The organism is Streptomyces sp. ICC4 (assembly GCF_003287915.1).
Taxonomy (GTDB): Bacteria; Actinomycetota; Actinomycetes; order Streptomycetales; family Streptomycetaceae; genus Streptomyces; species Streptomyces tritrimontium.
Genome location: NZ_CP030286.1, coordinates 6,879,191 through 6,921,382, shown reverse-complemented (window position 1 = coordinate 6,921,382; position 42,192 = coordinate 6,879,191). Strand labels below are relative to the sequence as shown.

The window sequence follows — 42,192 nt, the reverse complement described above, 5'->3', positions numbered from 1 at the left end:
GCGCGTAGGCCCCGTCCGGGCGGTACGGGTTGCCGGGCCCGCCCCCTGGGGCCGGGCCCGGCAACCCGTACCGCCCGGACGGGGCCTACGCGCCGAACGCCCTCGACTCCCCCTTCACCCGCTTCGCCCCCGCTACGAGGTGCCCCGGGCCCCGCTCCCGGGCCGGCTCGCCGTACCCCCCCGACACCAGCTTGGCGCCCTGGCAGGTGCACGGTGTCAGCGCGGCCCGCGCGCACTGGCGGCGGCGCTGGTCGGGGAGGAGTACCGGGCGGTGGCCGCCGGGCCGCCCGTCGGCGCGGTCCCGGTGCGGGTCGCCGGGCCGGCGGGGCTCCGGGATGTCCGGGACCGGGGGAGCGCCCGCCGGGGCTCCGGAGCCGGCGCCCCGGTCCGGCGTACCGGCCTGCGCGGCCGGCGCCGCGGAGCGCTCGGCGACCCGCCGGCCGGTAGCCGAGGGCGCGGGCCCGGCAGGGCGGCCCGGCACCGCCTTCAGCGCCTCCAGAGCGGGTGCCTGGACGACCACCGGCGTGGCCCCCGGCCCGCCGCGGGGCTCGTGCCGGGGCGGCTCCCCCGGGGCACCGGGAGCGGTCGCCGGTTGCACGGGGGCCGGGGTCACGTTCACGCAGCCGGAGACGGCCGAGACCGCACAGGCGACTCCGAGCAGCAGCTTTGTCGTGGTTCGGGTTGGATGCACCCGCGCAACTCTGCTGTGCGAGGACCCCGTTGCGAAAACCCGGAGCCGATATTCACCCCCCACGGGTGACGGCTGCCCGCCCGCTGACACGGCCCGGCAGTCCGGCAGCCCAGAAACCCGGGGGGTTCTGCCGCTAGTCGCCCGTGGAACCGTCGAGCTGCTCGCGCAGCAGGTCGGCGTGGCCGTTGTGGCGCGCGTACTCCTCGATCATGTGGGTGTAGATCCAGCGCAGGCTGAACACCTCGCCGCGGTGGTGGTCCTCGGCCTGCGAGGTCTGCTCCAGGGAGCGGCCGGCCGCCGCCTGCCGGGCCAGCTCGACCTCGGTCTGCCACACCTGCTCGGCCTCGGCCCAGGTGTCCTTCCCGGTGAAGTGGAAGTCCCCGTCCGGGTCGTCACCGGTGCAGTACAGCTCGGGGAGGTCCTCGCCCAGCGCGATCTCCCGGAACCAGTACCGCTCCACCTCCGCCATGTGCCGCACCAGCCCCAGCAGGCTCAGTTCGGACGGCGGCAGCGGGCTCGTGCGCAGCTGTTCGTCCGAGAGGCCCTGGCACTTCCAGACGAGGGTGGAGCGGTGGTAATCGAGCCAGCCGTCGAGCATCTCGCGCTCGTCGGCCGTGGTGGAAGGTTCGCTGCGGTGTGATCCGCTGTTGGGGGTCATGCCCTCATCCTTGTCGAACGCACCCGTGCCCACCAGCGATTAGGCTGCTCACATCCCACGAGGAACACATCTGGAGGCTCCCGGTGAAGGTCGGCTGTATCGGACTCGGCGACATCGCGCAGAAGGCGTACCTGCCCGTTCTCGCCACCCGTCCAGGGCTCGAACTGCACTTGCAGACCCGGACCCCGGCCACTCTGGAGCGGGTCGGCGCACACCACCACCTCCCGGCGGGTCGCCTGCACGCCGACCTCGACTCGCTGCTCGCGCAGAAGCTCGACGCGGCCTTCGTGCACGCCCCGACGGCCGTCCACCCCGAGATCGTGGAACGGCTGCTGGAGGCGGGCGTCCCGACGTACGTGGACAAGCCGATCGCCTACGAGCTCGCGGACTCGCGGCGCCTGGTCGAACTGGCCGAGGAGCGAGGGGTCTCGCTCGCCGTCGGCTTCAACCGCCGCCACGCGCCCGGCTACTCGCAGTGCGCCGACCACCCGCGCGAGCTGATCGTCATGCAGAAGAACCGGGTCGGGCTGCCCGAGGACGTGCGGACCTTCGTCCTGGACGACTTCATCCACGTCGTCGACACCCTGCGCTTCCTGCTGCCGGGCGAGACCGACCAGGTCGACGTGCGGGCCGTGGTGCGCGACGGCCTGATGAGCCAGGTGGTGCTCCAGATGTCCGGTGAGGGCTTCACCGCGCTCGGCATCATGAACCGGCTCTCCGGTTCCACCGAGGAGGTCCTGGAGGTCTCCGGACAGGACACCAAGCGCCAGGTCGTCAACCTCGCGGAGATCATCGACCACAAGGGCCAGCCGACGATCCGGCGGCGCGGGGACTGGGTGCCGGTCGCCCGCCAGCGCGGCATCGAACAGGTCGTGGACGCCTTCCTGACGGCCGTCGAGACGGGCACGACGCTCAGCGCCCGCGACGCGCTGCTCACCCACGAGCTCTGCGAGCGGGTGGTGGAGTCGGCTCTGGAGCAGGCGCGCTGACCGGCGGCGTCCCGGCCACGCCCGGGCCCGGAGCGGCGGTGGCCCCGGCGGCCCCGGTGTCCCCGGCGGCCGCCGCGGCCCCGGTCGGCCGGCCGAGCCGTGCGCGGCGGGCGCCCGTCACCGCGCCGTAGCCCGCCAGGGCCGCGAGCGCGGCGCCCACCGCCCAGTCGCCGAAGCGGACGTACGCCGTCGTGCCCCGGGCGAGCGGGACCTCGTACAGCCGCGCCGTGCTCGCCGAGGTGGACAGCGGCTGCCCGATCCGCCCGCCGTCCGCACCGCGCACCTCGCTGATGCCGGTCAGGGTGGCGTGGACCACGGGCCGGCCGGTCTCGGCGGCGCGCAGCGCCGACAGCGAGGCGTGCTGGGCCGGGGCCCAGCCGTCCTGGAAGCTGGACGTGGCCGACTGGTCGATCAGCAGGGCGGCTCCGTCGCGGGCCAGGTGGCGGCTCATGTCGGGGAACGCCGACTCGAAGCAGACCAGCGGGCCGACGCGGACGTCCGGGCGGCCGGGCAGCTCCATCAGGACCTGGGCGCCGCCCGGGACGCGGTTCTCGTCGGCGGCCTTGCCGACCGAGGTGGCCCAGCCCAGCAGGGCGCGGGCCGGCACGTACTCCCCGAAGGGGACCAGGCGCATCTTGTCGTACCGGTCGCCGGTGGGGCCACGCGGTCCGACGAGGACCGCCGATTTGCGGATCCCGGGCCGGTCGGCGGCCCGGGCGTCCACATTGACCAGCAGCGGAGCCCCGACCTCGGCCGACAGGGCGGCGAGCCGCCGGGCGAGGTCCGGTCGGGCCGTCAGGTCCTCGCCGACGCTGCTCTCGCCCCACACCACCAGGTCCGGACGCTGTCCCGCCAGGGTCCGGGTCAGCCGCTCGCCGAGGGCGAACCGCCGCTCCGGGGCGTCCGTGCCGTCCGCGACCAGGCCCGGCTGCACGACGGCCACCCGCAGCGAACCCGACGCCTCAGGGCGCGGCGCCCACAGCCACACCGCGCCGGTCAGCACCGCGCACCCCGTCACCCCGGCGAGCGCCGGAGCCCGCGCCCCCGGCACCGCGACCAGCAGCACCACCGCGCAGTTCACCGCCACCACCAGCAGGCCGACCAGCCAGACCCCGCCCACCGAAGCCAGCCGCAGGGCGGGCGGCACCTGCCACTGACTGGCCCCGAGCAGCCCCCACGGCCCGCCCAGCCCCTGCCAGGACCGCGCCAGCTCCGACAGCAGCCACCCCGCCGGTACGAGGACCAGCGCGGCCGTCGCACGCCCCGGACCCGGGGCGGCGCCGAGCAGCTCCCGCACCAGCAGGGCCCAGGGGATCCAGAGCAGGCCCAGCAGCGCGGCCAGGGCGAAGAGGAACACGTGCAGGCTGGGCAGCAGCCAGTGGTGCACGGCGAACACGAACCCGGCTCCGCCGAGCCAGCCCTCCAGGGCGGCGCGCCGGCCGGTGGGCGCCGACCTCAGCAGCAGCATCCAGGGCACGAGGGCGACGTAGGCGAACCACCAGAGAGCCGGGGCGGGGAAGGCCAGGCAGGGCAGCGCCCCGGCGGCGACGGCGGCCGCCGCACGCCACCACCGCTGCGGCCCGGGGACGGTGAACACCATGACGCGCCTCCGCATCCAGTGTGGAACAGCAGGACGCCTCAGGCCGACATGTGGCGCCACTTCTCGTGGACGGTGACCCGCGACAGCCGCCAGCCGGCGCGGGCGGTGCGGGCGAGGGCGAAGGTGTAGCGGCCCGCGGCGACGAAGTTGGGCGCGGTGACCGTGCCGTCGAACTCCTCGCCGGCCAGCCGCATCGGGTTGAGGAAGTCCGCCCGCACCTCCGCCGTGTCGCCGGGGGAGCCGCCCAGGTCCGCTACGCGGATCAGCCGGTTGACGATGAGGTGCTGGCGCACCGGGAACAGCTTCATCGTCTCCTCGAGCCAGCCCGCGACCTCGTCCGCCGGCCCCTCGACCCCGCCGGCCGAGCTGTAGTCGGCGCGCCCTCCCGGGGCGAACAGGGCGCGGTAGGCGGCCCAGTCGCCGTCGTCGACGGCCACCGCGTACCCCGAGACCACCTCGTCGATCGCCAGCCGGTCCATCACGGTCGCAAGGTCCACACGCTGCGTCATCGGGTCAGTGTGAGGGCGGCGGGCGCGCAGGCCAAGAGGCGTGCGGGATCCGGATCTTCCGGTGGCCGCTCAACGGCCGGAACGCGCCTCCCGCGGGCGGACCACGACGAGGAACGCATCGCTGGCCAGGTCCATCACCACCTCGGCCGGCACGCCCTCGCGCGTGCGCTGTGCCGCGTACTCCTCGGCCGGCCAGCTCCCCCTCGGACTTCCGGCCGGAAACCGCTCCAACACCACTCGACCCATGGGACACCCCCTGCAGCTCGTCTTCAGATCGCTTCAGGTCTCTCCAGGCACAACGACGCGGAGGCCGCCCGGGAACGTTCCCGAACGGCCTCCGATTCACGCGATGCGGTGGGCGGCGCCGTTAATGGCCCGCCGACTCGCCGGCGTGCGGGCTGAGCTCACCCGTGCCGATCAGGGCGAACACCACGATGCCGAGCAGGATCCGGTAGATCACGAAGGGCATGAAGCTCCTGCTGGAGATGAACTTCATGAACCAGGCGATGACCGCGTAGCCGACCAGGAAGGCGACGACCGTGGCGAAGATCGTCTGCCCCCACGCGATGTGGCCCGGCTCCTCGATCACGTCCTTGATCTCGAACAGGCCCGAGGCCAGGACGGCCGGGATGGCGAGGAGGAAGGAGTAGCGGGCCGCCGCCTCCCGGGTGAAGCCCAGCAGCAGACCGCCGGAGAGCGTCGCACCGGAGCGGGAGACGCCCGGGATCAGTGCCATCGCCTGGCAGAGGCCGAAGATCAGGCCGTCCTTGACGCCCAGCTCCTTGAGCGTCTTGCGCTCGCGGACGGCGCGGTGCCGGCCGCCCTCCTCGTCACGGGCGGCCAGCCGGTCCGCGACGCCGAGCACGATGCCCATCACGATGAGGCTGGTGGCGATCAGCCGCAGATCGCGGAACGGGCCCTCGATCTGCTCCTTGAAGACGAGGCCCAGCACACCGATCGGAATCGATCCGACGATCACCAGCCAGCCCATCTTGGCGTCCTGCTCGGAGCGCAGCGCCTTGGTGTACAGCGAGCGGAACCAGGTGGAGACGATCCGCGCGATGTCCTTGCGGAAATAGATCAGCACGGCGGCCTCGGTGCCGATCTGCGTGATGGCGGTGAAGGCCGCTCCCGGATCGGTCCAGTCGGCGAACGCCGCGGTCAGCCGCAGGTGGGCGCTGGAGGAGATCGGGAGGAACTCCGTAAGCCCCTGGACGAGACCGAGGATTAGGGATTCGAACCAGCTCATGTCGGGGTGCGCTCGTCCTTGTGATCGTCGGGCAGTTCGGGTCCGATGCTAGGGCCCGTGGGGTGCGGCCGTGACCACAGGGGGGTGTACCGGCGTCAGTTCGCGGGCCCGTACGGGCACTCGCCCCGGCCGGGGCGCGGACTCCCGTACGGGAGCCAGCCGGTGCCGCTTGCGCCAGGCGACGACCGCGGCCCCCACCGCGGAGGCGGCGATGAAGCCGAACGAGGCGAGGAAGGCGGGGGAGGTGGGGGAGGAGGCGCTGGCGCCGGCGACCACGTAGGCGGCGGTGTTCGGGACCACGCCGATCGCGGTGGCGAGCAGGAAGGGCAGCCAGCCGCAGCGCGACAGCGCCGCACCGTAGTTGGCCACCGCGAAGGGCAGGCCGGGGAAGATCCGCACCGCCAGCATCGAGCGGAATCCGTGCCGGGCCAACTGGTCGTCGGCGGCCTGCAGCCAGCGGCCGCGGATCAGCGGGCGCAGGGCGTCGCGGCCCATCATCCGGCCGAGGCCGAAGGAGATGCCGGCGCCGATGACCGAGCCCGCGACCGCCGCGGGCAGGCCGAACACGGACCCGAAGAGGGCCCCGGACGCCAGGTTCAGCAGGGGGCGCGGCACCAGGGCGGCCGTGCACACCCCGTACGCCCCGGCGAAGAGCAGCACCGCCACACCCACCGGGAGCCCCGGGGGCCAGCCCTCCGACAGCAGGCGCTGGGGCTCGTACAGCACGACGCAGACGCCGGCCGCCAGGAGCAGCGCGACGAGCAGCGAGAGCCGGGTCCACGGCGCGAGGAGGAGGGACATTCCGGGAGACTAACCGACCCGTGTGGCCGCGCGCCGTAATCTGGGCCTCATGCAGCCGAACGACCAGCCGCGTCCGCCGGTTCCGCGGAGCCCCCTCGCGGAGCTGCTGGCGGAGCGCCTCACCGGCTCCTTCGGCGCCGCCGCGGACGCGGAGCAGGCCGCGCACATGGCCGCGTACATGAAGGGCGTCGCGCCCTTCCTCGGGATCCGCACCCCGCTGCGGCGCGAACTGTCGAAGGCCGTGACCAAGAACACCCCGAAACCGGACGAGACGGACTGCACCGCGCTCGCGCTGCGCTGCTGGGAGCTTCCGCAGCGTGAGTACCACTACTTCGCCGCCGACTACCTGCGCCGCAACGTCGGGCGCTGCTCCTCGGACCTCCTCCCCCTCGCCCGGCACCTGATCACCACCGTCCCCTGGTGGGACACCGTGGACGCGCTCGCCGCGCACGTGGTGGGCCCGCTGGTGGCGGCCGACCCGGCGCTCGCGGCCGTGATGGACGAGTGGATCGGGGACGAGGACGTGTGGGTGGCCCGCACCGCGCTCCTGCACCAGCTCCGGTACAAGTCCGCGACCGACACCGAGCGGCTCTTCGCCTACTGCCGGCGCCAGGGCGGCCACCCGGACTTCTTCGTCCGCAAGGCCATCGGCTGGTGCCTGCGCGAGTACGCCAAGACGGACCCCGGCGCGGTGCGCGCCTTCGTCGCCGCGGAAGGCCGCCGGCTGTCCCCGCTGTCGGTCCGCGAGGCGCTCAAGAACCTCTAGTGCCGTGACCGGAAAGGTTTGCCGGGTCGCGGTGTCCGGTGCGGTGCATCGCAAGGCGGAGGATCACGTCGCGTACTGGACGTACTCGCGTGGTCCGACAACGCGGCGAGGTGCCGTGCCGGGCGCCGCGACCCGGTGGACCTTTCCGGTCACGGCACTAGAGAGCGCGCGGTTCGGCGAATAACCGTTCGACGGTCCGTGCCCGATCCGGCAGGATCGGCCACATGTCCAGGCACGCCTTCCCCGCAGCGCCGTCCGCAGTCGCGGACGCGCCGAAGGCTGCCCTCCTCGCGGAACACACCGCGGGCGCAACCGCATTCGGCGGCGCACGAAGCTGACCCATACCGGATCGTCCGGCGGACCCCGCAGGGGGAGGGTCGGTTCGCTCAGGGGGTCCCGAACATCCAGCTTCGGACCACACGGGAAGACATCATGGCCAAGACGGCCTTCGTGCGCACCAAGCCGCACCTCAACATCGGCACCATGGGTCACGTCGACCACGGCAAGACGACGCTGACCGCCGCCATCACCAAGGTCCTCGCCGAGCGCGGCGGCGCCTCCTACGTGCCCTTCGACCGCATCGACCGGGCCCCCGAGGAGGCCCGGCGCGGCATCACCATCAACCTCGCGCACGTCGAGTACGAGACCGACACCCGGCACTACGCGCACGTCGACATGCCCGGTCACGCCGACTACGTCAAAAACATGGTCACGGGTGCGGCCCAGCTCGACGGGGCGATCCTCGTCGTCTCCGCGCTCGACGGGGTCATGCCGCAGACCGCCGAGCACGTGCTCCTCGCCCGGCAGGTCGGCGTCGACCACATCGTGGTCGCGCTGAACAAGGCCGACGCCGGGGACCCCGAGCTCACCGACCTCGTCGAGCTGGAGGTGCGCGAGCTGCTCACCGCGAACGGCTACGGCGGGGACAGCACCCCGGTCGTACGGGTCTCCGGGCTCGGGGCGCTGGACGGCGACCCGCGCTGGACCTCGGCGATCCTGGCCCTGCTCGACGCCGTGGACACGTACGTGCCCATGCCCGTGCGGTACACGGACGCGCCGTTCCTGATGCCGGTGGAGAACGTCCTCACCATCACCGGTCGCGGCACCGTCGTCACCGGCGCCGTCGAGCGCGGCACCGTGCGGACGGGCGACCGCGTCGCCCTCCTCGGCGGCGTCGGCGAGCCCGTGGAGTCCGTGGTCACGGGGCTGGAGACCTTCGGGAAGCCGATGGAGTCCGCCGAGGCCGGGGACAACGTCGCCCTCCTGCTGCGCGGGGTGCCGCGCGACGCGGTGCGCCGCGGGCACGTGGTGGCCGCGCCCGGCAGCGTCGTCCCCTCCAGGCGCTTCACGGCGCGGGTGTACGTCCTGTCCGCCCGGGAGGGCGGCCGCACCACGGCGGTGGCCTCCGGCTACCGGCCGCAGTTCTACATCCGCACCGCCGACGTGGTGGGCGACGTGGACCTGGGCGGGGCGGGCGTGGCCCGGCCGGGTGACACGGTCACCATGACCGTCGAGCTCGGCCGGGACGTCCCGCTGGAGAGCGGCCTCGGATTCGCGATCCGCGAGGGCGGCCGCACCGTCGGAGCGGGGACGGTGACCGAGGTCGGGTAGCCGGCCGGTACCCGTTGTGGTGGCGGTGGTCCGGTTGCGCCAGACTGCCGTCACCACTGGCGTGTACGACGTGTACGAAGGGGCGGGCGGCTCATGGGCGGCGACGGCACGGGCAACGGCGACGGCACGGGCAACGGCGACGGCACGGGCAACGGCGACGGCGACGGCGCGGGCGGGGCCGGGGGAGAGGGCAACGGCGAGGGCAACGGCGGGGGCAAGGGCACCGCGCTGGTGCTCGGCGGCGGCGGGCTGACCGGCGTGGGCTGGGAGGCCGGAATGCTGTACGGGCTCGCCCGCGCGGGCGTCGACCTCTTCGGCGCCGACCTCGTCGTCGGGACCTCGGCCGGCTCGGTCGTCGGCGCGCAGCTCACCTCCGGGCTGCTCACCCCGCAGGAGCTGTACGAGCGCCAGCTCGGCGACCCCGGCGGGGAGCTCACCGCGAAGCTGGGGGCCTCCCTGATCGCGCGGTACGCCGTCGCGATGGTGCGCTCGCGCGACGCGAAGGCCTACCGGCGCCGGGTCGGGGCCATCGCGCTCGCCGCCGGCACGGGCGCGGAGGCGGAACGCCGCAAGGTGCTCGAGGCCCGGCTGGTCTCGCACGCCTGGCCCGAGCGGCGGCTGGTCGTCGCGGCGGTCGACGCGCTGACCGGCGAGCTCGCCGCCTTCGAGCGGGGGAGCGCGGCCGGACTGGTCGACGCCGTGTCGGCGAGCTGCGCCGTTCCCGGGGTCTGGCCGCCCGTGACGGTCGCGGGGCGGCGGTTCATCGACGGCGGGATCCGCTCCGCGACCAACGCCGACCTCGCCGCGGGCTACGCGCGGGTGGTGATCCTCGCGCCGATGTCCATGGGGTCCGGCCTCATCCCCTCGCCGGCGGCCCAGGCCGCGCAGCTGCGGGCGGCCGGGGCGCAGGTCCTGCTGATCACGCCCTCGCCCGAAGCCCGCAAGGTGTTCGGGCGAAACGTGCTGGACCCGGCGCGGCGCGATCCGGCCGCCCGGGCGGGGCTCGCGCAGGCCGCCGGGCACGCGGCGCGGGCGGCGGAGGTCTGGGCCGGCCCGGCGGCCTGACAATGGTCGGGTGAGTGACGAACAGATTCCGGTGATCCGGGACGTGGCCCAGGGCACGGCCAAGCTGATGCCGGACGTCGATCGGGACCGGGCCTGGCTGCTGACGGTGGACGGCGCCCCGCAGTCGTACGTGGACCTCGACGACCCGGAGCACCTGGAGTTCGAGTACGTACGCCGCCTCGCGCACGTACTGGACTGCGTGGGCGAGCCGGGGGCCGGGCTGGACCTGCTGCACCTGGGCGGGGGCGCGCTCACGCTGGCGAGGTACGCGGCGGCGACCCGGCCGGGCTCGCGGCAGGACGTGGTCGACTTCGACGGCGGACTCGTGTCGCTGGTCGAGGAGTTCCTGCCGGTGGCCGCGGGCAGCGGGATCACGGTGCACGTGGCCGACGCGCGGGCGTGGCTGGCGGCGGCGCCGGCCGCGAGCGCGGACCTCGTGGTGGGGGACGTCTTCGGGGGGTCGCGGGTGCCGGCTTCGCTGACCTCCGTGGAGTACGCGCGGGAGGTGGCGCGCGTCCTGCGGCCCGGCGGGGTCTACGTGGCGAACCTGGCCGACGGGGCGCCCTTCGGCTTCCTGCGGGCGCAACTGGCGAACTTCGGGGCGGCCTTCGGGGAGCTGGCGCTGGTCGCGGAGCCGGGGGTGCTGCGGGGGCGGCGGTTCGGGAACGCGGTGCTCCTGGCTTCGGACGGGGCCCTGCCGGTCGCGGAGCTCACGCGGGCGTGCGCGGGCGACGCGTTTCCCGCGCGGGTGGAGCTGTTTCAGATGTGATTAAGCACCAGGGCTACGCCTGCGTCCAGTCCAGGATGATCTTGCCGCTGCGGGCGGTCGCCGCCTCGTCGAACGCGGCCTCGAAGTCCCCGTAGGCGTAGCGGCCGGTGATGACGGGGCTGAGGTCGAGCCCGCCCTCCAGCAGCACGGTCATCGCGTACCAGGTCTCGAACATCTCGCGGCCGTAGATGCCCTTGATCGTGATCATCGAGGTGACGACCTTGGCCCAGTCGACCGCGAACTCCTGCGCCGGCAGGCCCAGCATGGCGATCCGGCCGCCGTGCGTCATGTTGTCGATCATGTCGCGCATCGCCTCGCCGCGGCCGGACATCTCCAGGCCGATGTCGAAGCCCTCGCGCAGGCCGAGCTGGGCCTGCGCGTCGGCGATCGTCGCCTTGGAGACGTCGAGCGCGAGCGTGGCGCCCGCCTTGCGGGCGATCTCGAGGCGCTCCGGGCTGACGTCGGTGATGACGACGTTGCGGGCGCCCGCGTGCCGGGCCACGGCCGCCGCCATGATCCCGATCGGGCCGGCGCCGGTGATCAGCACGTCCTCGCCGACCAGCGGGAAGGAGAGCGCGGTGTGCACCGCGTTGCCGAACGGGTCGAAGATCGCGGCGACATCGAGGTCCACCTTGGTCCGGTGCACCCAGACGTTCTGCGCGGGCAGCACCACGTACTCGGCGAAGGCGCCGTCGCGGCCGACCCCGAGACCGATCGTGCTGCGGCACAAGTGGCGGCGCCCGGCCAGGCAGTTGCGGCACCTCCCGCACACCAGGTGGCCCTCGCCGCTGACCAGCGCGCCGATCTCGATGTCGGACACGTCCGCGCCGAGCGCGGCCACCTCGCCGACGAACTCGTGGCCGAGCACGAGCGGGGTCTTGACGGCACCCTGCGCCCAGCCGTCCCACGAACGGATGTGCAGGTCCGTCCCGCAGATGCCGGTGCGCAGCACCTTGATCAGCACCTCGCCGGCGCCGTACTCGGGCTCGGGAACATCCATCAGCCACAGCCCGGGCTCGGCCTTGTGCTTGACGAGTGCCTTCATGGCGTGGCTCCAGGCATGCGGAAGCGATCGCTACGGGGCGCGGCGGCCCCGCAGCGTGCGGACGCCACCAATCTGCCGACCTGCGGGGTCATCAGTCCATCGAGGATTTCTTAAGCGGGTCCACAGGCCAGCTTCACGCCTATGCTCCTGAGGTGGCGGGCAGGGGCCGGGGAGTGGTCCGGGCCGGGAATGGGGAGGTGAGGGGCGTGCCGAGTCTGCGCAGCAGAGCGCTTTCGGTCGCGCTGATCGCGGCGGGACGGCGAAGACGGTTCGGGAGCGCGGAGGCGGTCCGTGCCCGGGTGGCGGAGTCGGCACGACGGCCGGCGTCCCATCTGCCGCCGCGCTCGCTGGGCCGGATCGCGGAGGTCTCGCGGACCTTCGTCGGAGCGTGGCCCGTGTACGACGTCTCGCCGCTGGGGGCGGAGCCGACCGCCAAGGTGCTCTACGTGCACGGCGGCGGGTACATCCACGAGTTGGTCCGGCCCCACTGGTCGTTGATCAGGAAGCTGGTCACCCAGGCCCGCGCCCGGGTCGTCGTGCCGGCGTACATCCTGGCCCCGCGCGGGACCGCCGACCGGACCGTCCCGGTCGCCGCGGACCTGCTCAGCGGCCTGATCGCGAGCGGCGGCGCGGGCGGCACGGTGCTCATCGGGGATTCCGCCGGCGCCGGGCTGGCACTGGCGGCGGCCCAGCGGCTGCGCGACCGCGACCGGACCGGGGCGCAGCCGTCCCGGATCGTGCTGATCTCGCCCTGGCTGGACGTCTCCATGAGCCACCCCGACCAGGCGGCCATCGAGGCCGGCGACCCGATGCTGGCCCGCACCGGACTGCGGGAGGCCGGGCGGCTGTACGCGGGCAACCTGGCGGCCGACGACCCGCGGGTGAGCCCGCTGCACGGGTCGTTCGCGGGGCTGGCCCCCCTGACGGTGTTCACGGGCACCCGGGACGTCCTGACGACCGACAGCCGCGAACTGCTGCGCCGGGCCCGGGCGGCCGGCGTGGAGGTGGAGTTCCACGAGGAGCCGGGGCTGCCGCACGCGTACCCGCTGCTGCCCGTCCCGGAGGGCAGGGCCGCGCGCGACCTGATCGTGGCGCTGGTGCGCAGGGCGGCGACGGAGGACTGACCGCGAGGCCGTACCGGCAGGTCACGCCACGCAGTTCATCAGGGAGCCCACCGGGGCCGTGCGGTAGCGGGCCCAGTACGTCTCGTCGCGGATCGCACACGCCGGCGGGGTCCGGGTCGGCTGCCAGGAGACGGTGGAGAAGCCGGCGTCGGCGGCGGCCTCGGCGAAGTCGGCGTGGGCCCACTCCCGGCATTCGAACGGGACCGGCGGATCGGTCTCCAGCCGGGCCCGGAGCAGGGGCGCGTCGCCGCCCGGAGCCCGCTCGACGACGCTGATCCCGTACGGCGCCCAGTCCGCGTACGGGAAGGCGCCCGGGTTCGGCACGATGGCGAGGAGCCGGCCGCCGGGGCGCAGGCTGGCGCGGACGGCGCGGAACATGGCGTGCAGGGCGGGCCTGTCGTGGGCCTGGTTGAACAGGTACACGGCGGTGGCCAGGTCGAAGGGGCCCAGTCGCGGCATCCCGGCCGCGTCATCGACCAGGACGTACTCGACCTCGGCGCCCTCGGCGCCTCCCCCGCCCTCCCGCGCCCGCCGGATGCGTTCGGGACAGTTGTCGACGCCCACCGCGCGGCGGGCTCCGCCGCTCGCCAGCAGCCGGGTGGTGGTGCCGTGCCCGCAGGCCGCGTCGAGGGTGTCGAGGCCGCGGACCCCGCCGAGGGCGTCCAGGGCCGTGCGCAGGGTGAAGGCGTCGGCGACCGAGAAGGCCACCGGGGGCGTTGACGTATCCGTGTCGTACTGCTGTCGCATGTCCGCAAGCCTGCCCGGGCGCCGGCGGCGCTGCCCGGTCCCGGGGCCGGACCTCCCCCGGACGGGGTAGGCGTTCGGGTCAGCGCGTGCGGCGTACGGGGCTCAGTGCGACCAGGACCGGCCGCGCGGCGGGGCCGGCGCCGCGGCCGGCAGCCGGGCCGGGGCCCGGGGCGCCGCCGGGGCACGCCGTGCAGGAGCGCGAGGCGGCGAGGCAGCCGCCGCAGTCGGGGGCGCCGATCTCCTCGCGCCGCAGGCGGCCCTTGCGGACCCAGTAGGCGGCGAGGTCTGCGGCCTCGGCGCGGTCGATGCCGAGCCGGTCGGCGATCTGCACGAGCCCCTCGCCGGGGGTGGCCTCCTCGAAGGCGCGCAGCAGCCTGCGCAGCATGCCGGGCCCGCCGGTCCCACCGGGCCCACCGGTCCCACCGGTCCCATCGGTCCCATCGGTCCCATCGGTCCCATCGGCCCTGCTCACCACATCAGCCTCGCGATCTGGAAGACGCCGACGGCCAGCAGCCAGGCCGCCGCCAGTTGGATGCCGAACCCGATGAGGGTCAGCCGGGTGCCGATCTCGGCCCGCTGGGCGGCCAGGGAGGCCATGCAGGGGGTGTAGGAGAGGATGAAGACGAGGAAGGCCAGCGCTGCCGCCCGCGGGTGTCCGCCGGAGGCCTGGTCGAAGGTGGCGTGCAGGCTCGTGGTGAGCTTCGGGTCTCCGTCCTCCCCCGCCGAGTAGGTCTGCGCGAGGGTGGAGACCACGCCCTCCTTGGCGATCAGCCCGGTGCCGAGCGCGGCCGTGGCGTGCCAGTCGCCGAAGCCGGCCGGGGCGACGACGGGCGCGACCGCGCGGGTCACCGTGCCGAAGACGCTGTGCTCGACGCCGACGTCGCCGAAGCCGCCGTGGCCGGCTCCGGCCGGGACGGCCATGAGCAGCCACACCCCGGCCGCGGTGGCCACGATGATGCCGCCGGCGGTGCGCAGGAAGGCGGCGAGCTTCTGCCAGACCTGGGCGCCGGTGACGCGCAGGGTGGGGAGCCGGTAGGGGGGCAGTTCCAGGACGAGCGGCTCCTCCTTCATGTCTTTGAAGAGCAGGGGCCGCAGGATCAGGCCCATGAGGACGACCAGCAGCACGGAGCCGGCGTAGAGGAAGAAGACCACCGTGCCGGAGTTCGAGCCGAAGAAGATGCCCGCGATCATCACGTAGACGGCGAGGCGGGCGGTACAGCTCATGTACGGGATGAGCAGGCCGACCAGCAGCCGGTGCGAGCGGCGGTTCAGGATCCGGGTGCCCGCGAAGGCCGGGACGTTGCAGCCGAAGCCGACGACGAGCGGCAGGAAGGCGCGGCCGGGCAACCGCAGGGCGCGCATCAGGCGGTCGGCCACGAAGGCGGCGCGGGCGAAGTAGCCGGAGTCCTCCAGCAGGGCCAGCAGCACGAACATGATGATCATCAGCGGCACGAAGGTGAGTAGCTGGCCCACTCCGCTGATCAGGCCGTCGACCAGCAGGCCGGTCAGCCAGCCGGGTGCGCGGACGGCTTCGAGGAGCCGGTCGGCGCCGCCGCTGACGGGTCCGGAGACGAAGTCGCCGAGGCCGTCCTGGAGGGGTTTGGCCAGCACGGTGGTGGCCTGGAAGACGCCCCACATCACGGCGAGGAAGAACGGGATCCCGAAGGAGCGGGACAGCAGCAGCCGGTCCACCCGGTCGGTGAGCGTGGGCCTGGCCCGCGCGGGGCGGGGCGCGGCGCGCTCGACGACGGCGTGCGCCCAGGCGTAGCGCGCCTCGGCGACGAGCAGTTCGGCGTCCGCGTCGATGTCGGCGTACGCGCCGGCCTCGGTGTTCGCGTCGGCGTGGGCCCCGGTGGCGCCTTGCGGGCCGGCTCCGGAGGCCTCGGCGAGGCGGTCCGCCGCCTGCCGGGCCCGCTCGGCGAGCGCCGCGGGGACCGCGGAGGGCCGCTCCCCGCAGAGCAGGCTCACGGCCAGCCACCGCGCGGGGTGCGGGGTCCGTCCGGAGAACTCCGCGACGAGGGTCGCCAGCTCGACGGCCACGGGTGACCCGGCCGCCCAGGCGGAGGTCCGCCCGGTCCGGTGCGACGACGGCGACAGCGGCAGCGGTACCGGCAGCAGCGGCGACGGCCCGTGGGGCCCGGCGGCCAGGGCATCGGCGACGGCGTCGGCGAGCAGGTCCAGGCCGGTGCCGGTGCGCCCCTCCACCCGTACGACCGGCAGCGCGAGCTCGCGGGCCAGCGCGTCCGGGTCCGGGGGCGTGCCGCGCCGGGCGGCCACATCGGTCATGGTGAGCGCGACGACGACGGGGAGGTCGGTGTCGAGGATCTGCGAGAGCAGGTACAGGTTGCGGGCCGGGTTCGCCGCGTCGAGGGCGAAGACCACCGCGTCGGGCCGCTCCCCCGCCGGCGCGGTCAGTACGTCGCGCACCAGCGCCTCGTCCGGGGAGTCGGGCAGCAGGCTGTAGGAGCCGGGCAGGTCGGCGACGCGCACGCGGCGGCCGCTCGGGGTGCGCCAGTCCCCCTGGGCGACGGAGACGGTCTTGCCGGGCCAGTTGCCGACGCGCTGGTGGCCGCCGGTGAGGGCGTTGAAGAGGGTCGACTTGCCGACATTGGGGTTTCCCACGAGGGCGACGACGGGGGTGCCCGCTTCGCGCTCCATCGTGGCGGTGGCCCCGCCCTCGGTACCGTGGCAGCTCATCGGGACCACCTCAGCCGGCCGGCGGTACGGGAGTCCAGCGCGACCCTGGCGTCACCGAGCCCGACGAGCAGGCCTCCGGTGGCGCCCCTCGCGATCACGGTGACGTCGGCCCCCGGCACGAAGCCGAACTCCAGGAGTCGGCGCCGGCTGCCGCCGGCCCGGCCGGGTTCGATCCCCGTGATGCGTACGGTCGTTCCGGGACGGCTGTCGTTGAGCGACGGCACCGGACCTCCTTCATCGGTCTCCTTAGGCAAACCTAAGCAGTGCGGGGAGGTCCGGGAGCCGGGCGAAGTCCCTGATCGGCAGGGACTTTCAGCCCGCCGGCCCGGGCGCATTCTGAAGGGGTGACGGCGAGACCGGACATCGGCGGCCCCCTCACCGACGCCACGGCCCGGGTGCTCGCGCGGGCCGCTCTCGATGCGGTGCGGGCCGCCGGCGGGTACGCGGGCGGGGTCTACCTGCGCTCCGGCACCGCGGGGCTGCTGCGGATGGCGGTCCTGACCGGGATCCCGGGGCCGCTGTTCCGCCCCTGGTGGCGGATGCACGTGAACCGCCCGTACCCCGTGGCCGAGGCGTACCGCTCGGGACAGTCCGTACACCTGCCCGACGCGGAGTCCGCGATGCGGCGCTTCCCCCAGCTGATGGCCGGGCTGCCGTTCCCCTTCGGCTCGCTGTACGAGCCGGTCGCCCGCGGGCCCGAGCGCTACGGCGTGCTGGTGGTGCTGCGCCCGGCGACCCCCGGGCTCCCGGTCGGGTCGGGCGACCGGGAGCGGCTGCGCGCGGTGGCGGCCCGGCTGGCCGGGGAGCTGTCCGATCTCGCCGCGGCCGGGGCGCCCGTGGCCTGGGAGGGTGATCCGGTGTGCGTGCCCGGCTCCGGTCCGGCGGACGAGGCGCCCGGCTCCGGGGGCGGCGCCCGCGCGGCCGTGGACCGGCTGGACCAGGCCGTCCTGTCCGTGGACCGGCAGGGCGTGATCGGGTTCGCCAACTCCGCCGCCCTCGCGGGAGCCGGGAGCCTGCTCGGAGCCGAAGGTGCCGAAGGCGCCGGACTGGTCGGGCGGATGCTGTGGGAGGCCCTGCCCTGGCTCGGCCACCCCTCCTACGAGGACCATTTCCGGGCCGTGTTCCTCGCCCCCGAGCCGGTGCGCTTCCAAGCCGCCAGGCCCGGTGCGCGCCTGCCGGAGCAGTGGCTGTCGGTGGGCCTGCACGCCGGGTCCGACGGGATCACCGTCACCATCGACGTGGCCGAACCGCCCGCGTACGCACCCGAGTCGGTGGTGCGGCCCGGACCGGGGCTCGGGTCCCCCGGTCTCGGTTCGCCCGCCGACCGGGCTTCCGCCCTGTACCGTCCGGTCGCCCTCGCGATCGCGCTGACCGAGGCGGTGACGGCCCGCCAGGTGTCGGCCGTGGTCACCGAGGAGCTCCTCCCGGCGTTCGGCGGACGCCAGTTGGCGATCTACCTGCTGGAGGAGGGCCATCTGCACCTGGCCTGGGAGACGGGCTTCCCCCAGGGCTTCCTCAACCGGTTCGACGGGGTCGCGCTGGACGTCCGGCTCCCCGGGGTGGAGACCCTCACGACGGGCCGGCCGATCTTCTTCGAGTCGATGGAGCACCTGGCCTCCGCCTACCCGGGGATCCCGCTGGACGCCCACGTCGGGGCCCGCGCGTTCCTCCCGCTGATCGCCTCCGGCAGGCCGGTCGGCTCGTGCATCCTCGGCTTCGACGCGCCGCGCGGGTTCAGCCCGGAGGAGCGTACGGTGCTCACGGCGCTGGCCGGGCTGATCGCGCAGGCCCTGGAGCGGGCGCGGCGCTACGACAGCGAGGCCGCGCTGGCCCGCGGGCTCCAGGCGGCGCTGCTGCCGCACCGGCTGCCGGTGCGCGAGCACGTGGTCACGGTGGGGCGCTACCTGCCCGGCACCGCCGGGATGGACGTGGGCGGCGACTGGTACGACGTCCTCGACGCGGGCGGCGGGCGCCTCGCGCTGGTCATCGGCGACGTACAGGGCCACGGGGTGGCGGCGGCGGCCACGATGGGCCAACTACGCAGCGCGGTGCGGGCCTTCGCCCTCAGCGGCAATACGCCGGAGCAGGTGGTGCGCGGCACCAACCGGCTGCTCATCGACCTCGACCCGGGCCAGTTCGCCAGCTGCTGCTACGTCCTGCTCGACCCCGCGACGGGCCTGGCCCTCGCCGTGCGCGCCGGACATCCCCAGCCGCTGCTGCGCCGTCCGGACGGCCGGACCGAGGTGCTGGACCTGCCGGGCGGGGTGGTGCTCGGCATCGACGCCGAGGCGGACTATCCGGTCACCCGGCTACGGATCGAGCCGGGGGCGGTGCTCGCCCTGTACACCGACGGGCTGGTGGAGATCCCGGGCACGGACATCGACGTGGGGGTGGAGCGGCTGCGGGCCGCCCTGGCGGCCGCCGGCCCCGGCCCGCTGACGGAGACGGCGGACCGGCTGGTCGGCGAGGCGGGGAACTCCGCCGACCGGCCGGACGACATCGCCCTGCTGCTGGCGTCCCGGACGGCGGGACCGGACGGGGCCCGCGCCGCGGAGGACGGGCCGGACGGGGCCCGCGCGGGGGACGGCCCGCGCGGAGCCCCGTAGGACCCGCTACTCCTAGTGCTGTGACCGGAAAGGTCCACCGGGTCGCAGCGCCCGGCACGGCACCTCGCCGCGTTGTCGGACCACCGAAGTACGTCCAGTACAAGCGGCGGCCCTCCGCCTTGCGAGGCACCGCGCCGGACACCGCGACCCGCCAAACCTTCCCGGCCACAGCACTAGCAGGACTTGCCGGCGGTCGCGCGGGCGTAGGCGTCGCCCGCGATCAGGGCGTCCGCGACCATGTCGGGGGTCACCGGGAAGGGCATGTTGTGCGTGGTCTCGCCCTCCGCCGTGGCGGCGCGCCCGATGGCGAGGAGCTCCTCGCGGTCCGGGTCGCCGAGGCCGACCTCGGCGAGGGTGGTCGGGAGGCCGACGGCGCGGCTGAACTTCAGGTAGGTGTCCAGCTCGTCGGTGGGGGCGCCCTCCAGGATCAGCTGGGCGAGGGTGCCGATGTTGACCTTCTCGCCGTGCATCATGCCGTGCGTGCGGTGGGAGACGGTCAGCCCGTTGTGGATGCCGTGGGCGGCGGCGAGGCCGCAGGATTCGAAACCGAGGCCGGAGAGCAGCGTGTTGGCCTCGGTGACCTTCTCCAGCGCCGGGGTGACCACGTGCGCCTCGGCGGCCAGACGGGCCTGGGGGCCGTACTCGATCAGGGTCTCCCAGCAGAGCCGGGCGAGGCTGAGGGAGGCCATGGTGGCGAGGCCGCCGGCCATGGCCACCCGGTTCGCGGCGACGCAGACGCGGGCCTCGTACCAGGTGGCGAGCGCGTCGCCCATGCCGGAGACGACGAAGCGGCTCGGCGCGTTCGCGACGAGCGCGGTGTCGACGAGGACGAGGTTGGGGTTGCGCCGGAAGAAGGAGTAGCGCTCGAAGGCGCCCTCCTCGGTGTAGATGACGGCGAGCGCGCTGGTCGGCGCGTCGGTGGAGGCGACGGTGGGTGCGGACACGACGGCGATGTCGCCCAGCGCGTGGCCGACGGCCTTCGCGGTGTCGATGGCGGTGCCGCCGCCGATGCCGACGATGACGTCCGCGCCGGCGGCCTGGGCGGCCGCGGCCACCCGGTCGATCTCCTTCTGCGTGCAGAGCCCGCCGAAGACCTCCTTGGTCAGCTTGACCCCGGCGGCGGTGAGCGAGTCGGTGACCGCGGTGTCGACGAAGCCCCAGACGCCCTTGTCCGCGAGGACGACGGCGTTCGTCCCGAGGTGGGCGGTGTGCTCGCCCAGGTCGTTCATCGCTCCGGCGCCCTGCACGTACTTCGGCGGGCTGATCATCATGCGCGTACCGACGGTCTTCACGTGAATCCTCCTCATTGCGAATTCATTTCCGCTTGCTTATTCATCCCTATCACGGATTTGGGCGGCTCCGGCGAAATTCACGGCCCCCTCGCGGAGGGGCCTTTCCGCGCCCGCATCCGGGACCAAGGACCCGGCCTGCCCTCCAGGTTCTCCGGGGTAACGTTCCAGCCAAGTGCCCCGGAAGCGGTGGCGGATCGGCGACGGTGCCGGGTTAATACCGTCCCGCAATTCCAATTTCCGCTCCGGCCCGGCGTTCCGTGTTTCAGGAAAGAGGCCCCCGTGAAGAAGCTCATCAATTCCCCCGAGAGCGTCGTCGCCGACGCGCTGCGCGGAATGGCCGCCGCCCACCCGGGACTCCGCGTCGAGGCGGAGAGGGGCATCGTCACGCGGGCCGGCGGGGGCCCGGCGGCCGGGCAGAGCGCCGGAAGGGTGGCGGTGCTGTCGGGCGGCGGCAGCGGGCACGAGCCCCTGCACGCCGGTTTCGTCGGGCGCGGCATGCTGGCGGCGGCCGTGGCCGGACCGGTGTTCACCTCTCCGGTTCCGGACAACATCGCGCGCGCCACCTGCGCGGTGGACGCGGGCGCCGGCGTCCTGCACGTCGTGAAGAACTACACGGGCGACATCCTCAACTTCACGATGGCCGCGGAGGACTGCGAGGACGAGGGCGTGCAGGTCGAGCAGGTCGTCGTGGACGACGACGTGGCCGTCGCCCGGACGGCGAACGGTCCGGGCCGGCGCGGCACCGGGGCCACCCTGTTCGTGGAGAAGATCGCGGGCGCGCTCGCCGAGGAGGGCGCCCCCCTCGCCGAGGTCGCCGCGGTGGCCCGCAAGGTCAACGAGAACGCGCGCAGCTACGGCGTCGCCCTGACCTCCTGCACGACCCCGGCCAAGGGCAGCCCGAACTTCACGCTCGGCGAGGACGAGATCGAGCTCGGCATCGGCATCCACGGGGAGCCCGGACGCGAGCGCCGCAAGGTGATGACCGCCGCGGAGACGGCCGAGGCGATGCTCGACGCCATCCTCGACGACCTCCCGGAGGCGGCCGGCGCGCCGGTGATCCTGCTCGTCAACGGCCTGGGCGGAACCCCGCCCGTCGAGCTGTACATCATGCGGGCGGAGGTCGAGCGGGTGCTGGACGACCGCGGGATCACCGTGGCCCGCTCGCTGGTCGGCAACTACGTCACCAGCCTGGACATGGCCGGCTGCACCCTGACCCTGTGCCGCGCCGACGAAGAACTGCTGCGGCTGTGGGACGCGCCGGTGGACACGCCCTCCCTGCGCTGGGGCGGGCGCGGGGTCGCTCACAGGGGTGAGGCTAATGCAGTTGTGCGCGCGGGTGACGGCTGGTGAGCTGGCCGGATGACGATGGACCGGGATGACCTGCTGAAGCTGCGCGCCGAGTTCGACTCCGAGATGCGCCGGGAGGCGCGGCCCGACACCAGCGACGCGCGCGTGGAACGGGCGGGCCCGGTCGTACGGCAGATCGTGCCCGGAGCCGGCGGGAACACCGTGCTCTGGTCGGACCTGGACGAGGGGACGGCGGACGCGGCGATCGCGGAGCAGGTGGCGTTCTTCACCGGCCTGGCGGCCCGGGGCGAGATCGCGGGGCCGGAGTTCGAGTGGAAGCTCTACGACTACGACCGCCCCGCCGACCTCGGGGAGCGGCTGCGCGCGGCCGGCTTCGTGGCGGAGCCGGCCGAGACGCTGCTGATCGGCAGGACTTCGGAGCTCGCGAGGATGCCGGTGGAGCCGCCGGCGGGGATCACGCTGCGGGTGGTGACCGACGGGGAGGGCGTCGAGCTGATGATGGAGGCCCACCGCGGCGCCTTCGGCACGGACCGCCCGCGCATCAGGGAGCTGATGCTGAACCTGCTGAGGGACGAGCCGGAAACGATCGAGGCGGTCGTCGCGATGGCGGGCGACACCCCGGTGTCCGCGGCCCGGATCGAGATGCGCCCGGGCACTTCCTTCGCGGGCCTGTGGGGCGGCGGCACCGTGCCGCAGTGGCGCGGCCGCGGCATCTACCGCCTCCTGGTCGCGCACCGCGCCCGCGTGGCGGCGGAGCGCGGCATCCCCTACCTCCAGGTGGACGCCTCGCAGGACAGCCGGCCGATCCTGGAGCGGCTGGGCTTCGAGGTGCTGGGCGTCACGGTGCCCTGGGTGTGGGAGGGGTAGCGGGGCCGGCCGCTGACGAGTCGCAGCGAACGGCTTCCACGCCCCGTCCCGACGGGGCAAGATCACAACCATGGCAGCGACAGAACCCACCCACCGCAGCGACCCGCCCCTCACCGGGGGCGAGCGCGAGACGCTCCGCGCGTACCTCGACTTCCACCGGGCCACCCTCGCCTGGAAGTGCGACGGCCTCACCGACGAAGAACTGCGCCTCCAGGCCTCCCCGCCCTCGACCCTGTCCCTGCTGGGGCTGGTCCGGCACATGGCCGAGGTCGAGCGGCACTGGTTCCGCCGGACGGTGGGCGGGGCGGACGTCCCCCACCTGTGGTCGGACAAGCGCGACTTCCAGGCCGCCTACGACGCCTCCGGCTCGACCCGCGCCGAGGCCTTCGCGGCCTGGGAGTCGGAGGTCGAGCACGCGCGGGCGGTGGAGGCGGCCGCCGCGTCCCTCGACGTGACGGCGTACGTCGTGAAGTGGGAGGAGGACGCCTCGCTCCGCACGCTCATGCTCCACATGATCCACGAGTACGCCCGCCACAACGGCCACGCGGACTTCCTCCGCGAGGCCATCGACGGCACCACGGGCGCCTGACCGCGCAGGCGCCGTACCGGGCACCGGTCAGGGGCGCCAGTAGCCCAGGGCGTTGACGCGGGCCTTCGGGACCGCCAGGTCCTTGCGGAGCCAGCTCGACAGGGTGCGGGTGGTGGCCGTGTCGGAGGCCAGCCAGACGTAGGCCGACCCGGCCTCCCCCAGGAGGGCCGGGAGTTCGGCCCGGACACGCTCGGCCAGCGACGAGCCCCCGCCCGCGCACCGCTCGACCCGGCGCCGCGCGCCGCGCCCACGCGCTCGCGACCCCGTCGTGCAGGGCGAACTCCAGCGAGAAGGTGCCGGCGGCCGGGTCCGGATCGACCAGCGTGTAGGCCCGCTGGTGCGGTCTGCCTTCGGCGGTCGTGAACCAGAGCCTGACCCACATCGTCGGGTGCAGCGACTGCCCCGCCGGGTGTGAGCCTTGTGAGCACCACCGACGGCGCGGACGCGGACGCGCACGGCGTGAAGAAAGAGCTCTACCGGGATGCTTGGGGCGTACCGCACCTCCGCGCCCCGGATCCGCTCAGCCTGTCCTACGCCCAGGGCCGCACCACCGCCCTCGACCGCGCCTGGCAGCTCGAGACCGAGCGCCTGCGCGCCGAGGGCGCGAGCGCCTCCCCCCTCGGCCCCGGGTCCGTCCCCTGGGACCGCTTCGCCCGCCGGAGCCGCCTCGCCGACACCGCGCGCCGCTGCCACGACGCGCTCGACCGGGACACCGCCGCCTGGGTCCGGGCGTACGTCGCCGGGGACAACGACGGGCTCGCCCCCGGGCCGCCCGCGACACTCGCTTCGCGCACGCCCCGGGCCCTGGGAGCCCTGGGTCCCGCTCGCCATCTGGATCTCGACCCACATCCTCTTCGCCGGCTTCGCCGCGAAGCTGTGGCGCGAGCGCGCGGCCCGCGCCCTCGGCGAGGAGGCTGCCGCCCTCTTCGCGGGCAACGGCCCCGCCCCCGGCGGCGGCAACGGCCGGCTGATGCCGGGCGACCGGACCGCCACCGGGTCGGCGATCATCGCGGGCGACCCGCACCGGTTCACCGAGAACCCCGGCGCGTACCAGCAGATGCGCCCCGCCTGCCCCGAGTACGACGTCGTCGTCCTCGCCGTCCCCGGCGTCCCCGGCCTCGCCCACTCCGGGCACACCGGCACCGCCGCCTGGGCCGTCACCCACGCCATGGCCGATTCCCAGGACCTCTACTCCGAGCGGCTGCGGCATCTGGAGGACGGCCGGATCGAGGCCCTCGGCCCCGACGGCGCGTGGGAACCGGTCGCCCGCCACACCGAGACCATCGCGGTCGCCGGCGCGGACCCGGTCGAGGTGGTCGGGTTCGCCGCCCTGCCCGCCCTCCTGCGCGCCCGCAGCGTCGCCGACGTCGACGCCGACTTCGCCGGCCTCGCGGACGCCCCGGCCGGCCCGGAGGTGTGCCGCCCCCGGCCACAGCACTAGCCACCAGCCTGCTGCCCGGCCTGGACCGCGCCGCCCACGTCCGCGCCGCCCTGGAGGAGACCGCGGCCGGAACCTGCGCCGAGCCCGGTTCCGCCGGCCTCGCCACCCCCGCGTCGGCGGACCGCGCCTCAGCGGCCCGTAACCACCCCTACGCGGATGCCAGGAACTCGGTGACGAGCGCCGCCCACTCCTGCGGGAGCTCGACGAACGGCAGGTGCCCGGTGGGCAGTTCCGCCCACCGAGCCCCCGGCAGCGCGTCCGCCACCGCCCGCTGGAGCTCCAGCGGTACGAGGCGGTCGGCGGTGGTCGCGATGACCAGCGCCGGTACGTCCACCCGCGCGAGGTCGGCGCTCACGTCGGCCCCCCGCACCAGTGCGGCATGGTCCCCGCCGCCGGGCGGGAAGGACGCGGCGGTCGCCCGCACCACGTCCTCCACCTGCTCGGTGGTCAACGCCTCCAGCGCGTGCGGGCTGAGGGTGAGGGGTACGAGGAGCCGCGCGAGCAGCTCGCCCTCCCCGCGCCGGGCCAGCTCCGACCAGAGGCCGGCGACGAGGTCGAGCCACCGCCCGGACCGGGCGAACGTGGCGGTGAGCACGAGCGCGGTGACCCGCTCGGGATGCCGGGCGGCGATGCGTGCGGCGACGTTCCCACCGAGCGAGTACCCGAGGACGGCGAACCGCTCCAGCCCCTCGGCGTCGGCGGCCGCGACCAACTGATCGGCGAGCTCGTCCAGTTCGAGCGGCTCCGTGGCGCGCGGGGTGCCACCCGTACCGGGGTAGTCGACGCCGACGACGCTGTGGCCGACGGCGAGGGCATCGAGGATCGGACCGAAGTTCGATTCGACCGAACCGCCCCCGCCATGGGCGAGGAGGAGGCCGGGTCCGCCGCTCTCCTTGCGGACGGTGCGGGCGTAGGTGCTGTTCAGTGCGGTGCTCATGCGGGATCCCCCTAAGTTCCGTAGCGATCGCTACAGAAAGAACCGTACCCAATTAAACTAACGATCGCTACAGAACTCTGGATTTTGTACGGGCGCCGTACGGGTCGACGGTGCGTCAGACGCCTCCCGCCCGGGGATGTCGCACGCATGGCAGACGACAACAAGCCCCAGCGGAACGTCTCATGGCGAGTCCTGGGCGCACTGGCCGCGCATTTCCGCAGGCAGGCGGGCTACACCCAGGCGAGCCTGGCGGAGCACCTGCACATCGACCCGGAGACCATCGGCTCCATGGAGCAGGGCCGTCGGCTCCTCCAGCCGCGCATGGCGGCGACGCTCGACGAACTGTTCGAAACGGGCGGCTTGCTGAGCATGTCGCTGGCGAAGATCCCGAAGCGGGAGCGGTACCCGGCGTTCGCGATCGACTTCTTCACGCACGAAAGGAGTGCGGTGAGCCTGTTCTCGTACGAGAACTCGGTGATCCCAGGATTGCTCCAGACCCCGGAGTACGTGGCGGCGGTGTTCGGCTGTCTGTACCCACCGATGACCCCGGAGGAGATCGAAGTCCAGACGGCCACCCGGCTGGGTCGCCAGTCCATGCTGGCCCGCAAGCCATGGCCGCCGATGATGCACTACATCGTGGAGCAGACCGTCCTGGAGCGCCCCATCGGCGGACGTGAAGTCCTCCGGGCCCAGCTCCGCCACCTGCGCGAACTGGCCGAATTGCCCTTCCTGGGACTCCAGATCATGCCGACAGGCCGCGAGACCCACGCGGGTCTCAACGGGCCGATGGTGCTAGTGGAGACCGTCGACCACGACCAGCTCGTCTACCTCGAAGGACCCCGAGTCAGCTTCCTACTGGACGACCCCGAGGACGTCCATCCGATCACTCTCAAATATGGGATCCTGCGAAACCAGGCGCTGTCCATGGAGGACAGCAAGCGCCTGCTGGACGACCTGCTAGGAGAGTCATGACCCACGTACTGACCTGGTTCAAGTCGAGCTACAGCACCGACGAGGGCGGCAACTGCGTCGAGGTCGCCACCCACACCGCCGCCGTCCACGTGCGCGACTCCAAGGTCACCGAGGGCCCGGTCCTGACCGTGGCTCCCGCCGCCTGGGCCGCGTTCCTCGACGCCGCCTCCTAGGCAGGGCCGGGACCAGCACACCCGGTGGTCGGCGTCAGCAGGCATGACCCAAGGCCGGCCACCTGGTTTCCATTGACCGCGCGAGACCCGCGCGCGAAGCTGATCCCCACTCAAACAATTGGCGCTGGGGGGAAATTGACCAGCCAGAATCTGCACATCGGGCCGGACGCGGCAGCAGACCGCTACCGCTTGCTCCGGTCCATCGGGCGCGGCGGGGAGGCCGTGCTCTACCTCGCGGAGATCGAGCTCGCGGGCGGGGCCGAGCCCGTGGTCGTGAAGGTGCTCGACTCCAAGACAACGATCACCCCGGACGTCTTCGACCGGATCAGCCAGAAGTGGAACGAACAGGCCGAGCTGCTGCGCTTCGTCCACCGGCCCGGCGTCGTCGGCGTCCGGGAGCACTTCGAAGGGCCGCCGATCCACCGGCCCGGGGAATCCGGGACCCTGACCGGGCGCGCCCTGGTCCTGGTCATGAACCACGTCGACGGGCTGGACCTGCGGGACTGGCGGGCCGAGCGCACCCTCTCCACCGCCGCCGAGCGGCGCGAGGTGATGCGCACGCTGGAGCAGCTGGCCGACGTACTGGACTGGCTGCACTCGGGGAAGGCCACCCCGTCCGGGCGCCAGGTGATCCACGGCGACCTGTCGCCGGGCAACGTCATGGTCGACGCCCACGGGCAGGCCACGCTGGTGGACTTCGGCCTCAGCAAGCTGACCGCCGACCACCAGACCGCGGAGGTCTGGTTCACCCCGGGCTACGCGGCGCCGGAGGTCTTCGACGGCAAGCGGACCCCGGGCGCGGACCGGTACGCCTTCGGGGCCATCGCGTACTTCCTGCTGACCGGGGAATCGCCTCCGGCGACCCCCGACCTGCTGGCCGGCGCCCTCACCGGGCTGCCGCAGATCGCCGTTCTGGACGCGGAGCAGCGGGAGCGGATCGCCTCGATCTACGCCTCCGACCCGCTGAAGCGTCCGGTGAACCTGGCGGCCTGGATGAAGGACATCCGCCGCGCGGTGGTGTCCACCACCACGTCCACCTCGCAGCGTGCGGTCCCGGTCGCGCCGCCGGCCCCGGTCACGCCTCCGGTTCCGGTCGCACCTCCGGTTCCGGTCGCACCACCGACCCCTGCGGTGGCCCCGGCCGTGGCCCCGGCCGTGGCCCCGCCGAAGCCCGGGGCCGCGCCCCCGCTGCCGCCTGAGCGGCCGGCCGTCCCGGTGGCGGCTCCGCAGCAGCCCCCGCGGCAGCCGGCGTACACACCACCGCCCACCGAGCCGGTGTACTCCCCGCCCCCGGTCCAGGCGAGCGTGCCGCAGGGGTACGGTCCCGCGCCCGCGGCCGAGTCCCCTACGGAACCGGCGTCCGCGCCGCCCCCGCGCAAGAAGCGGCGGACCGGGCTGGTGCTCGGCGCGGTGCTGGCGGTGCTGGTGGTGGCGGCCGGTGCGGTGGTCGGCGTAAAGCTGCTGGGGGACAAGAAGGACGCGGACGGCTCGGACACGGCGGCCGGTGGGGACAAGGCGGCCTCGTCGTCCTCGACACCCGGGAGCCCGACGCCCACCCCGACGCCCAGCTCGTCCGCGTCCGCGTCCGCGTCCGCATCCGCATCCGGCGGCCCGACGGTCCGGCCCACGGCGACGGGTTCCCAGCCCCCGTCGGGGGTCGCGCCGGGGGTCAACTCCGCCGATCTGACCGTCATGAGCCCGGTATCGGACTTGGGTGGGTTCGAGGTCCGGCCGGCCAAGATCGACACCAAGGAGTACGGGGCGGCGTTCGTCGCGGAGCGCCGCTGCTACAGCGACACGTACACGGAGTTCGACCTCAACCGCGCGTGGCAGAAGCTGGACCTCATCGTGGGGATCGACGACGGCTCGACCAACGAGAAGGGGCGGATCAGCATCTCCCTCGACGGCCAGCCCGCCGCCTTCTCCGAGCTCGTGCAGCTGGGCAAGCCGATCACCCACACCGTTGACGTGAGCGGCGCCCTGCGGCTGCGGATCAAGGTGGACAAGGGGTGCGACAACGGCACCGTCGTCATCGCCGCCCCCGTGCTCAAGCGCTAGTGCGGTGACCGGACGGAACACGGCGGCCCCGCACCGGAGAACCGGTGCGGGGCCGCCGCGTACGTACGGTGGGGCTATTCGGAGACGCCCAGGCGCTCCAGGATGAGCTCCTTGACGCGCGCCGCGTCGGCCTGGCCGCGGGTGGTCTTCATGACCGCTCCGACCAGCGCGCCGACCGCCGCGACCTTGCCGCCGCGGATCTTGTCGGCGATGCCCGCGTTGCCCGCGATGGCCTCGTCCACGGCCGCGCCGAGCGCGCCCTCGTCCGAGACGACCTTCAGGCCGCGCTTCTCGACGACCTCGTCCGGGGTGCCCTCGCCGGCGAGCACGCCTTCGAGGACCTGACGGGCCAGCTTGTCGTTGAGCTCACCGGACGCCACCAGGGCCGCGACGCGCGCGACCTGGACGGGGGTGATGGGCAGCTCGTCGACGACGACGCCCTGCTCGTTGGCGTTGCGCGCCAGCTCGCCCATCCACCACTTGCGGGCGGCCGTCGAATCGGCGCCGGCCTCGATGGTGGCGACGATGGAGTCCACCGCGCCCGCGTTGAGGATCGACTGCATGTCGTGCTCGGTGACGCCCCACTCCTGCAGGAGGCGGTTGCGGCGCACGCGCGGCATCTCCGGAAGACCGGAGCGCAGCTCCTCGACCCAGGTGCGGGCCGGGGCGATCGGGACCAGGTCGGGCTCCGGGAAGTACCGGTAGTCCTCGGCGTTGTCCTTGATGCGGCCGGCCGTGGTGGAGCCGTCCTCCTCGTGGAAGTGCCGGGTCTCCTGCACGATCGAGCCGCCGGAGGAGAGCACCGCCGCGTGGCGCTGGATCTCGAAGCGGGCGGCGCGCTCGACGGAGCGCAGCGAGTTGACGTTCTTCGTCTCGCTGCGGGTGCCCATGGGCACCTCGGGGCTCGTGCGCAGCGACAGGTTGACGTCGCAGCGCATCTGGCCCTTGTCCATGCGGGCCTCGGAGACGCCGAGCGCCTTGATGACCTCGCGCAGCTCGGCGACGTACGCCTTGGCGACCTCGGGGGCCCGCTCGCCGGCGCCCTCGATCGGCTTGGTGACGATCTCGATGAGGGGGATGCCGGCGCGGTTGTAGTCCAGCAGGGAGTGGGACGCGCCGTGGATGCGGCCGGTGGCGCCGCCGACGTGCAGCGACTTGCCGGTGTCCTCCTCCATGTGGGCGCGCTCGATCTCCACGCGGAAGATCTCGCCGTCCTCCAGCTGGACGTCCAGGAAGCCGTTGAAGGCGATCGGCTCGTCGTACTGGGAGGTCTGGAAGTTCTTCGGCATGTCCGGATAGAAGTAGTTCTTCCGGGCGAAGCGGCACCACTCGGCGATCTCGCAGTTCAGCGCGAGACCGATCTTGATGGCCGACTCGATGCCGATCTCGTTGACGACCGGCAGCGCGCCGGGCAGCCCGAGGCAGACCGGGCAGGTCTGCGAGTTGGGCTCGGCGCCCAGCTCGGTCGAGCAGCCGCAGAACATCTTGGTCTTCGTGCCGAGCTCGACGTGGACCTCAAGGCCCATGACGGGGTCGTACGACGCGAGGGCGTCCTCGTACGACAGCAGTTCGATGGCAGTCACAGTGGAAATTCCCTCTCAGCCCAGCAGGACGTCGTCGTCGCCGAGACGCTTCAGCTCGCGGTACAGGATCGCGAGGCCGGTGACGATGGCGGCGGCGGACACGACGGCGTCGATCAGCTTCAGCGTGTCGTGCTCGGTGCGGGCCTTCTTCGCCTGCTTGACCACGCTGAGGACACCGAAGGCGGTGGTGCCGATCGACAGGTACGTACCGGACTTGGACTTCCTGAAGCCCTTGGCCTTGGACAGCGCACTCGTATTGGAACTCACAGCGACGGAGCCTCCTCAAGCAGCGGGTGGCCCCAGCGCTCGACGAAGGCGGCCTCGACTGCGGCCCCCACCTTGTACAGGCGGTCGTCCTTCATCGCCGGGGCGATGATCTGGAGCCCGACCGGGAGACCGTCCTCCGGGGCCAGGCCGCAGGGGAGCGACATGGCGGAGTTGCCGGCCAGGTTGGTCGGGATGGTGCACAGGTCCGCGAGGTACATGGCGAGGGGGTCGTCGGTGCGCTCGCCGATGGGGAAGGCGGTCGTCGGCGTGGTCGGGGAGACGATCACGTCGACCCGCTCGAAGGCCTTCTCGAAGTCCTGCGTGATGAGCGTGCGGACCTTCTGGGCGGAGCCGTAGTACGCGTCGTAGTAGCCGGAGCTGAGCGCGTACGTGCCGAGGATGATGCGGCGCTTGACCTCGTCGCCGAAACCGGCTTCGCGGGTCAGGGCGGTGACGTCCTCGGCGGACTTGGTGCCGTCGTCGCCGACGCGCAGGCCGTAGCGCATGGCGTCGAAGCGGGCGAGGTTGGACGAGCACTCGGACGGCGCGATCAGGTAGTACGCGGCCATCGCGAGGTCGAAGGACGGGCAGTCCAGCTCCACGATCTCGGCGCCGAGCTCCTTGAGGAGGGCGACGGACTCGTTGAAGCGCTGGACGACGCCGGCCTGGTAGCCCTCGCCGGCGAACTGCTTGACCACGCCGACGCGCATGCCGGCGACGGAGCCGTTGCGGGCCGCCTCGACGACCGGCGGGACCGGGGCGTCGATGGAGGTCGAGTCCATCGGGTCGTGGCCGGCGATGACCTCGTGGAGCAGGGCCGTGTCCAGGACCGTGCGGGCACAGGGGCCGCCCTGGTCCAGGGAGGAGGAGAAGGCGACCATGCCGTAGCGGGAGACCGCGCCGTACGTGGGCTTCACTCCGACGGTGCCGGTGACGGCCGCGGGCTGGCGGATGGAGCCGCCGGTGTCCGTGCCGATGGCGAGCGGTGCCTGGAAGGCGGCCAGCGCGGCCGCGGAGCCGCCGCCGGAGCCGCCGGGGATCCGGGTGAGGTCCCAGGGGTTGCAGGTCGGCCCGTAGGCGCTGTTCTCGGTCGAGGACCCCATGGCGAACTCGTCCATGTTGGTCTTGCCGAGGATGACGACGTCGGCTTCCTTCAGCTTGCGCGTCAGGGTGGCGTCGTAGGGCGGGATCCAGCCTTCGAGGATCTTCGATCCGACGGTGGTCGGGACCCCGACGGTGGTGAAGATGTCCTTGAGGGCGAGCGGGACGCCGGCCAGCGGGCCCAGCTTCTCGCCGCGCTCGCGCTTGGCGTCGACGGCGCGGGCCTGGGCCAGCGCGCCCTCGCGGTCGACGTGCAGGAAGGCGTGGACCTTCTCGTCGGTCGCCTCGATGCGGGCCAGGTGGGCCTCGGTGACCTCGACGGCCGTGAGGACGCCGTTGGCGATCTTCTCGGCGGTCTCGGCGGCGGTGAGCCTGATGATGCTGTGCTTGTCGGTCATGTTGTTAGTCCTCCCCCAGGATCTGCGGCACCTTGAAACGCTGCTGCTCCTGGGCGGGAGCGCCGGAAAGCGCCTGCTCGGGGGTGAGCGACGGACGGACCTCGTCCGCGCGCATGACGTTCGTCAGCGGCAGCGGGTGGGAGGTCGGCGGGACGTCTTGGTCGGCGACCTCGGAAACGCGGGCGACCGCGCCGATGATGTCGTCGAGCTGTCCAGCGAAGTGGTCGAGCTCTTCGCTCTTCAGCTCCAGACGTGCCAGCCGAGCGAGGTGGGCGACCTCCTCGCGCGTGATGCCAGGCATGCAGCGATCCTCTGGGGGTTCGGGTGTGTAGGTTTCGGCCCCAATCCTATCTGTCTCCTATACTCATCTCCTACCACACTAGACAGGCTGACATCTCGTATCCACCCGGCAGTCCTTCGTTACCCTGCGGTGAACCCTGGCCCGCACAAGGAGGAACGCCCGGTGGCGCACGAGCCCCATCCGCAGCCCCCCGACGAGCTCGACGCCGAAGCGGTGCGCACCTGGAGCTCGCTGGCCTTGGCCGCACTGGGCCGGGCCCGCGAGGACATCGACGCGATCAACGTCTATCCCGTCGCGGACGCCGACACCGGCACGAACCTCTACCTGACCGCCGAATCGGCCGACCGCGAGCTCACGGAAGCCTTCGCCGGAGTGACGGACGGCACGGCGGCAGCCTCCCTGCCGCGGGCCGTACGGGCCTTCGCGCACGGCGCCCTCATAGGCGCCCGGGGCAACTCCGGCACGATCCTCGCGCAGCTGCTGCGCGGAGTGGCCGACGTACTCGGTGACGAGCCCGCCGGGCGGGGGCCCGCCCGGCTGCTCGCGCAAGCGCTGCACCGGGCCGCCGAGGAGGCGTACGAGGCCGTCGCGCACCCGGTGGAGGGCACGATGCTCACCGTCGCCACCGCCGCCGCGCAGGCCGCCGCGGTCGCCGAGGCAGCCGCCGGGAGCGCCGCCGACGTGGCCCGCGCCGCCTACGACGGCGCCCGCGCGGCCCTGGAGCGGACCCCCGGGCAGCTGGCCGTGCTGGGCCGGGCCGGAGTGGTCGACGCCGGGGGCTGCGGACTCGTCGCGGTCCTCGGGGCCCTGTGGCAGGCGCTATCCGGGCAGGAGCCGGCCCCCGAGCCGGTGCGCGGGCGGATGAGAGCGCCGGACCCCTGCGCCCAGGAGGGGGCCGGGCCCGGGTACGAGGTGGTCTACCTGCTGGAGGCCTCCGACGCGGCGGTCGGGGAGCTGCGCGCGCGGCTCGACGGACTCGGCGACTCCCTGGTGGTGGTCGGCGGCGACGGCCTGTGGAACGTCCACGTGCACGTCGACGACCCCGGCGCCGCCGTGGAGGCCGGCGTGGTCGCGGGGCGCCCGTACCGGATCCGCATCACGCACTTCGGCGACGAGCGCCGCCGGGCCCGCGGCGAGCGCGTCCAGCGGGCCGTCGTCGCCGTGGTCCAGGGCGAGGGGCTGGCCGTGCTGTGCGAGGAGGCGGGCGCCACCACCGTGCTCGCCCGGCCCGAAGCGCCGCCGGCCGCCGCCGAACTGGCCGACGCCATCCGCCGGGCGCACGCCCGCGAGGTGGTGCTGCTGCCCAACGGCGCCGAACTGCGCGCGGTGGCGGCCGCCGCGGCCGAACAGGCCCGCGCCGACGGCGTACGGGTCGCCGTGATCCCCACCCGCTCCGAGGTCCAGGGCCTGGCGGCACTCGCCGTGCACGACTCGGACGGCACCTTCGACGAGGACGTGGTCGCCATGACCGCGGCCGCCGGAGCCACCCGCTACGGCGAACTCGCCGTCGCCGAACGACAGTCCTTCACCTCGGCCGGCATCTGCCAGGCCGGGGACGTGCTCGGGCTCATCGACGGCGACGTCGTCGTCATCGGCGACGGCCTGGCCCAGACCGCCGAGGCCGTCCTGGCCCGGATGCTCGGATCCGGCGGCGAACTCGTCACCCTGGTCCTGGGCCCCGAGGTGCCGGACGCGCTGGCCGAGCGGCTGGAGGCGTACGTCCAGCACGGGCACCTGGCCGTCGACACCGTCACCTACCGGGGCGGACGCTTCTCGGCCCCGCTGCTCATCGGGGTGGAATAGCCGGGTTGTCGGCGCCATGGTGTGCAATGAACACGTGCCCGCGCTCGACGAAGACCTCAAGAAGACCCTCGGCCCCGCCACCGCCAAGGTGCTGGCCGAGCAGCTCGGCCTGCACACGGCCCTGGACCTGCTCCACCACTACCCGCGGCGGTACGCGGAGCGCGGCGAGCTGACCTCCCTGGCCGAACTCGCCGACCAGATCGACGAGCACGTCACCGTGGTCGCGCAGGTCGCCGACGCACGGCTGATGACCTACCAGGGCAGCCGCGGCGGCGGCAAACGCCTCGAAGTCACCATCACCGACGGCAGCGGGCGGCTCCAGCTCGTCTTCTTCGGCTCGGGCGTCCACAAACCGCACAAGGACCTGCTGCCCGGCAGCCGCGCGATGTTCGCGGGCAAGGTCGGGATGTTCAACCACAAGCTCCAGCTCGCGCACCCGGCCTACGAGCCGCTCGGCGCGGACGCCTCCGACCGGGACGCGGCGACCGCCTTCGCGAGCCAGCTCATCCCGATCTACCCGGCCTGCGCGAAGCTGGAGTCCTGGAAGATCGCCAAGTGCGTGGACGCGGTGCTCCCCACGGCGCAGGAGGTCGTCGACCCGCTGCCGCCCGCCCTGCGCGAGGGCCGCGGACTGGTCCCGCTCACCGAGGCCCTGCTGAAGATCCACCGCCCGGCCACCAAGGCCGACATCGAGGACGCCCGCCAGCGCCTCAAGTGGGACGAGGCCTTCGTCCTCCAAGTCGCCCTGGCCCGCCGCCGGCACGCGGACACCCAGCTGCCGGCCGTCCCGCGCCGCCCCGCCCCCGGCGGCCTGCTCGACTCCTTCGACGCCAAGCTCCCCTTCACGCTCACCGAAGGCCAGGAGTCCGTCTCGAAGGAGATCTTCGACGACCTCGCCACCGACCACCCCATGCACCGCCTCCTCCAGGGAGAAGTGGGAAGCGGGAAGACGATGGTCGCCCTGCGGGCGATGCTCGCCGTCGTGGACTGCGGCGGGCAGGCCGCGATGCTCGCGCCCACCGAGGTGCTCGCCCAGCAGCACCACCGGTCCATCACCGAGATGATGGGCGAGCTCGCCGAGGGCGGGATGCTGGGCGGCTCCGACCGGGGCACCAAGGTCGTGCTGCTCACCGGCTCCATGGGGATGCCCGTGCGGCGCCGGGCCCTGCTCGACCTGGTCACCGGCGAGGCCGGGATCGTCATCGGCACCCACGCGCTGATCGAGGACAAGGTGCAGTTCCACGACCTCGGCCTGGTCGTCGTCGACGAACAGCACCGCTTCGGCGTGGAACAGCGCGACGCCCTGCGCTCCAAGGGCAAGCAGCCCCCGCACCTGCTCGTCATGACCGCCACCCCGATCCCGCGCACGGTCGCCATGACCGTCTTCGGCGATCTGGAGACCTCCGTACTGGACCAGTTGCCGGCCGGCCGCTCGCCGATCGCCACCCACGTGGTGCCGGCCAAGGACAAGCCGCACTTCCTGGCCCGGACCTGGGAGCGGGTCCGCGAGGAAGTCGAGAACGGCCACCAGGCGTATGTGGTCTGCCCGCGCATCGGTGACGCCGCCGACGAGGCGGACGGCCCGAAGAACGGCAAGGGCGCCAAGGGCGCCAAGAAGAAGGCGGCCACGGCCGCGGAGGACGGCGACAAGCGGCCGCCGCTCGCGGTCCTGGAGATCGCCGAACAGCTCACCCGCGGCCCCCTCGCCGGACTCTCCGTCGAGGTGCTGCACGGGCGGATGGACCCCGCCGACAAGGACGACGTCATGCGCCGCTTCACCGCCGGCGAGGTCAAGGTGCTCGTCGCCACGACCGTCATCGAGGTCGGGGTGAACGTCCCGAACTCCACCGTCATGGTGATCATGGACGCGGACCGCTTCGGCGTCTCCCAGCTCCACCAGCTGCGCGGCCGCGTCGGCCGCGGCTCCGCCCCCGGACTGTGCCTGCTGGTCAGCGAGATGCACGAGGCCAGCCCCGCCCGCGCCCGGCTCGCCGCCGTCGCCGCGACCCTGGACGGCTTCGAGCTCTCCCGCATCGACCTCGAACAGCGCCGCGAGGGCGACGTGCTGGGCCAGGCCCAGTCCGGCGTCCGCTCCTCGCTGCGCATGCTCGCGGTCATCGAGGACGAGGAGGTCATCACCCAGGCCCGCGAGGAGGCCACCCGCGTGGTCGCCGAGGACCCCGAGCTCGCGGACCTCCCGGGCCTGCGGACCGCCCTGGAGGCACTGCTGGACACCGAGCGCGAGCAGTACCTGGAGAAGGGCTGACGGGTACGACCTATCGTTGAAGGCCTGCACACCTCCCCGCCCGCCTCGACGAAGGACCCCAGATGACCCGCGTGATCGCCGGAAGCGCCGGCGGGCGACGCCTCGCCGTACCGCCCGGCACCGGCACCCGCCCCACCTCGGACCGGATGCGCGAAGGCCTCTTCTCCACCTGGGAGTCGCTGCACGGAATCGAGGGGGCCCGCGTGCTCGACCTCTACGCCGGCTCCGGCGCCGTCGGACTCGAGGCGCTCTCCCGCGGCGCGGGCCACGCGCTGCTGGTCGAGCCCGACGCCAAGGCGGCCAAGGCCATCCGGGACAACATCAAGGCGGTCGGGCTGCCCGGCGCCGAGTTCCGGGCCGGCCGGGCCGAGCAGATCGCGGCCGTACCCGCGCACGGGGAGCCGTACGACGTGGTCTTCCTGGACCCGCCGTACGACGTCGAGCACGACGATCTTCGCGAGATCCTGCTCACACTCCGGTCCAATGGCTGGCTCACCGGCGATGCGCTCGTCACCGTGGAGCGCAGGACGAGGAGCGGCGCCTTCCCGTGGCCCGAGGGCTTCGAGGCGCTCCGGTCCCGGAAGTACGGCGAGGGCACCCTTTGGTACGGTCGCGCCGCCTTCACCAGCGAAGAGTCATGAAGCCCGCCACCGGGAGCGAGGGAATCCAGTTGCGCCGCGCCGTCTGTCCGGGGTCGTTCGACCCCATCACCAACGGTCACCTCGACATCATCGGCCGGGCTTCCCGGCTCTACGACGTGGTCCACGTCGCCGTGATGATCAACCAGTCCAAGCAGGGGCTGTTCACCGTCGAGGAGCGGATCGAGCTGATCCGCGAGGCCACCGCCGGTTACGGGAACATCGAGGTCGAGTCCTTCCACGGGCTCCTCGTCGACTTCTGCAAGCAGCGCGAGATCCCCGCCATCGTCAAGGGCCTGCGCGCCGTCAGCGACTTCGACTACGAGCTGCAGATGGCCCAGATGAACATGGGGCTCTCGGGCGTCGAGACGCTCTTCGTCCCGACCAACCCCACCTACAGCTTCCTGTCCTCCTCCCTGGTCAAGGAAGTGGCCGCCTGGGGCGGCGACGTCGCCCACCTGCTGCCCGCGCACGTGCACGCGGCGCTGATGGCGCGGCTCGCCGACCGCTGAGCGGGCGGAGGGCGTTGCCGCCTCCCGGCCCGGTGGCCTTAAAGTCGTCCCGTCCGTCTCGGGAACCGCCCGAGGCCGAGAGAGTGCGAGCCCCCATGGACGTGCAGAAGAAGCTCGACGAGATCGTCGCGGCCGTCGGCAGCGCCCGCTCCATGCCCATGTCGGCCTCGTGCGTGATCAACCGCGCCGAGCTGCTCGCCCTCCTCGAAGAGGTGCGCGGGGCCCTGCCGGGCTCGCTCGCCCAGGCACAGGAGCTCATCGGCGGCCGGGAGCAGATGGTCGAGGAGGCCCGCCGCGAGGCGGACCGGATCATCGAGTCGGCGCACGCCCAGCGCGGTTCGCTGATCTCCGACACCGAGGTCGCGCGCCGCTCGCAGGACGAGGCGGACCGGATCCTGGACGGGGCCCGCCGCGAGGCCGAGGAGATCCGGGCCGAGGCCGACGACTACGTCGACAGCAAGCTCGCGAACTTCGAGGTCGTGCTCACCAAGACCATCGGCTCGGTGGACCGGGGCCGCGAGAAGCTCCTGGGCCGCGGGCCCGGACTCGACGAGCAGGGCTACCCCGACGCGGAGGCGCCCGAGCGCAGCCACGACCCGGAGACCCAGCGCCAGCAGGCGGACGCGTACGTGGACAGCAAGCTGGCCACCTTCGAGGCGGTGCTCTCCAAGACCCTGGAGGCCGTCGGCCGGGGCCGCCAGAAGCTGCTCGGCCGGGTGGCCACCGACGACCTCGGCGCGCACATGGCCGCCCAGGACGCGGCCGGGATCCAGCAGTCGCGCTCGGCCAGCGACGCGGACTTCCTGGCGGGTCTGGCCGAACCGCAGGCACCGCTGATCCCCGCGCAGTCGCAGTCGCAGGTCCACGCCCAGCCGCAGGCGGAGCCGGCGTACGACGCGTACGCCTATCAGCAGTCCGTCCAGCAGCCCGTCCACCAGGACGCCTACGGCTACCAGGACCCCTACGCCAACTACCAGCAGGTCCAGCAGCCCGACCCGTACGCGGTCTCCTACGAGCAGCAGCCCGACCCGTACGGCGGCTACCAGCAGCCGCAGCAGGGCACGCAGGACCAGCAGGCGGCGCTCGACGAGACCAGCTTCTTCGACACGAGCATGATCAACCTCGATCAGCTGCGCCAGTACGAGCAGGGCCGCTGACCACTCGCTCCGGGCTGGATTGGGCTCAGAGCGAAGCGGCGGGTATCCTGGCTCTTCGGTCGCGCGTATGCACCGCGATCCATGCTGCCCTTGAGTGGCGGAAATCTTGATCTTCAGCAGTCTCCAGTGATTTTGTGAAAGCAGGAACGGCCCTGAATACCCGCCTCGACCACCACAACCCCCTCGTGTTCGACACGCACGAGCTGGGTCGGCGTCCTGGTGCCATGCTGCGGCTGTCCCGTGAGATCGCGGCACCGGCGGACCTCGGTCTCGCCGGCGTCATCGGAGTGCCGGAAGGCAGTCGGCTGAACCTCAAGCTCCGCCTGGAGTCGGTCATGGAAGGGGTGCTTGTCACAGGCACCGCCCGTGGATCGGCCACCGGGGAGTGCGTAAGGTGTCTGGAGGCCGTCGAGCGAGAGCTCAAGGCGGAGTTCCAGGAGATGTTCTCGTACCCTGACGCCGACGACCGGAACCGCTCGAAGGCGGAGCCGGCCGACGACGCCGAGGACGACGAGGACACGCTCTTCATCGAGGACGGCTTGTTCGACCTCGAATCCGTGCTGCGCGACGTGGTGGTGCTCGCACTGCCGCTGCAGCCGGTGTGCCGGGAGGACTGTCTCGGACTGTGCCCCGATTGCGGGCTCAGCCTGAACGACGACCCGGACCACCACCATGACGCCGTCGACATCCGTTGGGCGGCATTGCAGGGACTCGTCACCGATCAGGGCGTCGAGAAGGACAATATGAGCGGCACTGCCTCCGACGGAGTTCAGAGCGCCGCCGAGAAGCAGGAGAAGTAGCCGTGGCTGTTCCGAAGCGGAAGATGTCGCGCAGCAACACGCGCCACCGCCGGTCGCAGTGGAAGGCTGCGGTCCCCACCCTGGTTTCGTGTGAGCGTTGCCAGGAGCCGAAGCTCCAGCACATTGCGTGCCCGAGCTGCGGCACCTACAACAAGCGTCAGGTCCTCGAGGTCTGAGCGGCTGGTGAGAGGCGCAATGTCTGAGCTGTCCAACGCTGAGAAGCAGGCAGACAGTAAGAACGCGGCCTCGTCCCACACGCTTCTGGAAGGGCGGCTCGGGTACCACCTCGAGTCCGCCCTTCTGGTGCGTGCGCTGACCCACCGTTCGTACGCGTACGAGAACGGCGGTCTGCCCACCAACGAGCGGCTGGAGTTCCTTGGGGACTCCGTGCTGGGCCTGGTGGTCACGGACACGCTGTACACGACCCATCCGGACCTGCCGGAAGGCCAGCTGGCCAAACTGCGGGCTGCGGTAGTCAACTCACGCGCACTTGCGGAGGTCGGGCGCGGCCTCGACCTCGGTTCCTTCGTCCGGCTCGGCCGCGGCGAAGAGGGCACGGGTGGCCGGGACAAGGCATCCATCCTCGCCGACACCCTTGAAGCGGTGATCGGCGCCGTCTACCTCGATCAGGGCCTCGACGCGGCCTCGGAGCTGGTTCACCGGCTCTTCGACCCGCTCATCGAGAAGTCCTCGAACCTCGGTGCCGGCCTGGACTGGAAGACCAGTCTCCAGGAACTCACGGCAGCCGAAGGTCTTGGCGTCCCGGAATACCTGGTCTCCGAGACAGGTCCGGACCACGAGAAGACCTTCACCGCTGCTGCCCGCGTCGGTGGTGTCTCGTACGGCACCGGCACCGGCCGCAGCAAGAAGGAAGCCGAACAGCAGGCGGCGGAGTCCGCCTGGCGCGGTATCAGTACCGCGGCGGACGAGCGGATCGCGGCCCCGGCCGTGGCCGCTGCCACCCCGGTTCCGGCGAAGGCCCCCGTTTCGGCTCCGGCCGGGACCGGAGCCGAAGCCGTGGCCGAGGCGGAGGCCGACGGGGCGCCGACGCCCGTCGACCCGGCGCCCGGAGCCTGACGCTTCCTTCCGGATTTTCCCCGCCCGCCCTCGCACCGCGAGGGCGGGCGGACCCGTTTCCGGGCCCTGCGGGGAGGCCGGTACGCTCGCCGTGAGCGTCTCCCACCGCACCCTTCCGGAGGAACCCCGTGCCCGAGCTGCCCGAAGTCGAAGTGGTGCGGCGCGGCCTGGAGCGCTGGGTGGCCGGGCGGACGATCGGGGCCGTCGAGGTGCTGCACCCGCGCGCCGTACGCCGGCACCCGGGCGGCGGCGCCGACTTCGCGGCACGGCTCGAGGGCGCCACCTTCGGGGCGGCCCGGCGCCGGGGCAAGTACCTGTGGCTGCCGCTGGAGGAGCAGGAGCTGTCCGTACTCGGCCACCTGGGGATGAGCGGGCAGCTGCTCGTGCAGCCCGAGGACGCGCCCGACGAGAAGCACCTGCGCATCCGGCTGCGCTTCCGGGACGCGGCCGGGACCGAGCTGCGCTTCGTGGACCAGCGGACCTTCGGCGGGCTGTCGCTGCACGGGACCGTCGCCGACAGCCCGGACGGACTGCCCGACGTCATCGCGCACATCGCGCGGGACCCGCTGGACCCCCTCTTCGACGAGGAGGCCTACCACCGGGCGCTGCGCGCCAAGCGCACCACGGTGAAGCGGGCGCTGCTGGACCAGTCGCTGATCAGCGGGGTCGGCAACATCTACGCGGACGAGGCGCTGTGGCGCGCCAAACTGCACTACGAGCGCCCGACGGCCGCGCTCACGCGCCCCCGGAGCGCCGAGCTCCTCGGCCATGCCCGGGACGTCATGAACGAGGCCCTCGCCGTCGGCGGCACCAGCTTCGACAGCCTCTACGTGAACGTCAACGGCGAATCCGGCTACTTCGACCGGTCCCTCGACGCCTACGGGCGCGAGGACGAGCCCTGCCGCCGCTGCGGCACCCCGATGCGGCGCAGGCCCTGGATGAACCGGTCCAGCTACTTCTGCCCGCGCTGTCAGCGCCTGCCGCGCGTCGCGTCGTAGGCGGAGCGGGAGGAGAGCACCGTCGGCATGCTGCCTTCCAGCAGGCCGATGAGCGCGTCCACGCGTTCCGCGATCTCGGCGCCGAGCGGGGTCAGCTCGTAGTCGACCCGGGGAGGGTTGGTCGGCTGTGCCTCGCGGTGGACGAGGCCGTCGCGTTCCAGCGCTTGCAGGGTCTGGGAGAGCATCTTCTCGCTGATGCCGTCCACCCGGCGGCGCAGCTCGTTGAAGCGGCACGGGCCCCTGCGCAGGGCGCCCACCGTGAGGCTGCCCCAGCGACCCGTGACGTGCTCGAGCGTCTCGCGGGACGGGCACTCACGAGCGAAGACATCGAATGATTGATCGGCGGTGCCTTCGTCCCCGGCCTCGCCGCAGGCTGCAGTCTGCATGGTTTCAGCCTACTACTAGGTAGCGCCAGCCATTCTGCTTGCGCTTTCCAAAAGTTAGTGGTTGTCTCTTTCTCGTCACACCACGCCGCACAACACCGTGACCCACCACGGTGTTCTCCGAGGGAGCCCGTCTTGTCCGGTATTGCATACACCCCTGTTGTCTCGATCGCCTACCACTCCGGCTACGGCCACACCGCTGTCATCGCCGAGGCCGTCCGTGCGGGTGCCATCGACGCCGGTGCCACGGTTCACCTGATCAAGGTCGACGAGATCGACGACGCGCAGTGGGAGCTTCTGACCGCGTCCGACGCGATCGTCTTCGGCGCCCCCACCTACATGGG

Annotated in this window: 41 protein-coding genes and 3 pseudogenes (1 of these 44 running past the window's edge); 24 read left to right on the top strand and 20 right to left on the bottom strand. The window is 73.0% G+C overall.

The annotated features are described in order from the left end of the window. Positions 1–85 precede the first annotated feature (85 nt). Together DRB89_RS43895 and DRB89_RS32445 are read right to left on the bottom strand one after the other, a co-directional pair. On the bottom strand, positions 86–691 hold the full coding sequence (locus DRB89_RS43895; RefSeq protein ID WP_204358163.1) for a hypothetical protein: 606 nt from the start codon (positions 689–691) through the stop codon (positions 86–88). 133 nt (positions 692–824) lie between these two features. After that, a complete protein-coding gene (locus DRB89_RS32445) occupies positions 825–1,349 on the bottom strand; it encodes a DinB family protein (protein WP_112452020.1) in 525 nt (174 codons plus the stop codon). A gap of 83 nt (positions 1,350–1,432) precedes the next feature. Between DRB89_RS32445 and DRB89_RS32440 the strand changes: the two genes are divergently transcribed. Next, positions 1,433–2,338 (top strand): Gfo/Idh/MocA family oxidoreductase, encoded by a 906-nt coding sequence (locus DRB89_RS32440; protein ID WP_112452019.1) that lies wholly within the window; start codon positions 1,433–1,435, stop codon positions 2,336–2,338. Here DRB89_RS32440 and lnt read toward each other — a convergent pair. From lnt to DRB89_RS32420, 5 genes are all read right to left on the bottom strand, one after another. Continuing rightward, the gene (gene lnt, locus DRB89_RS32435) at positions 2,283–3,938 is read right to left on the bottom strand and encodes an apolipoprotein N-acyltransferase (protein WP_112452018.1); all 1,656 of its coding nucleotides are present in this window, start codon (positions 3,936–3,938) and stop codon (positions 2,283–2,285) included. The genes DRB89_RS32440 and lnt overlap by 56 nt on opposite strands. A gap of 38 nt (positions 3,939–3,976) precedes the next feature. Next, complete coding sequence (locus DRB89_RS32430) at positions 3,977–4,447, bottom strand: nuclear transport factor 2 family protein (RefSeq protein ID WP_112452017.1); 471 nt, start codon at positions 4,445–4,447, stop codon at positions 3,977–3,979. Positions 4,448–4,516: 69 nt separating this feature from the next. After that, the gene (locus DRB89_RS43890) at positions 4,517–4,693 is read right to left on the bottom strand and encodes a hypothetical protein (RefSeq protein ID WP_204357891.1); all 177 of its coding nucleotides are present in this window, start codon (positions 4,691–4,693) and stop codon (positions 4,517–4,519) included. Between the two features lie 121 nt (positions 4,694–4,814). After that, positions 4,815–5,696 carry an undecaprenyl-diphosphate phosphatase gene (locus DRB89_RS32425; protein WP_112452016.1) on the bottom strand — a complete coding sequence of 294 codons (882 nt, stop codon included), beginning with the start codon at positions 5,694–5,696 and terminating at the stop codon, positions 4,815–4,817. A gap of 48 nt (positions 5,697–5,744) precedes the next feature. Continuing rightward, positions 5,745–6,497 carry a TVP38/TMEM64 family protein gene (locus DRB89_RS32420; RefSeq protein WP_112452015.1) on the bottom strand — a complete coding sequence of 251 codons (753 nt, stop codon included), beginning with the start codon at positions 6,495–6,497 and terminating at the stop codon, positions 5,745–5,747. A gap of 49 nt (positions 6,498–6,546) precedes the next feature. Here DRB89_RS32420 and DRB89_RS32415 point away from each other — a divergent pair, with 49 nt between their 5' ends. From DRB89_RS32415 to DRB89_RS32400, 4 genes are all read left to right on the top strand, one after another. Then, positions 6,547–7,263, top strand: a complete 717-nt coding sequence (locus DRB89_RS32415; protein WP_112454100.1) for a DNA alkylation repair protein — start codon at positions 6,547–6,549, stop codon at positions 7,261–7,263. A gap of 432 nt (positions 7,264–7,695) precedes the next feature. Further along, the gene (tuf, locus tag DRB89_RS32410) at positions 7,696–8,874 is read left to right on the top strand and encodes an elongation factor Tu (RefSeq protein ID WP_112452014.1); all 1,179 of its coding nucleotides are present in this window, start codon (positions 7,696–7,698) and stop codon (positions 8,872–8,874) included. Positions 8,875–8,967: 93 nt separating this feature from the next. After that, complete coding sequence (locus DRB89_RS32405; RefSeq protein WP_112463525.1) at positions 8,968–9,939, top strand: patatin-like phospholipase family protein; 972 nt, start codon at positions 8,968–8,970, stop codon at positions 9,937–9,939. Between the two features lie 67 nt (positions 9,940–10,006). Beyond that, positions 10,007–10,708 carry a fused MFS/spermidine synthase gene (locus DRB89_RS32400; RefSeq protein WP_204358204.1) on the top strand — a complete coding sequence of 234 codons (702 nt, stop codon included), beginning with the start codon at positions 10,007–10,009 and terminating at the stop codon, positions 10,706–10,708. A 13-nt stretch (positions 10,709–10,721) separates the two neighbouring features. Here DRB89_RS32400 and tdh read toward each other — a convergent pair whose 3' ends face one another. Continuing rightward, positions 10,722–11,753 carry an L-threonine 3-dehydrogenase gene (gene tdh, locus DRB89_RS32395; protein ID WP_112451698.1) on the bottom strand — a complete coding sequence of 344 codons (1,032 nt, stop codon included), beginning with the start codon at positions 11,751–11,753 and terminating at the stop codon, positions 10,722–10,724. Positions 11,754–11,959: 206 nt separating this feature from the next. Between tdh and DRB89_RS32390 the strand changes: the two genes are divergently transcribed. After that, positions 11,960–12,877 (top strand): alpha/beta hydrolase, encoded by a 918-nt coding sequence (locus DRB89_RS32390; protein ID WP_239516438.1) that lies wholly within the window; start codon positions 11,960–11,962, stop codon positions 12,875–12,877. Positions 12,878–12,898: 21 nt separating this feature from the next. On the opposite strand, the gene DRB89_RS32385 is transcribed toward DRB89_RS32390, so the two are convergent. The 4 genes from DRB89_RS32385 to DRB89_RS32370 all read right to left on the bottom strand — a co-directional run bounded on the left by DRB89_RS32385 (position 12,899) and on the right by DRB89_RS32370 (position 16,545). Next, a complete protein-coding gene (locus DRB89_RS32385) occupies positions 12,899–13,624 on the bottom strand; it encodes a class I SAM-dependent methyltransferase (protein ID WP_112451700.1) in 726 nt (241 codons plus the stop codon). A 79-nt stretch (positions 13,625–13,703) separates the two neighbouring features. Then, complete coding sequence (locus DRB89_RS32380) at positions 13,704–14,009, bottom strand: FeoC-like transcriptional regulator (RefSeq protein WP_112451701.1); 306 nt, start codon at positions 14,007–14,009, stop codon at positions 13,704–13,706. An 83-nt stretch (positions 14,010–14,092) separates the two neighbouring features. Beyond that, the gene (gene feoB, locus DRB89_RS32375) at positions 14,093–16,321 is read right to left on the bottom strand and encodes a ferrous iron transport protein B (RefSeq protein WP_112451702.1); all 2,229 of its coding nucleotides are present in this window, start codon (positions 16,319–16,321) and stop codon (positions 14,093–14,095) included. Further along, positions 16,318–16,545, bottom strand: coding sequence for a FeoA family protein (locus DRB89_RS32370; RefSeq protein WP_112451703.1), 228 nt, complete (start codon positions 16,543–16,545; stop codon positions 16,318–16,320). The genes feoB and DRB89_RS32370 overlap by 4 nt, the downstream gene beginning before the upstream one ends. Positions 16,546–16,665: 120 nt before the next feature. Here DRB89_RS32370 and DRB89_RS32365 point away from each other — a divergent pair, with 120 nt between their 5' ends. Further along, on the top strand, positions 16,666–18,927 hold the full coding sequence (locus DRB89_RS32365) for a SpoIIE family protein phosphatase (protein WP_112451704.1): 2,262 nt from the start codon (positions 16,666–16,668) through the stop codon (positions 18,925–18,927). 173 nt (positions 18,928–19,100) lie between these two features. Here DRB89_RS32365 and DRB89_RS32360 read toward each other — a convergent pair whose 3' ends face one another. Next, entirely contained in the window at positions 19,101–20,219 is a 1,119-nt protein-coding gene (locus DRB89_RS32360) for a glycerol dehydrogenase (protein ID WP_239516437.1), read from the bottom strand. Positions 20,220–20,498: 279 nt separating this feature from the next. On the opposite strand from DRB89_RS32360, the pseudogene dhaK reads away from it, so the two are divergent. From dhaK to DRB89_RS32345, 3 genes and pseudogenes are all read left to right on the top strand, one after another. Beyond that, a pseudogene (gene dhaK / locus DRB89_RS32355) lies at positions 20,499–21,506 on the top strand (dihydroxyacetone kinase subunit DhaK); the annotation flags it as partial. Positions 21,507–21,584: 78 nt separating this feature from the next. Continuing rightward, positions 21,585–22,394: a GNAT family N-acetyltransferase gene (locus DRB89_RS32350; RefSeq protein WP_112454002.1), complete on the top strand. Its 810-nt coding sequence runs from the start codon at positions 21,585–21,587 to the stop codon at positions 22,392–22,394. Between the two features lie 70 nt (positions 22,395–22,464). Further along, positions 22,465–22,983: a DinB family protein gene (locus DRB89_RS32345; RefSeq protein ID WP_112451766.1), complete on the top strand. Its 519-nt coding sequence runs from the start codon at positions 22,465–22,467 to the stop codon at positions 22,981–22,983. 27 nt (positions 22,984–23,010) lie between these two features. On the opposite strand, the pseudogene DRB89_RS32340 reads toward DRB89_RS32345, so the two are convergent. Beyond that, positions 23,011–23,377, bottom strand: a pseudogene (locus tag DRB89_RS32340) (SIP domain-containing protein); the annotation flags it as partial. Positions 23,378–23,442: 65 nt separating this feature from the next. Between DRB89_RS32340 and DRB89_RS32335 the strand changes: the two are divergent. Beyond that, positions 23,443–24,355: pseudogene (locus DRB89_RS32335) on the top strand (penicillin acylase family protein); the annotation flags it as partial. A gap of 217 nt (positions 24,356–24,572) precedes the next feature. Here the strand turns inward: DRB89_RS32335 and DRB89_RS32330 are convergent. Further along, the gene (locus DRB89_RS32330) at positions 24,573–25,361 is read right to left on the bottom strand and encodes an alpha/beta fold hydrolase (RefSeq protein WP_112451767.1); all 789 of its coding nucleotides are present in this window, start codon (positions 25,359–25,361) and stop codon (positions 24,573–24,575) included. Positions 25,362–25,508: 147 nt separating this feature from the next. Between DRB89_RS32330 and DRB89_RS32325 the strand changes: the two genes are divergently transcribed. The 3 genes from DRB89_RS32325 to DRB89_RS32315 all read left to right on the top strand — a co-directional run bounded on the left by DRB89_RS32325 (position 25,509) and on the right by DRB89_RS32315 (position 28,564). Further along, complete coding sequence (locus DRB89_RS32325; protein WP_112451768.1) at positions 25,509–26,333, top strand: helix-turn-helix transcriptional regulator; 825 nt, start codon at positions 25,509–25,511, stop codon at positions 26,331–26,333. Then, positions 26,330–26,506 (top strand): DUF397 domain-containing protein, encoded by a 177-nt coding sequence (locus tag DRB89_RS32320; RefSeq protein ID WP_112451769.1) that lies wholly within the window; start codon positions 26,330–26,332, stop codon positions 26,504–26,506. Before DRB89_RS32325 ends, DRB89_RS32320 begins: the two co-directional genes overlap by 4 nt. 135 nt (positions 26,507–26,641) lie before the next feature. Continuing rightward, positions 26,642–28,564: a protein kinase gene (locus tag DRB89_RS32315; RefSeq protein WP_162688814.1), complete on the top strand. Its 1,923-nt coding sequence runs from the start codon at positions 26,642–26,644 to the stop codon at positions 28,562–28,564. Between the two features lie 74 nt (positions 28,565–28,638). On the opposite strand, the gene gatB is transcribed toward DRB89_RS32315, so the two are convergent. Genes gatB through gatC form a run of 4 tightly spaced genes read right to left on the bottom strand, consistent with a single transcriptional unit; the run spans position 28,639 to position 32,214 of the window. Next, a complete protein-coding gene (gatB, locus tag DRB89_RS32310; RefSeq protein ID WP_112451771.1) occupies positions 28,639–30,147 on the bottom strand; it encodes an Asp-tRNA(Asn)/Glu-tRNA(Gln) amidotransferase subunit GatB in 1,509 nt (502 codons plus the stop codon). Between the two features lie 15 nt (positions 30,148–30,162). Then, a complete protein-coding gene (locus tag DRB89_RS32305; protein WP_112451772.1) occupies positions 30,163–30,414 on the bottom strand; it encodes a hypothetical protein in 252 nt (83 codons plus the stop codon). Then, entirely contained in the window at positions 30,411–31,913 is a 1,503-nt protein-coding gene (gene gatA / locus DRB89_RS32300; protein WP_112451773.1) for an Asp-tRNA(Asn)/Glu-tRNA(Gln) amidotransferase subunit GatA, read from the bottom strand. Before gatA ends, DRB89_RS32305 begins: the two co-directional genes overlap by 4 nt. A gap of 4 nt (positions 31,914–31,917) precedes the next feature. Further along, complete coding sequence (gene gatC / locus DRB89_RS32295) at positions 31,918–32,214, bottom strand: Asp-tRNA(Asn)/Glu-tRNA(Gln) amidotransferase subunit GatC (RefSeq protein ID WP_007266718.1); 297 nt, start codon at positions 32,212–32,214, stop codon at positions 31,918–31,920. A gap of 162 nt (positions 32,215–32,376) precedes the next feature. On the opposite strand from gatC, the gene DRB89_RS32290 reads away from it, so the two are divergent. The 9 genes from DRB89_RS32290 to mutM all read left to right on the top strand — a co-directional run bounded on the left by DRB89_RS32290 (position 32,377) and on the right by mutM (position 41,465). Next, positions 32,377–34,017 carry a DAK2 domain-containing protein gene (locus DRB89_RS32290; protein ID WP_112451774.1) on the top strand — a complete coding sequence of 547 codons (1,641 nt, stop codon included), beginning with the start codon at positions 32,377–32,379 and terminating at the stop codon, positions 34,015–34,017. Positions 34,018–34,033: 16 nt separating this feature from the next. Next, positions 34,034–36,283, top strand: coding sequence for an ATP-dependent DNA helicase RecG (recG, locus tag DRB89_RS32285; RefSeq protein WP_112451775.1), 2,250 nt, complete (start codon positions 34,034–34,036; stop codon positions 36,281–36,283). 62 nt (positions 36,284–36,345) lie between these two features. After that, positions 36,346–36,924, top strand: a complete 579-nt coding sequence (gene rsmD, locus DRB89_RS32280; RefSeq protein ID WP_112451776.1) for a 16S rRNA (guanine(966)-N(2))-methyltransferase RsmD — start codon at positions 36,346–36,348, stop codon at positions 36,922–36,924. Between the two features lie 29 nt (positions 36,925–36,953). Further along, the gene (gene coaD / locus DRB89_RS32275) at positions 36,954–37,433 is read left to right on the top strand and encodes a pantetheine-phosphate adenylyltransferase (RefSeq protein ID WP_204358091.1); all 480 of its coding nucleotides are present in this window, start codon (positions 36,954–36,956) and stop codon (positions 37,431–37,433) included. A gap of 95 nt (positions 37,434–37,528) precedes the next feature. Then, the gene (locus tag DRB89_RS32270) at positions 37,529–38,590 is read left to right on the top strand and encodes a cell division initiation protein (protein WP_112451778.1); all 1,062 of its coding nucleotides are present in this window, start codon (positions 37,529–37,531) and stop codon (positions 38,588–38,590) included. Between the two features lie 152 nt (positions 38,591–38,742). After that, positions 38,743–39,390: a DUF177 domain-containing protein gene (locus DRB89_RS32265; protein ID WP_239516891.1), complete on the top strand. Its 648-nt coding sequence runs from the start codon at positions 38,743–38,745 to the stop codon at positions 39,388–39,390. A gap of 2 nt (positions 39,391–39,392) precedes the next feature. After that, complete coding sequence (gene rpmF, locus DRB89_RS32260) at positions 39,393–39,566, top strand: 50S ribosomal protein L32 (RefSeq protein WP_003965982.1); 174 nt, start codon at positions 39,393–39,395, stop codon at positions 39,564–39,566. 19 nt (positions 39,567–39,585) lie between these two features. Further along, positions 39,586–40,467 carry a ribonuclease III gene (rnc, locus tag DRB89_RS32255; RefSeq protein WP_112451780.1) on the top strand — a complete coding sequence of 294 codons (882 nt, stop codon included), beginning with the start codon at positions 39,586–39,588 and terminating at the stop codon, positions 40,465–40,467. A gap of 128 nt (positions 40,468–40,595) precedes the next feature. Further along, on the top strand, positions 40,596–41,465 hold the full coding sequence (gene mutM, locus DRB89_RS32250; RefSeq protein WP_112451781.1) for a bifunctional DNA-formamidopyrimidine glycosylase/DNA-(apurinic or apyrimidinic site) lyase: 870 nt from the start codon (positions 40,596–40,598) through the stop codon (positions 41,463–41,465). Here the strand turns inward: mutM and DRB89_RS32245 are convergent. Continuing rightward, positions 41,438–41,851, bottom strand: a complete 414-nt coding sequence (locus DRB89_RS32245; RefSeq protein WP_112451782.1) for a helix-turn-helix domain-containing protein — start codon at positions 41,849–41,851, stop codon at positions 41,438–41,440. The two genes, mutM and DRB89_RS32245, sit on opposite strands and share 28 nt — an antisense overlap. Positions 41,852–41,983: 132 nt before the next feature. Between DRB89_RS32245 and DRB89_RS32240 the strand changes: the two genes are divergently transcribed. Continuing rightward, positions 41,984–42,192: the beginning of a flavodoxin family protein gene (locus DRB89_RS32240; protein ID WP_112451783.1), read on the top strand. 403 nt of this gene lie beyond the right edge of the window; only the first 209 of its 612 coding nucleotides appear in the window; the start codon lies at positions 41,984–41,986; its stop codon lies off the right edge, out of view.

What these genes read in the sequence shown, in the direction of transcription:
- DRB89_RS32380 (WP_112451701.1), bottom strand. Translation starts at nt 14,009, where the DNA reads ATGCTGCGCAGGCTGCTGCGCGCCTTCGAGGAGGCCACCCCCGGCGAG.
- tuf (WP_112452014.1), top strand. Translation starts at nt 7,696, where the DNA reads ATGGCCAAGACGGCCTTCGTGCGCACCAAGCCGCACCTCAACATCGGC.
- DRB89_RS32425 (WP_112452016.1), bottom strand. Translation starts at nt 5,696, where the DNA reads ATGAGCTGGTTCGAATCCCTAATCCTCGGTCTCGTCCAGGGGCTTACG.
- DRB89_RS32430 (WP_112452017.1), bottom strand. Translation starts at nt 4,447, where the DNA reads ATGACGCAGCGTGTGGACCTTGCGACCGTGATGGACCGGCTGGCGATC.
- gatA (WP_112451773.1), bottom strand. Translation starts at nt 31,913, where the DNA reads ATGACCGACAAGCACAGCATCATCAGGCTCACCGCCGCCGAGACCGCC.
- DRB89_RS32420 (WP_112452015.1), bottom strand. Translation starts at nt 6,497, where the DNA reads ATGTCCCTCCTCCTCGCGCCGTGGACCCGGCTCTCGCTGCTCGTCGCG.
- DRB89_RS32350 (WP_112454002.1), top strand. Translation starts at nt 21,585, where the DNA reads ATGGACCGGGATGACCTGCTGAAGCTGCGCGCCGAGTTCGACTCCGAG.
- DRB89_RS32345 (WP_112451766.1), top strand. Translation starts at nt 22,465, where the DNA reads ATGGCAGCGACAGAACCCACCCACCGCAGCGACCCGCCCCTCACCGGG.
- recG (WP_112451775.1), top strand. Translation starts at nt 34,034, where the DNA reads ATGGTGTGCAATGAACACGTGCCCGCGCTCGACGAAGACCTCAAGAAG.
- DRB89_RS32245 (WP_112451782.1), bottom strand. Translation starts at nt 41,851, where the DNA reads ATGCAGACTGCAGCCTGCGGCGAGGCCGGGGACGAAGGCACCGCCGAT.
- tdh (WP_112451698.1), bottom strand. Translation starts at nt 11,753, where the DNA reads ATGAAGGCACTCGTCAAGCACAAGGCCGAGCCCGGGCTGTGGCTGATG.
- rsmD (WP_112451776.1), top strand. Translation starts at nt 36,346, where the DNA reads ATGACCCGCGTGATCGCCGGAAGCGCCGGCGGGCGACGCCTCGCCGTA.
- feoB (WP_112451702.1), bottom strand. Translation starts at nt 16,321, where the DNA reads ATGAGCTGCCACGGTACCGAGGGCGGGGCCACCGCCACGATGGAGCGC.
- rnc (WP_112451780.1), top strand. Translation starts at nt 39,586, where the DNA reads ATGTCTGAGCTGTCCAACGCTGAGAAGCAGGCAGACAGTAAGAACGCG.
- DRB89_RS32415 (WP_112454100.1), top strand. Translation starts at nt 6,547, where the DNA reads ATGCAGCCGAACGACCAGCCGCGTCCGCCGGTTCCGCGGAGCCCCCTC.
- DRB89_RS32385 (WP_112451700.1), bottom strand. Translation starts at nt 13,624, where the DNA reads ATGCGACAGCAGTACGACACGGATACGTCAACGCCCCCGGTGGCCTTC.
- DRB89_RS32320 (WP_112451769.1), top strand. Translation starts at nt 26,330, where the DNA reads ATGACCCACGTACTGACCTGGTTCAAGTCGAGCTACAGCACCGACGAG.
- gatC (WP_007266718.1), bottom strand. Translation starts at nt 32,214, where the DNA reads ATGCCTGGCATCACGCGCGAGGAGGTCGCCCACCTCGCTCGGCTGGCA.
- lnt (WP_112452018.1), bottom strand. Translation starts at nt 3,938, where the DNA reads ATGGTGTTCACCGTCCCCGGGCCGCAGCGGTGGTGGCGTGCGGCGGCC.
- DRB89_RS32405 (WP_112463525.1), top strand. Translation starts at nt 8,968, where the DNA reads ATGGGCGGCGACGGCACGGGCAACGGCGACGGCACGGGCAACGGCGAC.
- DRB89_RS32445 (WP_112452020.1), bottom strand. Translation starts at nt 1,349, where the DNA reads ATGACCCCCAACAGCGGATCACACCGCAGCGAACCTTCCACCACGGCC.
- DRB89_RS32330 (WP_112451767.1), bottom strand. Translation starts at nt 25,361, where the DNA reads ATGAGCACCGCACTGAACAGCACCTACGCCCGCACCGTCCGCAAGGAG.
- DRB89_RS32270 (WP_112451778.1), top strand. Translation starts at nt 37,529, where the DNA reads ATGGACGTGCAGAAGAAGCTCGACGAGATCGTCGCGGCCGTCGGCAGC.
- DRB89_RS32325 (WP_112451768.1), top strand. Translation starts at nt 25,509, where the DNA reads ATGGCAGACGACAACAAGCCCCAGCGGAACGTCTCATGGCGAGTCCTG.
- DRB89_RS32400 (WP_204358204.1), top strand. Translation starts at nt 10,007, where the DNA reads ATGCCGGACGTCGATCGGGACCGGGCCTGGCTGCTGACGGTGGACGGC.
- DRB89_RS43890 (WP_204357891.1), bottom strand. Translation starts at nt 4,693, where the DNA reads ATGGGTCGAGTGGTGTTGGAGCGGTTTCCGGCCGGAAGTCCGAGGGGG.